The organism is Streptomyces sp. NPDC040410 (assembly GCF_055595715.1).
Map to the genome: position 1 here is coordinate 1 of NZ_JBVIVK010000018.1, position 57671 is coordinate 57671.

The 57671-nt window shown below is 69.8% G+C and carries 46 protein-coding genes, 7 pseudogenes and 2 riboswitches (1 of these 55 running past the window's edge); of the genes and pseudogenes, 23 read left to right on the forward strand and 30 right to left on the reverse strand.

The window, feature by feature from the left end; all coding sequences use genetic code 11:
• On the reverse strand, nucleotides 1–680 hold a 680-nt coding region (locus ACZ562_RS29330; RefSeq protein ID WP_471185123.1), incomplete at its 3' end, for a maltotransferase domain-containing protein.
• A 210-nt stretch (nucleotides 681–890) separates the two neighbouring features.
• Nucleotides 891–2095, reverse strand: a pseudogene (locus tag ACZ562_RS29335) (S8 family peptidase).
• Between the two features lie 282 nt (nucleotides 2096–2377).
• Between ACZ562_RS29335 and ACZ562_RS29340 the strand changes: the two are divergent.
• Nucleotides 2378–4996, forward strand: coding sequence for a glycosyltransferase family 1 protein (locus tag ACZ562_RS29340; protein WP_471185125.1), 2619 nt, complete (start codon nucleotides 2378–2380; stop codon nucleotides 4994–4996).
• A gap of 201 nt (nucleotides 4997–5197) precedes the next feature.
• On the opposite strand, the gene ACZ562_RS29345 is transcribed toward ACZ562_RS29340, so the two are convergent.
• The 9 genes and pseudogenes from ACZ562_RS29345 to glgX all read right to left on the reverse strand — a co-directional run bounded on the left by ACZ562_RS29345 (nucleotide 5198) and on the right by glgX (nucleotide 20830).
• On the reverse strand, nucleotides 5198–5707 hold the full coding sequence (locus tag ACZ562_RS29345; protein WP_471185127.1) for a DUF1990 domain-containing protein: 510 nt from the start codon (nucleotides 5705–5707) through the stop codon (nucleotides 5198–5200).
• A 26-nt stretch (nucleotides 5708–5733) separates the two neighbouring features.
• Complete coding sequence (locus ACZ562_RS29350) at nucleotides 5734–9417, reverse strand: hypothetical protein (protein ID WP_471185129.1); 3684 nt, start codon at nucleotides 9415–9417, stop codon at nucleotides 5734–5736.
• A gap of 28 nt (nucleotides 9418–9445) precedes the next feature.
• Nucleotides 9446–9790, reverse strand: a complete 345-nt coding sequence (locus tag ACZ562_RS29355) for a trypco2 family protein (RefSeq protein ID WP_471185132.1) — start codon at nucleotides 9788–9790, stop codon at nucleotides 9446–9448.
• A 189-nt stretch (nucleotides 9791–9979) separates the two neighbouring features.
• On the reverse strand, nucleotides 9980–11647 hold the full coding sequence (locus tag ACZ562_RS29360) for a M4 family metallopeptidase (protein ID WP_471185134.1): 1668 nt from the start codon (nucleotides 11645–11647) through the stop codon (nucleotides 9980–9982).
• Between the two features lie 306 nt (nucleotides 11648–11953).
• Nucleotides 11954–13999, reverse strand: coding sequence for a M4 family metallopeptidase (locus tag ACZ562_RS29365; RefSeq protein ID WP_471185137.1), 2046 nt, complete (start codon nucleotides 13997–13999; stop codon nucleotides 11954–11956).
• Nucleotides 14000–14439: 440 nt separating this feature from the next.
• A pseudogene (locus ACZ562_RS29370) lies at nucleotides 14440–14641 on the reverse strand (ABC transporter ATP-binding protein); the annotation flags it as partial.
• A 22-nt stretch (nucleotides 14642–14663) separates the two neighbouring features.
• A complete protein-coding gene (locus ACZ562_RS29375; protein WP_471185139.1) occupies nucleotides 14664–16529 on the reverse strand; it encodes an ABC transporter ATP-binding protein in 1866 nt (621 codons plus the stop codon).
• Nucleotides 16526–18322: an ABC transporter ATP-binding protein gene (locus tag ACZ562_RS29380; RefSeq protein WP_471185141.1), complete on the reverse strand. Its 1797-nt coding sequence runs from the start codon at nucleotides 18320–18322 to the stop codon at nucleotides 16526–16528. The genes ACZ562_RS29375 and ACZ562_RS29380 overlap by 4 nt, the downstream gene beginning before the upstream one ends.
• Before the next feature lie 255 nt (nucleotides 18323–18577).
• Nucleotides 18578–20830: a glycogen debranching protein GlgX gene (glgX, locus tag ACZ562_RS29385; RefSeq protein WP_471185144.1), complete on the reverse strand. Its 2253-nt coding sequence runs from the start codon at nucleotides 20828–20830 to the stop codon at nucleotides 18578–18580.
• A 151-nt stretch (nucleotides 20831–20981) separates the two neighbouring features.
• Here glgX and ACZ562_RS29390 point away from each other — a divergent pair, with 151 nt between their 5' ends.
• The 6 genes from ACZ562_RS29390 (at nucleotide 20982) to ACZ562_RS29415 (ending at nucleotide 27487) form a co-directional block, all read left to right on the forward strand.
• The gene (locus ACZ562_RS29390) at nucleotides 20982–22208 is read left to right on the forward strand and encodes a L,D-transpeptidase (RefSeq protein ID WP_471185146.1); all 1227 of its coding nucleotides are present in this window, start codon (nucleotides 20982–20984) and stop codon (nucleotides 22206–22208) included.
• A 162-nt stretch (nucleotides 22209–22370) separates the two neighbouring features.
• Nucleotides 22371–23654 (forward strand): L,D-transpeptidase, encoded by a 1284-nt coding sequence (locus ACZ562_RS29395; RefSeq protein WP_471185148.1) that lies wholly within the window; start codon nucleotides 22371–22373, stop codon nucleotides 23652–23654.
• A gap of 74 nt (nucleotides 23655–23728) precedes the next feature.
• Nucleotides 23729–24496, forward strand: a complete 768-nt coding sequence (locus ACZ562_RS29400; RefSeq protein ID WP_471185150.1) for an enoyl-CoA hydratase/isomerase family protein — start codon at nucleotides 23729–23731, stop codon at nucleotides 24494–24496.
• A 372-nt stretch (nucleotides 24497–24868) separates the two neighbouring features.
• Nucleotides 24869–25372 carry an ATP-binding protein gene (locus ACZ562_RS29405; protein WP_471185153.1) on the forward strand — a complete coding sequence of 168 codons (504 nt, stop codon included), beginning with the start codon at nucleotides 24869–24871 and terminating at the stop codon, nucleotides 25370–25372.
• Nucleotides 25373–25496: 124 nt separating this feature from the next.
• Complete coding sequence (locus ACZ562_RS29410) at nucleotides 25497–26297, forward strand: polysaccharide deacetylase family protein (RefSeq protein ID WP_471185155.1); 801 nt, start codon at nucleotides 25497–25499, stop codon at nucleotides 26295–26297.
• Complete coding sequence (locus tag ACZ562_RS29415) at nucleotides 26297–27487, forward strand: YncE family protein (protein ID WP_471185158.1); 1191 nt, start codon at nucleotides 26297–26299, stop codon at nucleotides 27485–27487. The genes ACZ562_RS29410 and ACZ562_RS29415 overlap by 1 nt, the downstream gene beginning before the upstream one ends.
• A 36-nt stretch (nucleotides 27488–27523) precedes the next feature.
• Here ACZ562_RS29415 and ACZ562_RS29420 read toward each other — a convergent pair whose 3' ends face one another.
• Nucleotides 27524–28162, reverse strand: coding sequence for a GNAT family N-acetyltransferase (locus ACZ562_RS29420; RefSeq protein WP_471185159.1), 639 nt, complete (start codon nucleotides 28160–28162; stop codon nucleotides 27524–27526).
• 164 nt (nucleotides 28163–28326) lie between these two features.
• Between ACZ562_RS29420 and ACZ562_RS29425 the strand changes: the two genes are divergently transcribed.
• Nucleotides 28327–28539 (forward strand): EF-hand domain-containing protein, encoded by a 213-nt coding sequence (locus tag ACZ562_RS29425; protein ID WP_471185162.1) that lies wholly within the window; start codon nucleotides 28327–28329, stop codon nucleotides 28537–28539.
• 159 nt (nucleotides 28540–28698) lie between these two features.
• Nucleotides 28699–28848, forward strand: a pseudogene (locus tag ACZ562_RS29430) (NADP oxidoreductase); the annotation flags it as partial.
• A 70-nt stretch (nucleotides 28849–28918) separates the two neighbouring features.
• Here ACZ562_RS29430 and ACZ562_RS29435 read toward each other — a convergent pair.
• The 3 genes from ACZ562_RS29435 to ACZ562_RS29445 form a co-directional block, all read right to left on the reverse strand.
• Nucleotides 28919–29461, reverse strand: a complete 543-nt coding sequence (locus tag ACZ562_RS29435) for an MOSC domain-containing protein (protein WP_471185164.1) — start codon at nucleotides 29459–29461, stop codon at nucleotides 28919–28921.
• A gap of 101 nt (nucleotides 29462–29562) precedes the next feature.
• A complete protein-coding gene (locus ACZ562_RS29440; protein WP_471185166.1) occupies nucleotides 29563–30120 on the reverse strand; it encodes a glycoside hydrolase family 25 protein in 558 nt (185 codons plus the stop codon).
• 475 nt (nucleotides 30121–30595) lie between these two features.
• Nucleotides 30596–31147, reverse strand: coding sequence for a DUF3995 domain-containing protein (locus ACZ562_RS29445; RefSeq protein WP_471185169.1), 552 nt, complete (start codon nucleotides 31145–31147; stop codon nucleotides 30596–30598).
• Between the two features lie 97 nt (nucleotides 31148–31244).
• Here ACZ562_RS29445 and ACZ562_RS29450 point away from each other — a divergent pair, with 97 nt between their 5' ends.
• Nucleotides 31245–31826: a TetR/AcrR family transcriptional regulator gene (locus tag ACZ562_RS29450; protein ID WP_471185171.1), complete on the forward strand. Its 582-nt coding sequence runs from the start codon at nucleotides 31245–31247 to the stop codon at nucleotides 31824–31826.
• A 1026-nt stretch (nucleotides 31827–32852) separates the two neighbouring features.
• Here the strand turns inward: ACZ562_RS29450 and ACZ562_RS29455 are convergent.
• The 8 genes and pseudogenes from ACZ562_RS29455 to ACZ562_RS29490 form a co-directional block, all read right to left on the reverse strand.
• A pseudogene (locus tag ACZ562_RS29455) lies at nucleotides 32853–33062 on the reverse strand (IS1380 family transposase); the annotation flags it as partial.
• A gap of 314 nt (nucleotides 33063–33376) precedes the next feature.
• Complete coding sequence (locus ACZ562_RS29460; RefSeq protein ID WP_471185173.1) at nucleotides 33377–34102, reverse strand: ABC transporter permease; 726 nt, start codon at nucleotides 34100–34102, stop codon at nucleotides 33377–33379.
• 1 nt (nucleotide 34103) lies between these two features.
• On the reverse strand, nucleotides 34104–35051 hold the full coding sequence (locus tag ACZ562_RS29465) for an ABC transporter ATP-binding protein (RefSeq protein WP_471185176.1): 948 nt from the start codon (nucleotides 35049–35051) through the stop codon (nucleotides 34104–34106).
• 17 nt (nucleotides 35052–35068) lie between these two features.
• The gene (locus tag ACZ562_RS29470) at nucleotides 35069–35827 is read right to left on the reverse strand and encodes a CPBP family glutamic-type intramembrane protease (RefSeq protein ID WP_471185178.1); all 759 of its coding nucleotides are present in this window, start codon (nucleotides 35825–35827) and stop codon (nucleotides 35069–35071) included.
• Nucleotides 35824–36504 (reverse strand): CPBP family glutamic-type intramembrane protease, encoded by a 681-nt coding sequence (locus tag ACZ562_RS29475; RefSeq protein WP_471185182.1) that lies wholly within the window; start codon nucleotides 36502–36504, stop codon nucleotides 35824–35826. The genes ACZ562_RS29470 and ACZ562_RS29475 overlap by 4 nt, the downstream gene beginning before the upstream one ends.
• On the reverse strand, nucleotides 36479–37807 hold the full coding sequence (locus ACZ562_RS29480) for a YcaO-like family protein (RefSeq protein ID WP_471185184.1): 1329 nt from the start codon (nucleotides 37805–37807) through the stop codon (nucleotides 36479–36481). The genes ACZ562_RS29475 and ACZ562_RS29480 overlap by 26 nt, the downstream gene beginning before the upstream one ends.
• A 23-nt stretch (nucleotides 37808–37830) precedes the next feature.
• Complete coding sequence (locus tag ACZ562_RS29485) at nucleotides 37831–38922, reverse strand: TOMM precursor leader peptide-binding protein (RefSeq protein ID WP_471185187.1); 1092 nt, start codon at nucleotides 38920–38922, stop codon at nucleotides 37831–37833.
• Between the two features lie 3 nt (nucleotides 38923–38925).
• Nucleotides 38926–39633, reverse strand: coding sequence for a SagB/ThcOx family dehydrogenase (locus ACZ562_RS29490; RefSeq protein WP_471185190.1), 708 nt, complete (start codon nucleotides 39631–39633; stop codon nucleotides 38926–38928).
• A 118-nt stretch (nucleotides 39634–39751) separates the two neighbouring features.
• Between ACZ562_RS29490 and ACZ562_RS29495 the strand changes: the two are divergent.
• Together ACZ562_RS29495 and ACZ562_RS29500 are read left to right on the forward strand one after the other, a co-directional pair.
• Nucleotides 39752–40203, forward strand: a pseudogene (locus tag ACZ562_RS29495) (IS701 family transposase); the annotation flags it as partial.
• Between the two features lie 312 nt (nucleotides 40204–40515).
• On the forward strand, nucleotides 40516–40740 hold the full coding sequence (locus tag ACZ562_RS29500) for a hypothetical protein (protein ID WP_471185193.1): 225 nt from the start codon (nucleotides 40516–40518) through the stop codon (nucleotides 40738–40740).
• A gap of 256 nt (nucleotides 40741–40996) precedes the next feature.
• Here the strand turns inward: ACZ562_RS29500 and ACZ562_RS29505 are convergent, their stop codons facing one another.
• Nucleotides 40997–41776, reverse strand: a complete 780-nt coding sequence (locus tag ACZ562_RS29505) for a DUF3060 domain-containing protein (RefSeq protein WP_471185401.1) — start codon at nucleotides 41774–41776, stop codon at nucleotides 40997–40999.
• Here ACZ562_RS29505 and ACZ562_RS29510 point away from each other — a divergent pair.
• The 4 genes and pseudogenes from ACZ562_RS29510 to ACZ562_RS29525 form a co-directional block, all read left to right on the forward strand.
• A pseudogene (locus ACZ562_RS29510) lies at nucleotides 41726–42088 on the forward strand (GAF domain-containing protein); the annotation flags it as partial. The gene ACZ562_RS29505 and the pseudogene ACZ562_RS29510 overlap by 51 nt on opposite strands.
• Before the next feature lie 271 nt (nucleotides 42089–42359).
• On the forward strand, nucleotides 42360–43067 hold the full coding sequence (locus ACZ562_RS29515; protein ID WP_471185195.1) for a hypothetical protein: 708 nt from the start codon (nucleotides 42360–42362) through the stop codon (nucleotides 43065–43067).
• Nucleotides 43064–43603, forward strand: a complete 540-nt coding sequence (locus ACZ562_RS29520) for a flavoprotein (RefSeq protein WP_471185198.1) — start codon at nucleotides 43064–43066, stop codon at nucleotides 43601–43603. The genes ACZ562_RS29515 and ACZ562_RS29520 overlap by 4 nt, the downstream gene beginning before the upstream one ends.
• 118 nt (nucleotides 43604–43721) lie before the next feature.
• Complete coding sequence (locus tag ACZ562_RS29525) at nucleotides 43722–44168, forward strand: hypothetical protein (RefSeq protein ID WP_471185201.1); 447 nt, start codon at nucleotides 43722–43724, stop codon at nucleotides 44166–44168.
• Here ACZ562_RS29525 and ACZ562_RS29530 read toward each other — a convergent pair.
• Nucleotides 44143–44643: a transposase gene (locus ACZ562_RS29530; protein ID WP_471185403.1), complete on the reverse strand. Its 501-nt coding sequence runs from the start codon at nucleotides 44641–44643 to the stop codon at nucleotides 44143–44145. The genes ACZ562_RS29525 and ACZ562_RS29530 overlap by 26 nt on opposite strands.
• Nucleotides 44529–44954: a transposase gene (locus ACZ562_RS29535; protein WP_471185203.1), complete on the reverse strand. Its 426-nt coding sequence runs from the start codon at nucleotides 44952–44954 to the stop codon at nucleotides 44529–44531. The genes ACZ562_RS29530 and ACZ562_RS29535 overlap by 115 nt, the downstream gene beginning before the upstream one ends.
• A gap of 266 nt (nucleotides 44955–45220) precedes the next feature.
• Between ACZ562_RS29535 and ACZ562_RS29540 the strand changes: the two are divergent.
• Both ACZ562_RS29540 and ACZ562_RS29545 read left to right on the forward strand, forming a co-directional pair.
• Nucleotides 45221–45310, forward strand: a pseudogene (locus ACZ562_RS29540) (transposase); the annotation flags it as partial.
• A gap of 345 nt (nucleotides 45311–45655) precedes the next feature.
• Complete coding sequence (locus tag ACZ562_RS29545) at nucleotides 45656–46915, forward strand: SGNH/GDSL hydrolase family protein (protein WP_471185205.1); 1260 nt, start codon at nucleotides 45656–45658, stop codon at nucleotides 46913–46915.
• A 1301-nt stretch (nucleotides 46916–48216) separates the two neighbouring features.
• Here the strand turns inward: ACZ562_RS29545 and ACZ562_RS29550 are convergent.
• The 4 genes from ACZ562_RS29550 to gcvT form a co-directional block, all read right to left on the reverse strand.
• A complete protein-coding gene (locus ACZ562_RS29550) occupies nucleotides 48217–49584 on the reverse strand; it encodes an L-serine ammonia-lyase (protein ID WP_471185207.1) in 1368 nt (455 codons plus the stop codon).
• Between the two features lie 82 nt (nucleotides 49585–49666).
• Complete coding sequence (locus ACZ562_RS29555; RefSeq protein WP_471185210.1) at nucleotides 49667–50941, reverse strand: serine hydroxymethyltransferase; 1275 nt, start codon at nucleotides 50939–50941, stop codon at nucleotides 49667–49669.
• A gap of 14 nt (nucleotides 50942–50955) precedes the next feature.
• Complete coding sequence (gene gcvH / locus ACZ562_RS29560) at nucleotides 50956–51333, reverse strand: glycine cleavage system protein GcvH (RefSeq protein ID WP_471185212.1); 378 nt, start codon at nucleotides 51331–51333, stop codon at nucleotides 50956–50958.
• Between the two features lie 123 nt (nucleotides 51334–51456).
• Nucleotides 51457–52590: a glycine cleavage system aminomethyltransferase GcvT gene (gene gcvT / locus ACZ562_RS29565; RefSeq protein ID WP_471185215.1), complete on the reverse strand. Its 1134-nt coding sequence runs from the start codon at nucleotides 52588–52590 to the stop codon at nucleotides 51457–51459.
• A gap of 38 nt (nucleotides 52591–52628) precedes the next feature.
• A riboswitch (glycine riboswitch) is annotated at nucleotides 52629–52745 on the reverse strand.
• Nucleotides 52746–52857: riboswitch (glycine riboswitch) on the reverse strand.
• 172 nt (nucleotides 52858–53029) lie between these two features.
• Here gcvT and ACZ562_RS29570 point away from each other — a divergent pair.
• The 5 genes from ACZ562_RS29570 to ACZ562_RS29590 form a co-directional block, all read left to right on the forward strand.
• Nucleotides 53030–53704, forward strand: coding sequence for an AAA family ATPase (locus ACZ562_RS29570; RefSeq protein ID WP_471185405.1), 675 nt, complete (start codon nucleotides 53030–53032; stop codon nucleotides 53702–53704).
• A 70-nt stretch (nucleotides 53705–53774) separates the two neighbouring features.
• Nucleotides 53775–54566, forward strand: coding sequence for an enhanced serine sensitivity protein SseB (locus tag ACZ562_RS29575; RefSeq protein WP_471185216.1), 792 nt, complete (start codon nucleotides 53775–53777; stop codon nucleotides 54564–54566).
• A 197-nt stretch (nucleotides 54567–54763) separates the two neighbouring features.
• A complete protein-coding gene (locus tag ACZ562_RS29580; RefSeq protein ID WP_471185219.1) occupies nucleotides 54764–55561 on the forward strand; it encodes an enhanced serine sensitivity protein SseB C-terminal domain-containing protein in 798 nt (265 codons plus the stop codon).
• Nucleotides 55562–55957: 396 nt separating this feature from the next.
• Nucleotides 55958–56956 carry an ABC transporter permease gene (locus tag ACZ562_RS29585; protein ID WP_471185221.1) on the forward strand — a complete coding sequence of 333 codons (999 nt, stop codon included), beginning with the start codon at nucleotides 55958–55960 and terminating at the stop codon, nucleotides 56954–56956.
• Nucleotides 56957–57014: 58 nt separating this feature from the next.
• Nucleotides 57015–57671: the start of an ABC transporter substrate-binding protein gene (locus tag ACZ562_RS29590; protein ID WP_471185223.1), read on the forward strand. It continues 1092 nt past the right edge of the window; only the first 657 of its 1749 coding nucleotides appear in the window; it begins with the start codon at nucleotides 57015–57017; its stop codon lies off the right edge, out of view.

Here is a 57671-nt window from a genome sequence, read left to right on the forward strand (position 1 = left end):
AGCAGCTCAAGCGTCGGCGACGCGGTGACCAGCTCCCGCAGCGGATACCGGGCCAGCACCGCGTCCACCTCCGGCGTCAACGCCGCCGCAAGGCGCGCCGCCGCCGGGCGGGTCTCGTCCCGCAGGGCGTCGACGGCGGAGCTGAGCACCTCCCGCGCGCGCCCGTTCCCGGGGACGCCCGCGGCCGCCCGTTCGTACAGCCGCGCGCCCTCCTCCAGGACGAGCTCCGTGTCCATTCCCGCCGGGATCTTGATCTCGGCGTGGTGCCGCCAGGTGGTGACCGGGTCGCCCCAGGCCTCCACGGCATACGTCCAGCGGCCGGGTTCGCCGACGGTGACGGTGGCTCCCCAGCGGTCGGTGCCGGGGGCCAGTTCCCGCATCGGGGTCCACGGGCCGGTCCGGCCCTTCGGATCCTTCAGTACGACGTTGGCGGCGACGGCGTCGTGTCCCTCGCGGAACACGGTGGCCGAGATCTCGAACGTCTCGCCGGTGACCGCCTTGGCCGGCCTTCGCCCGTGGTGGACGACCGGCCGGACATCGAGGACGGGTATGCGCCCGATGCCTGCGGTGTCGCCCGCGGAGGGTGGCTCCGGGGCCGGCCGGCCGGGGTGGACCTCGCGCACGGGAGGCGCTTCGGTACTGGATGTCGGGGGTGCTGACGAGTGGTGCGTGGCGGGCATGACCGCTCCTGTCCGCGTCAACGTGGGTGGGCGGATGGCTGTGGGGAGGTGGGTCCTGCTTGATGCTGCTGTGAAGTACCTGAGAGGTGTACGGGGGAACCTTCCCACCCTATTCGGGTGGGCAATCCGGCACTTTGTTAACTACTCACGCGTATGTCTGCACACAAGACCGGCCCCGTTCAGGAGGAACAGGGCCGATCTCGCACTTTGTCATGACAGGCCCGCTACCTGCAGAAGTTTGTTCGGTGATCCGAGCCCCTGGCCGGACACCTTGCCGGATACGGCCTCGGCGACGAGCGCCCGGGAAACCCGGGCGGGTGTCGCTGCGGATGGCCGGCCAGGTAGAGCGCGGCCGCGCCCGCCGCGTGCGGCGCCGCCATCGACGTACCGGAGTAGGTCACCCGGCCGGTGTCGCTCGCGTAGGACGCCGACGTGATGGCGACGCCCGGCGCGAACAGATCGAGGGCGGAGCCGAAGTTGGAGAAGGCTGCTCTGGCGTCCTTCCTGCCGGTGGCGCCGACGGTGATCGCCTCCTGCACGTCCGCGGGCGAGTAGAGGGCGGCCGCCGTGCCGTCGTTGCCCGCCGCGACGGTGTACGTGACGCCGGACGCGATGGAGCCGCGCACCGCGGCGTCCAACTGGGCGTTGTGGAAGCCGCCCAGGCTGAGGTTGGCGACCGCGGGCTTCCGCGCGTGCCTGGTGACCCAGTCGATGCCCGCGATGACCTGCGCGGTCGTGCCCGCGCCGGCGTTGTCGAGGACGCGTACGGACACGACCCTCGCCTTCTTGGCGGCGCCGTACTTCGTGCCCGCCACGGTGCCGGCGACATGCGTGCCGTGGCCGTTGCCGTCCCCCGCCGACCTGTCGTCGCCGACGAAGTCCCAGCCGTGGCTCGCCCGGCCGCCGAAGTCCTTGTGGGTGATCCGGACCCCGGTGTCGATCACGTACACCGTGACCCCGGCGCCCCCGGACTCCGGCCAGGTGTACCTGCCGTTCATCGGCAGGCTCGGTTGGTCGACCCGGTCCAGGCCCCAGGACGGCGGGTTCTTCTGCGTGTGGTCGAGGGTCACGCGGGTGTCCTGGACGACGGAGGCGACCCGGGAGTCCGCCGCGAGCAGCTTCGCCTGTCGCTCGTCGGCTCTGACGGCGTAGCCGTTGAGCACCGTGCCGTAAGTGTGGCTGATTCTTGCCCCGTACCTCTCGGCGAGGCTCTTACCGGCCGCCGACGGAGCCCTCGTTCCCCCCTTGAGAGTCACCAGGTAACTTCCGCTGACGGAGCCGGGCAGTCCGGCGCCGAGTACCCGCCCCTCCGGTGCGGCCTGCGCGGGCAGGGTGATGACCGAAAGCGCCGCGGCACACACCACCGCGGTCAGGCCCCCCGCCCGGCGCAGACGCCGTGTTCGCGTCCGTGCCATGGTGTGAGTTCCCCTCCTCGACTCGGCGTACGCGGGTCGCAGCTCCCGGTGCACCAGGCGCGGCCGCTACGCCACTGGGCAGCCTCTCGTGCGGTGTGAAGCATTCACAAGAACGCGTACGGGGTGGAATCGGCCATATCGGATCAGTAGTCGCCGGTCGACACCGCATCGACACCCGCAAAACGCGCCATGGTTCACGAGCCCGCACACCGATACCGTCGAAGGTGACGACGAGACGCACAGCGCGGTGCGTCCTCTTCCGCACGCCTGGAGAGGTGGCAAGTGAAGGCGATCCGTCGATTCACCGTCCGTCCTGTTCTCCCCGAACCCCTCAGGCCGCTCAGTGACCTGGCCCGGAATCTGCGCTGGTCCTGGCACGCGGAGACCCGTGACCTCTTCCAGTCCGTCGACCCCGAGCGCTGGGCCGCCTCCGAGGCCGATCCCGTGCGCCTCCTGGGCAGCGTGCCGCCCGGGCGGCTCGCGGAGCTGGCCGAGGACCGCCGCTTCCTGCGCCGCCTCACCGCGGTCGTCGACGACCTGAAGGACTATGTGACCGGCGACCGCTGGTACCAGGACCAGCGCGCCGGGCTGCCCGCCGCCGTCGCCTACTTCTCGCCCGAGTTCGGCATCACGGCCGCCCTGCCCCAGTACTCCGGCGGCCTCGGCATCCTCGCCGGCGACCATCTCAAGGCGGCCAGCGACCTCGGCGTACCGCTGATCGGCGTGGGGCTCCTGTACCGCCACGGCTACTTCCGCCAGACCCTGTCCCGGGACGGCTGGCAGCAGGAGCACTATCCGGTCCTCGACCCCAACGAGCTGCCGGTGGCCCTGCTGAAGGAGCCCGACGGCACCCCGGCGCAGGTCTCCCTCGCCCTGCCCGGCGGCAGGGCGCTGCACGCCCGCGTGTGGCTGGCCCAGGTCGGCCGCGTTCCGCTGCTGATGCTGGACTCGGACGTCGAGGAGAACGACCTCGGCGAACGCGGGGTGACCGACCGGCTCTACGGCGGCGGCAGCGAGCACCGGCTGCTGCAGGAGATGCTGCTCGGTATAGGAGGAGTGCGCGCCGTACGGACCTACTGCCGGCTCACCGGCCACCCCGCGCCCGAGGTCTTCCACACCAACGAAGGACACGCGGGCTTCCTCGGCCTGGAGCGCATCGCCGAGCTGTGTGACGAGGGGCTGGACTTCGACGCCGGGCTGGAGGCGGTCCGCGCCGGGACCGTCTTCACCACCCACACCCCCGTCCCCGCCGGTATCGACCGCTTCGACCGTGAGCTCGTCGCCCGCCACTTCGGCCCCGACGCCGAACTCCCGCGCATGGACGTCGGACACATCCTGAACCTGGGCATGGAGACCTATCCCGACGGCGAACCCAACCTCTTCAACATGGCCGTGATGGGCCTGCGCCTGGGCCAGCGCGCCAACGGCGTCTCCCTCCTGCACGGCCAGGTCAGCCGGGAGATGTTCTCGGGCCTTTGGCCGGGCTTCGACCCGGCCGAGGTGCCGATCACCTCCGTGACGAACGGTGTGCACGCCCCGACCTGGGTCGCGCCGGAGGTCTTCCGGCTCGGCGCCCGGCAGATCGGGGCCCAGCGCACCGAGGACGCCATGACCGTCGGCGGCTCGGACCGCTGGGACTCGGTCGCGGAGATCCCCGACCAGGACATCTGGGAACTGCGTCGCAGCCTGCGCGAGCAGCTGGTGACGGAGGTACGCGAGCGGCTGCGCGCCTCCTGGCGGCAGCGCGGCGCCGGCACCGCGGAGCTGGGCTGGATCGACGGTGTGCTCGACCCCGACGTCCTCACCATCGGATTCGCGCGCCGCGTCCCGTCGTACAAGCGGCTGACGCTGATGCTCCGCGACCGCGACCGGCTCATGGACCTGCTGCTGCACCCGGAGCGGCCGGTCCAGATCGTCGTCGCGGGCAAGGCGCACCCCGCGGACGACGGCGGCAAGCGGCTGGTGCAGGAGCTGGTTCGGTTCGCCGACGACCCACGCGTCCGCCACCGGATCGTCTTCCTGCCCGACTACGGCATGGCGATGGCGCAGAAGCTCTACCCGGGCTGTGACATCTGGCTGAACAACCCGCTGCGGCCGCTGGAGGCGTGCGGGACGTCCGGCATGAAGGCGGCCCTCAACGGCTGCCTCAACCTCTCCGTCCTGGACGGCTGGTGGGACGAGTGGTTCCAGCCGGACTTCGGCTGGGCGATCCCCACGGCGGACGGCGTCGGAACGGACCCCGACCACCGCGACGACGTCGAGGCCGCCGCCCTCTACGACCTGCTGGAACAGCGGGTGACCCCCCGCTTCTACGAGCGCGGCCAGGGCGGCCTGCCCGACCGCTGGATCGAGATGGTGCGCCAGACCCTCTCCCTGCTCGGCCCCAAGGTGCTGGCGGGCCGCATGGTCCGCGAGTACGTCGAGCGGCTCTACGCGCCGGCCGCCCTCGCCCACCGCTCGATGGACTTCGACTCGGCGCGCGAACTCGCCGCCTGGAAGGCGCGGGTGCGTTCGGCCTGGCACGGGGTGAGCGTCGACCACGTCGAGACGTCCGCTGCGACGGCCACCGCGGAACTCGGTACGACGCTGGCGCTGCGGGTGCTCGTGGCCCTCGGCGAACTCGGCCCGGACGACGTCGAGGTCCAGGCGGTGTCGGGCGCCGTCGACCCCGAGGACCGCATCGCCGACGCGGCGACCGTCCCGCTGAAGCCGGCAGGCGGCCCCGACCACGAGGGGCGGTGGGCGTACGAGGGCCCGCTGTCCCTGGAACGCACCGGTCCGTACGGCTACACGGTCCGCATCCTGCCCGCCCACCGACTGCTGGCTTCCAGTGCCGAGCTGGGACTGGTGGCGGTGCCTTCGGAGGAACTGGTCGAGGGGGCCGGGGTGTTGATGCGCTGAGGCGCGCGGTAGCCCTCCGCGAAGACAGGGCGGGCGCGATCTTCGCCCGCCCTTGGCGACTGCCGTACCAGCCCGGTACGCCGCCCGCTGGGCATCGAGGACAGCGATGCCGATCTCGGGGCGGCCCGGGAACGGGCCTGTAACGTGCTGCGGGACAGCACGCGCGGGCGACGCCTGTCTGACCGCCGCACCAGAGGCCGGTCACGGCGAGTCCAACCCGGCGCACAGCTTCCGCAGCACGACCCCGCACCGACGCGCGTACGCCTGCTGCAGGCCCCGTGTTGCCGGTCCGCCCGCCCGGGAGTACCACTTCGCGGCGCGGCTGAAGGCGGAGACGGTCAGCCAGACCGTGCCGTCGCCCGTGCGGTCCACGACGAACGACTCCTCGCCGCACTCCGGGTGTCCGGTCAGCGTGCCGTACGCCCACCCGGCGCGGCGGAATTCCTCCACCGTCCACACCACACGGCAGGGCGCCTTGATCACGCCGGCCAGGGTGACGGTGACATCCACGTCGAGAGCCGCGCGGTCCGCGCTCGCGTCGATGCCGACGCCCATCGCCCGGTGCATCTCCCAGGCGAGGACGGCATCGGCGGCACGGTGGAAGACCTCCTTGCCCTCGCCGATGCGGGTGCGCACGTGCAGGGGGTGGAAGCCCGGCGGACAGAAGCCGGCCTCACGGGTCGCGCCGACGTGGTCGTACGTGAAGGACATGGGCAACAAGAGTAGGGCGGTGCCGGTCAGCGATCGCCGTCAGGTTCCGGCGGGGAGAGCGCGTCCACCAACTGCTGCAGCACCGGCTCGAGATCGAGGAACGGGTAGGCGTCCGATTCGGACATCTCCAGTTCCTGTGTTTCGGGGTCGAAGTCGACCTTGATGACGTCGCCCTTCCGCAGGAGCTTGCGGGACGCCCGCTGATCACGTGTCTGCTTGTCCACGTAAGAGACATGGCCGACCTGCGGCACCACCAACTCCATCCCGAAGCGCGGCAGTCTCCTGGGCCTCTTCGGCTTGGCGGCCCGGACCTCCGGCGGCAGGTCGGCCGGTTCCAGTGGCAGGTACTCCGGTGGGCCGCCGGTCAGGTACGGCGGCAGACCGCCCTTCGGTGAAGCGCCGGTCTTCCGGTACACCCGCACCCTGATCCCCGCCCACTGGCACAGCCGCGCCCAGCACCGCGGCCAACGGGTCTGCCGCAACTCGTCCCGCCACTCACGGTCGCGGCGCGGTGCCGCCAGCAGGTTGGCCTCCCGATGCAGTGCTTCCCACCACTGGATTCCGGCCCCGGCGTCCCAGGCCAGTTCCGCGGCCTCACGCAATGTCACCTCGACGGTCCTGCCGAACTCGTCGGGCTGTTCCTCGGCCAGTTGCCGGTACAGGAGCAGTGCCCGGAACGCGCTGCGGACCGCCTCCTCGCGCTGACGCCTGCTGAGCACACCGGCACGGGTCCGCAACACGCGGGCCAGCAGCGGCCGGTGGATGGTGGGCTGATCCTCCACCAGTTTCAGCGTCACCCGCAGGCACTCGTCGATGACCTGGACGGCGCCGGCCGCGTAGCGGCCCAGCTGTGTCATCTCCAGGGCCTGGTTGTGCAGCGACTCCACCAGGCTGGGCAGATAGGCGTCCGGATGGGCCTGGGCGAGCCGTCGGCGGATCAGTACCGCCTCGGTCACGTTCTCCAGGGCCTTCTCGCTCGGAGAGCGGCGGTTCGCGAGGTTGTGCAGCGCTCCGGCGAGAAGGGCCAGATTCTGACGGGTGGGGCGGTGGTGCACCACTTGTTCGAGGATGTCCACGGCCTCCCGGCCGGCGACGAGCGCTTCCGCGGTCAGGCCCCGCGAGGCGAGCACGACGGACAGGTTGCTCAGGGCCTGGCCGAGCCGGGCCCAGTGTTGCGGAAGCACTTCGGCCGAGGACGGAGCGGCCGACTCCTGGTCCGCCACCAGCCGCCGATTGACCCGCACCGCCTCCACGCAGTCCACCAGAGCCTCGCGGAACCGCCCCAGGTCCAGAAGGGCGGCCCAGCGCACCCCCAGGGACTCGGCGAGCAGCGGCAGATACCGTGCGGAGTCGTGCCGCAGAAGCGCCCGGTAGAGCCGCACCGCCCGGCCGCTCGACTCCACCGCCTCCGGCCAGCGCCGCACGGAGCTCAGCCGGACCGCGAGATTGTGCTCGGCGCGCGCCAGATCCGCGCGCACCAGGGGAGGAGCAAGTGCCAGGTCGCCGCCGGCCAGGCGGGCCCGGCGGCGGTGCGCGCGGGCGAGTTGCTCCGCGATGTGCAGCGCCTGCTCGCCGAGCAGGCGGCTGCGTTCCGGCACCGCCATGTGCAGGGTCTCCAGCAGGTCCGGCGGAAGGTCGCGCCGCGCCGCCAGCCGGCGAAGCGCGTGCAGCAGGAAGCCGGGGTTCTCCGAGCGCCCCGCGACGACGACGGCGGGCACGGCCAGCGCCGCGGGGTGGGCGACGATCAGCCGCTCCGTCCGCTTCGGCAGGTCGGGGCAGGGGAGGTTGTCCTGGGCCGCGGCCCGGGCCAGCACGGTCAGGGCCCGCTCGGCCTCCCGGGCCCGCAGCCGCGGCAGCAGCCGGGCCAGGAGGTCGTCGTTCTCCCGGACGCGCAAGGCGACCTGGTACTCGCCGAGCAGGTCGGGCTCCAGAGCGCCCAGGTAGGAGCCCTCGGGCGGCGGGTACAGCTCGTGCAGCCACTCCGCCGCCGCCCCGCTTCGGTCCCCCGTCAGTCCGGGCAGCAGCGACAGCAGTTCCCGGGCGCGCTCGGGCTCGGAGGCGCGGGTCAGGGTGGCCACCGCCACCGCATCGGCCAGCACGTTGTCGCGGAGGCCCTTCAACTCCGGCCAGGAGCCGGCGGTGCGCGTCCAGTAGTGCTGTTCGTGAGCGAGAAGTTCCGCCTGGACCTCCTGGTTCCCGCCCTTGTTCGCACCGTTGTTCCCGCCCCTGTGGAGGCCGGGCTGAGTGCGGTCGTCGGTCCGGTCGTTGCCGACCTGGCGGTCTGCCGACTTCAGCAGCTCCAGCAGGGCGCGCATGTGCAGATGGAGCGCGGAGCCGTTCTCCGTGTCCCGGTACGGCCGAGCCACGACGGAACGCGCGACGGCGGTCCAGTCGACGGACGCGTACTCCTTCAGCTTCTTCAGCTCGGTCAGCCCGGGAAGCCGCCTGGCCAGGGCGGTCGCGGCCTCGCGGTACATGCGCTCGCGTTCCTCGTACGTCGTGGCGAGCTCCCGCAGCTCGACGGGGTGGGCCCCGCTGAGGACGGCCGCGCTGCGGGGTGTCGCGCCCGGGAGCTGCTGCCACCACTCGCCCGCACTCCGCGCGATGAGCACGAGACGCACCGCATGATGGCCGCCGCGCGCCTCCAGCGTCTCCAGAACGTTGCCCACCAGCTCGGGGCTGGTCTCGGCGTAGTCCATGACGAGCAGCATCCGCCGGTCGACCTCGGTGAGCGCGCGCAACCCGCGTACCAGTTCCGCACGGCCCGCCGCGTCCGACTCGTGCAGCTGCGCGGTCACCCAGCCCTTGGCTGCCATCCGCGCGGACAGCTCGCGGGCGATGCGGGTCTTGCCCTGACCACCGGGCCCGGTGATCAGCCGGGTGGCGAGCCCCTCGCCCTCGGCGGACCATTCCTGGAACTCCCTGAGCTCCTCCGCCCGGCCGGTGAAGGGCACCGCCTCGGCCTGCGGCCGCAGCAGCTCCGAAGGCAGCCGTGGGGCCCGACTGGGCACCGCCGGTTCGCACAGCGGCTCCAGCTCCACCGCCTCGGCGACGGGAACGTAACCGAGGTGGGTTTCCAGCAGCTTCGACAGCTCCCGTTGCCGCAGCAGCACGTGGGCGGGTACGGCCTCCAGCTTGCCGTGCCGCCAGTGTGCCGAATCCACGACGATCACGCCGCACAGCATCCCGACGCACCACAGGGCGGATCCGGACAGCCCGCTCCACGGGGACTCGCCCAGTTCCTCCGGCGCCCGGTCGACGCTGAGCACCCAGCGTTCGCCGATCATCCGGTCGCCGGGGCTGACCGTCCCGGCGACCTGAGCCGTCTCCAGTCCCAGGAGCCGGGAGCTCTGCACCCGGGCGAAACCCACCGTCTGGGCGGGCTGCCCCGCCCGAAGGGTCACGAACTGACCGAACCGGACAGGGGAGTCCGTGATGTCATGCGGCCAGTGTTTCCGGTCGATCCGCAGCACGGCCGCGTCGAGACCGGCCGGGCGGCCGTCCCAGGCGACGGCGGCCGGCACGAGCCCGCGTACGGTGAGGAACTGCACCTGCACATGCACGTGGGCCGTGGCGGCGGCGGCTCCCTGTGGCTGGAGGGCGTGGCCCGCCGTCAGTACGAGACCCGGTGCGATCACACAACCCGAACTGACGCGAGGGTGCTTGCCCTGGAGGCTTGTGCGCACCGCGGTCAGCCGACTTCTGTTCATGCCGTCCGGCCTTCGTCCGAGTGAGCGCTCAGGACGGTCGCGGCGGAACGAACAGGGACCCCGCCTCGTCCACGGCAGCGGGTTCGTCGTCCCGGGAGATCTCCACCGCGGAGCCGTCGGCGCGTTTCGGGGTGAGGGTCAGCGAGACCTTGTGGGTGCGGGTGCGCCCGGCCTTCGCTTCCGCGCCGGCCGATACGACCCATGCCTGGAACCCGGTCTTTGCGCCGACCTCCTTGCGCAGCTCGACCGTGAACTCCATGCCGACCGGGCCCACCTCGAAGCGGAGATCCTCGTGCGTCCCGGCGGCTGCGGCACGCAGCAACTCGTCGCGGACGAGTCTTACGGCAGCGGCCAGTTCCAGCTCCTCGGGCATTCATGTCCCCCATTGCCGACGCGGAGAGAAAACACCAGCGGTGTCAGGTGGACAGAGTGCCAGAACGACCGCCGCCGGGACAGGCGAGTTGCGCGATTTCCGCCCTGATGACCGCAACCGGCGGCGGGCGGTCCGCCGGAACACCGTGCGTTCCGGCGGACCGCCCTCGGTCACTCGGCGTGCCGTCGTTCAGCCGACGTTGACCGCCGACCAGGCCGCCGCGACCGCCTTGTACTCGGTGCTGCCGGAGCCGTACAGGGCCGCCGCCGCGCTCAGCGTGCCCGTGCGGGCCGCCTTGTAGTCGGTCGTCGACGTGAAGTAGGCCGTCAGCGCCTTGTACCAGATCTGCAGAGCCTTCGCGCGGCCGATGCCGGTGACCGTGGAGCCGTTGTACGTCGGGGAGTTGTAGCTGACCCCGTTGATCGTCTTCGATCCGCTGCCCTCCGAGAGGAGGTAGAAGAAGTGGTTCGCGACGCCGGACGAGTAGTGCACGTCGAGGTTGCCGACGCTGGAGGACCAGTAGTCGGCGGAGCCGCCGTCCTTGCTGGGCTTGTCCATGTAGCGCAGCGGGGTGCCGTCGCCGTTGATGTCGATCTCCTCGCCGATGAGGTAGTCACCGACGTCGTTCGAGTTGGCCGCGTAGAACTCCACGCCCGTGCCGAAGATGTCCGAGGTGGCCTCGTTCAGTCCGCCGGACTCGCCCGAGTACTCCAGGCCCGCGGTGTTGGAGGTGACGCCGTGGCTCATCTCGTGGCCGGCCACGTCCAGCGAGGTGAGCGGGTTGACGTTGCCGTCGCCGTCGCCGTACGTCATGCAGAAGCAGCTGTCGTCCCAGAACGCGTTGACGTACGCGTTGCCGTAGTGGACGCGGGAGTAGGCCGCCGCACCGTTGTTCTTGATGCCGCTGCGCCCGAAGGTGGACTTGTAGAAGTCCCAGGTGGTCGCCGCGCCGTAGGCGGCGTCGACGGCCGCGGTCTGGTCGGTGGTCGAGCTGGAGGCCGCGCCGGTGCCCCATGTGTCGTCCGCGTCGGTGAACAGGGTGCCGGCGGACGAGGACGACGTGTGCTTCTTGTTGTACGTCTTGTGGCCGCCGCGCGTGGTGTCGTACAGCTGGTAAGTCGAGCCCGACAGGTAGGTGTTGAGGCTGACCGTGCCCGAGTAGAGGCTCTTGCCGGTGCCGGTCTCGATGCCCTGGTACTCGTAGAGCTTCTTGCCGGTGGCGGCGTCGGTGACGACGTGCAGCTCGTTCGGGGTGCCGTCGTCCTGCAGGCCGCCGACGATCGTCTCGTAGGCCAGGGTGGGCTTGCCGTCGCCCGCCCAGACGACCTTGCGCGGGGCCTGGTCGGCGGCGGTCTTCTCGGAGCCCGCGGCCTTCGCGGCGGTCAGCGCCTGCTTCTCCGCCTTGGCCGCGGCGATCTGCGGCTTCACGGAGGCGACCTTGATGGTCGCCTTGACCGCCTTGGTCACGCTTCTGGTCGCGCCGGCCGCCGGCTGGTGGACGACCAGGTCGCCGCCGAGGACGGGGAGGCCCGCGTAGGTGCGCTCGTAGCGGGTGTGGAGGGTGCCGTCGGCGTCCTTGACGACGTCCTTGACGACCAGTTTCTCCTTGGTGCCGAGGCCTATCTCCTGTGCGGTGCCGGCCGCGTCGGCCTGCTGCTTCTTGATGAGCGACGTGCGCGCGGCCGTGGACAGCTGTACCGGGGCGCCGGCGGGGCCGGCCGCCTTGGCGGTGGAGTCCGCCGGTACCTGGGCGGTGGCGGCGGTGGCGGTCAGGCCGGTGGTGAGCAGGGCTCCGGCGGCGACGGCGGTCGCGATGGCCAGAGTGGTGCGCTTGTGACGCGCGTAGAGGGGGCTCACGCAAGCTCCTTTGTGGGGGAGTCCGGCGGGCGTGGGGTTGCCCGGCGGAGCGATCTGAAGTTGCTCAAGCGGCGTGAGGGAAGACTGTCATCAGGTCGCGTACATGTCAGGACTGCGAAGTGATGTTGGCTCAAAATCGACTACCGGGTGAACGTTGCCGGAATGTAAACAGACCCGGCCTCGGTACTGCCCCGGCCAAGCGGGCAACCGGTACCGGCACGGTCATGGCGACAAGAGGGCGCCGCCCCGGGAGGTCGAACCTCCGGAGCGGCGCCCTGCCGGGGCCCAGCGCCCTGACCGTGCGGGCTACGGGAAGGTGAGCTTCCAGCTGTTGATGTACCCGGTGTCCTGTGCCGCCTGGTCCTGGACCTTCAGCTTCCAGGTGCCGTTGGCGACTTCGGAGGACGCGTTGACCGTATAGGTCTCGTTGACGTTGTCCGCCGAGTCCGAGGAGCTGAAGCTCTTGAGGCGGTACGCCGTCCCGTCCGGGGCCACCAGATCGATGACCAGGTCACCGCGCCAGGTGTGCACGATGTCGACCGCGACCTGAAGGTTCGTCGGCGCGTTGCCCGTCCGTCCGGACACGGTGATCGACGACGTGACCGCCGCACCATTGTCCGGAATCGACACGTCGCCCGTGTTCTCGAAGGAGGTGCCGCCTCCGCCGCCACCGGGGCGAGCTCCGACCGCCACGCCGGCCCAGGCGTTCTGCACCGCCGTGTACTCGGCGGAGGTGGTGCCGTACAGCTCACCGGCCGCCGCCAGGGTGCCGGTGCGGGCGCCCGCGTAGTTGGTGGTGGACGTGAACTTCGTGGCCAGTGCCCGGAACCAGATCTTCTCCGCCTTGTCCCGGCCGATGCCCGTCACCGGAAGTCCGTCCGAGGTGGGCGAGTTGTAGGTGACACCGTTGATCGTCTTGGTGCCGCTGCCCTCGCTGAGCAGGTAGAAGAAGTGGTTCGCCGGGCCGGACGAGTAGTGCACGTCGATCGACCCGATGCCGGAGTACCAGCTGTCCTTGGACGAGCCGTCCTTGCTGGGCTTGTCCATGTAGCGCAGCGGGGTGCCGTCGCCGTTGATGTCGATCTCCTCGCCGATGAGGTAGTCACCGACGTCGGAGGAGTTGTTGGCGTAGAACTCGACCGCCGTGCCGAAGATGTCGGAGGTGGCCTCGTTCAGTCCGCCGGACTCGCCGCTGTAGTTGAGGCCCGCGGTGTTGGAGGTGACGCCGTGCGTCATCTCGTGGCCGGCCACGTCGATCGAGGTCAGCGGGTGGGTGTTCCCGGACCCGTCGCCGTAGGTCATGCAGAAGCAGCTGTCGGACCAGAAGGCGTTGACGTACGCGTTGCCGTAGTGGACCCGGGAGTACGCGCCGACGCCGTCGCCGCGGATGCCGCTGCGGCCCTGCACGTTCTTGTAGTAGTCCCAGGTGAGCGCGGCGCCGTAGTGCGCGTCGGCGCCGGCCGTCTCCGAGTTCGAGGGGCTGCCGTTGCCCCACACGTCGTCGGAGCCCGAGAAGAGCGTGCCGGTGCCGGAGGTGCCGCGGTTGAGGTTGTACGTCTTGTGGCCGCCGCGCGCGCCGTCGGTCAGGTTGTACGTCGACCCGGACTGCGTGGTGCCCAGCGTCACCGTGCCGCTGTACATGGTGTTGCCGGTGCCGGTCTCGATGCCCTGGTACGCGTAGAGCTTCTTGCCGGTGGCGGCGTCGGTGACGACGTGCAGCTCGTTCGGCGTGCCGTCCTCCTGGAGGCCGCCGACGACCGTCTCGTACGCGAGGGTCGGTGTGCCGTTCGCCGCCCAGATCACCTTCCGCGGCGCGCGGTCGGTGTCCGGCGACTCGGCGCCCGCCGAACGCGCGGCGGACAGGGCCTGCTTCTCCGCCTTGGCGGCGGGCAGCGCCGCGGTGGTGGTGGCCGGCTTGATGGCGGCCCGGGTGGCCTTGCGGACGGCCTCGGTCCGGCCCGACTCGGCGGTGTCCACGATGAGGTCGCCGCCCAGGACGGGGAGGCCCGCGTAGGTGCGCTCGTAGCGGGTGTGCAGGGTGCCGTCGCCGTCCTTGACGACGTCACGGACGACGAGCTTCTCCTTGGCGCCGAGGCCCAAGTCCTTGGCGGTGTCCGCCTTGGCGGCGTCGGCGTCGCGGATCAGCGCGGCACGCTGGGCTGGGGACAGCCTGACCGACTCCGAGCCCGGTATCACCTTGCCCGTGGCCGACGGTGCCTTCTCCGGGGCGGCGGTGGCGGCGCCGGACTGGACGGCCGCGGCGATCAGGGCGGACACGCCGACGAGGGCGACGGCCGCGGTCTTGCGGTACGGGGTGTGGGAGGTGCGTCTGCGAGAGGAACTGCTTCTCAACACTGACTCCTTCTGCGTGGCCGCGGGTCGCGCGGCCAGGGGAGACCGGACGGCGGGTGGGCAGTCCGGGCAGAACGGGGCGTTGCGCGGAACCACATGCAAGGAAGGTGCGACCGCGGCCCAGCGGTGGAGCCGTGGGGTTGCTGAGGGGCGGCCGTGGGAAGCGTGCCAGGAGATCGCACTTCCTGTCAGGAGCGCGTCAGAAAATTGGCCGGAAAATTTCCGTTGTCCGGTCGTCCATGTTCGATATACGGACCATTCTGCTGGTCGTCGGCGGCCGTCGACGGCCGTGAGCGGACGACTCGGCCGGAGGCCCGCCGCTCCCCGTGCCACGAGTGCACAGCGCCGCGTACGCGCCGCCCGCCGCCACCAGCTCCTCGTGCGTGCCGAGTTCGGTGAGCAGCCCGTTCTCCATCGCGGCCACGGGGCCGGCGTCGTGTCAGCGCCCCGGAGCCGCCGGGCTCAAGGCCGTCGTCGCTGGCCCGGGCCATCAGGTACGGCGTCGCCGCCGGCAGCACCATCCAGCTGCTCCCGGCAGCGCCCCGGCCGCCGATCCGCCCGGCCGGCACGCGACCAGCCGTCACAGACACCGGTGCCGCCGCGGCAGTCGGGCGTCCCGGGGTCCTCGTAGGCGTCGATCATGAGCCGTTGTCCCCCCGGTCGTTCACGCCAGGCTGTCCCGCCAGGCCCGGTGCAGATCCGCGAACCGGCCCGTGCCCGCGATCAGTTCGTCCGGGCTGCCGTCCTCGACGATCCGCCCGTGCTCCATGACCAGGACCCGGTCGGCGATCTCGACGGTCGACAGCCGGTGCGCGATCACGACCGCCGTCCGTCCGCGCAGCACCGTCGCCATCGCCCGCTGCACGGCCCGTTCGCCCGGGATGTCGAGCGAACTGGTCGCCTCGTCGAGGATCAGCACCGCCGGATCGGCGAGCAACGCCCGGGCGAAGGCCACGAGTTGCCGCTGACCGGCCGAGATACGGCCGCCCCGCTTGCGTACGTCCGTGTCGTAGCCGTCGGGCAGCGCGCTGACGAAGTCGTGCGCGCCGATCGCCTTCACGGCCTGCTCGATCTCCTCCCGGGTCGCGTCCGGGCGGCCGATCGCGATGTTCTCGGCGACCGTGCCGGAGAACAGGAACGCCTCCTGCGTCACCATGACCACCCCGCGCCGCAGTTCGGGCACGGTGAGCTCGCGCAGGTCGACGCCGTCGAGGAGGACCCGGCCGTCGGAGGCGTCGTAGAACCGGGCGAGCAGCTTGGCCAGCGTCGACTTGCCGGCGCCGGTCGAGCCGACCACCGCGACCGTCTGCCCGGCCGGGATCGTCAGGTCGAAGCGGGGCAGGACCTCGCCGCCGGTGCGGTAGGCGAACCGGACCCCGTCGAAGACGACCTCGCGGCCGGGGTGCTCCGACTCCAGCGGCGGAAGCTCCCGGGGAGCCGACGGCTCGGGCACGGACGGCGTCTGCGCGAGCAGCCCGGCGATCTTCTCCAGCGAGGCCGCCGCCGAATGGTACGAGTTCAGGAACATGCCGAGCCGGTCGATGGGGTCGTACAGCCGGCGCAGATACAGCACCGCGGCCGCCAGCACGCCCAGCTCCAGCGAGCCGGCCGCCACCCGCTGGGCCCCCCACAGCACGATCACGGCGACAGCCGTGTTGGCGACCAGCCGGGAGCCCGTGACATAGCGGGCCATCTCGAGGAGCGCGTCGCCGTTGGTCCGCTCGTGCCGCCGGTTCAGGACCCGGAAGCCGGCGTCGTTGACGGCCTCGCGGCGGAACGCGCGCACTGGCCGGATGCCGTTCATCGTCTCGACGAACTTGACGATGACGGCGGCGATGGCGGTGGACCGCAGCCGGTACACCCGCCCCGCGCGCCGCCGGTAGACCCGGACGAGGAGGTGGAGCGGCACGAAGGACGCCACCGCGACCGCGCCGAGGCCCAGGTCCAGCCAGAGCAGCATCGCCGAGATGTAGACGAAGGACAGGACGACCGTGACCAGCTCCTGGAGCCCTTCATCGAGCAGCTCGCGCAGCGACTCGACGTCCGTCGTGGAGCGGGAGATGAGCCGGCCCGAGGTGTAGCGCTCATGGAAGTCGATGCTGAGCGCCTGCGCGTGACGGAAGATCCGGCCGCGCAGGTCCAGCAGCACGTCCTGGTTGACGCGGGCCGAGGCGAGGATGAACGCGTACTGCAGCGCCCCGGAGGCCACCGCGCACAGCAGGTAGGCCACGCCCACCGCGACCAGCGGCCCGCGATCGGCGCGGCGGAACGCGGGGACGGCGCTGTCGATGGCGTACGCCACCAGCAGCGGGCCCGCCTGGACAGCCGCCTGCTGGAGCAGCAGCAGGAGCGTGGTGACGGCGACTCGGGCCTTCATCGGGGCGAGCAGAGAGCGCAGGAGAGCAGCGGTGGCGCCCGGGGCAGTGGGCAGGACGTCACGGTCGAAGGGGTCGCCGCCCGCGGAGCCGTGGGGGCGGGGCAGGTCCTGTTCGTCGCCGGGGGCGGTGGCGGACGTGGTGGGCGCGGTCATCGCTCGTCCTCCTGCTTCCCGGACTCCTCGCCGGACATGAGATGGGCGTACTCGGCGTTCGTGCGCAGCAGTTCGTGGTGGGTGCCCACGGCGGCGACGCGGCCCTCGGAGAGCAGGGCCACGCGGTCGGCCAGCAGCACGGTGGACGGGCGGTGCGCCACGATGAGGGCGGTGGTGTCCGCGAGGACGTCCCGCAGCGCGGCCTCGACGGCGGCCTCCGTGTGGACGTCCAGCGCGGACAGCGGGTCGTCGAGCACGAGAAACCTCGGCCCGCCGACGACGGCTCTGGCCAGCGCGAGGCGCTGCCGCTGTCCGCCGGACAGGCTCAGTCCCTGCTCGCCGACCTGGGTGTCCGTGCCCTGCGGAAGAGCGTGCGCGAAGTCCGCCTGGGCGACGGCCAGCGCGCGGTGCAGCTCCGCCTCGCCCGCGTCGGCGCCGGCGCCCATGAGCACGTTGTCGCCGACCCCGGCCGAGAAGAGGGTCGGTTCCTCGAAGGCGACGGCGACCAGGGAGCGCAGCTCCTCGCGGGACATGGCGGTGATGTCCTGCCCGTCCAGCGTGATCCGGCCCGACGTCACCTCGTGCAGGCGGGGGATCAGGGCGGTGAGGGTGGTCTTGCCGCTGCCGGTGGCGCCGACGAGGGCCATCGACTCGCCGGGCCGGATGTGCAGGTCTACGCGGTCGAGGACGGGCGGGGAGTCGCCGGGGGCATCGGGGTAGCGGAACGTGACGCCGCGGAAGCGGAGCCCGCCGTCCCGCTCGGCCGCGGCCGCGCCGGAACCCGTCGGCTCCTCCGGCTCCGCGTCCATCACCTCGAAGTACCGTTCCGTGGCCGTCGCCGCCTCCTGGCTCATCGCGAGCAGGAAACCGATCGAGTCCACGGGCCAGCGCAGCGCGAGTGCCGTAGACAGGAACGCCACCAGCGTCCCCGCCGACAACTGCCCGTCGGCCACCTGTACCGACCCCAGCACCAGCGCAGCCCCGATCGCCGCCTCCGGCAACGTCACGATGACGCCCCAGATCGTCGCCAGCAGCCGCGCCTTGCGCAGCTCCGTCCCCCGCAGCGTCCGGGACAGCTCCCTGAACGCCCGCGCCTGACTGCGGTGCCGCCCGAAGCCCTTGATGATCCGGATCCCGAGCACGCTCTCCTCGACGACCGTCGTCAGGTCGCCCACCTGGTCCTGCGCGCGCCGCGCCACCTCGGCGTACCGCCGCTCGAAGATCACGCAGGTGACGATCACGGGGAGCGCGGGACCGAGGATCACCAGGCCGAGTGCCCAGTCCTGGAGCAGCATGATGACCACACCGGCGAGGATCGTCACGCCGTTGACCAGCAGGAACGTCAGCGGAAAGGCGAGGAACATGCGCAGCAGCATCAGGTCCGTGGTGGCGCGGGACAGCAACTGTCCCGAGGCCCACCGGTCGTGGAAGGCGACCGGCAGCCGCTGCAGATGCCGGTACAGATCCGCCCGCATCTCCGCCTCGACGTGCGACAGCGGCCGAGCCACCAGCCACCGCCGAAGCCCGAACAGCAGCGCCTCCGCGAACCCGAGCAGCAGCAGATACAGCGCGCCCAGCCAGACGCCCGCCGGATCGCGGTCGGCGACCGGCCCGTCCACCATCCACTTCAGGACGAGCGGGATCACCAGCCCCAGACACGACGCGACGATCGCGACGAACGCCGCGGTGAACAGCCGCACCCGCACCGGCCGGACGTACGGCCACAGGCGCAGCAGCGTGCGTACGGCGGAACGGCCGGCCTGGTCCTCGGCGGTTGCACGTGTCGTGGGCATCAGGGGCGAGCCTACGGATTGCCGCTGACGGCGCCCACCGAGTTTTGGCCGGACCCGCATCGGCCGCTGGTCCTACGACCTGCGTGTTCGAGGGGTCGTACGTCCGCCGCCACCGAGGGACGCAGGTGCGGCGGAGACGGCGACCACACGGTGAGGACGTGGGCGGCCGGGCTGCCGTACACCGCAATGCCGGCCACGTGGGGTCACCCCCGTAGTCACGGATGGCGCGGCGCGCCCTCCTCGACGTGCCGGCTCTCAGCCCACCCGGAGCAGCAGCACCGCCCGGGCCGGCACCGTGATCGCCGCCCCCGCCCGGTGAACCGGACCCGGCGCCTCCCCCTGCTCCTCGCGCGAGGTGTCGACGACCACCTCGTACCGTTCCGCCCAGGGCGGCCCCGGCAGCACGAAGCTCGCCGGCCGGTCCCCGGCGTGCAGGACGGCGAGGAAGCTGTCGTCGAGGATGGGCGCGCCCCGTTCGTCGCGGCCCGGGATGTCCCGCCCGGACAGATACATGCCGAGCGTGGCCGCGGGCGCGTACCAGTCCCGTTCCGTCATCTCCGTGCCGCGTGCGGTGAACCAGGCCAGGTCCCGCAGTCCGTCCGCCGAGTGCGCCCGCCCGGAGAAGAAGGCCCGGCGGCGCAGCACCGGGTGCCGATGGCGCAGCGCGATCAGCCGGGAGGTCAGGTCGAACAGGGCCTTCCAGCCCGGTTCCTCCAGCAGCCCCCAGTCCAGCCAGCTGATCTCGTTGTCCTGGCAGTACGCGTTGTTGTTGCCGCGCTGCGTCCGCCCCAGCTCGTCGCCGGCCACCAGCATCGGCACGCCCGTCGACAGGAGCAGCGTGGTCAGCAGGTTCCTCAGCTGACGCCGCCTGAGTGCCCGTACCCGCTCATCGTCCGTCTCGCCCTCGGCTCCGCAGTTCCACGAGCGGTTGTCATGGGAGCCGTCCCGGTTGCCCTCGCCGTTGGCCTCGTTGTGCTTGCGCTCGTACGACACCAGGTCGCGCAGGGTGAAACCGTCGTGCGCCGTGACGAAGTTGACCGACGCGTAGGGCCTGCGCCCGCCCCAGGCGTACAGGTCGCTCGACCCCGACAGGCGGTAGCCGAGATCCCGCACGTCCGGCAGGGCGCCCCGCCAGAAGTCCCGTACCGCGTTGCGGTACCGGTCGTTCCACTCCGTCCACAGCGGCGGAAAGGCACCCACCTGATAGCCCCCGGAGCCCACGTCCCACGGCTCGGCGATCAGCTTCACCCGGCGCAGCACGGGATCCTGCGCGATCACCGCGAGGAACGGGGAGAGCATGTCGACGTCGTGCATGGAGCGGGCCAGCGCCGCGGCCAGGTCGAAGCGGAAGCCGTCCACGCCCATCTCCGTCACCCAGTACCGCAGCGAGTCCGTGATGAGCCGCAGCACATGCGGCTGGACGACGTGCAGGGTGTTCCCGCAGCCCGTGTAGTCCGCGTACCGCCGGGCGTCCGACTGCAACCGGTAGTAGCCCCGGTTGTCGATGCCCTTCAGGGACAGCGTCGGGCCCAGCTCGCCCGCCTCCGCGGTGTGGTTGTAGACCACGTCGAGGATGACCTCGATCCCGGCCGCGTGCAGCGCGCCGACCATGCGCTTGAACTCGCCGACCTGCTGGCCGGTGGTGCCGGAGGCCGCGTAGGCGGCGTGCGGGGCGAAGTAGCCGATGGAGTTGTAGCCCCAGTAGTTCTTCAGTCCCCGGCGCAACAGGTGGTCCTCGTGGGCGAACTGGTGCACCGGCAGCAGTTCCACGGCCGTCACGCCCAGCTTGACCAGGTGCTCGATCGCCGCCGGGTGGGCGAGGCCCGCGTAGGTGCCCCGGAGTTCCTCGGGGATGTGGGGATGGAGTTTGGTGAATCCCCTGACGTGCAGCTCGTAGATGACCGAGTCCGCCCAGGGCGTCTTCGGCCGGCGGTCGTCCGTCCACTCGTCGTCGGGCGCGTCGTCATGGACGACGACGCCCTTCGGGACGTACGGCGCCGAGTCCCGGTCGTCGCGCACGGTGTCCGCGACCTGTTGCTGAGGCCAGTCGCGCACATGCCCGTACACCTCCGGCGGCAGGCTGAAGTCGCCGTCCACCGCGCGTGCGTACGGGTCCAGCAACAACTTCGCCGGGTTCCAGCGGCCACCGGTCCACGGATCCCAGCGGCCGTGCACCCGATAGCCGTACCGCTGCCCCGGCATCACGCCCGGCACGAAGCCGTGCCAGATCTCGTGCGTCAGCTCGGTCAGCCGGGCCCGGGTCTCCCTGCCGCCCTCGTCGAACAGACACAGCTCCACCGACTCCGCCCCGCCCGCCCACAGCGCGAAGTTGGTGCCCGCCACCCCCTCCGGGCCGACCCGGAAACGGGCGCCCAGCGGCATCGGCCCACCCGGCCACACCGGCACGCCCGGCGCCTTGTGCCGCGCGCCGTTCACGACGGCGGCAGGGCGCCCGTCCTCGGCGGCGCGCCCCTCGGCCACCGCCTCCTGCTCGGCTGCGCTGGACACCGTTCAGCCTCCCACGGCTCGTGGGACGACCTGAATGGCGCGCACGGCGTCCCCGCCGCGGCTCCCCGTCGCGTCGTCCTCCCCACTGTTCTGCCCAGACCTTGGGTCGCACTCACGTTTCCCCAGGGCGGGCCCGGTCGTTGGGCCCCTCGTGAGGCATCCACAAGGGCGCGCACGGCGCGCGAGGGCAGCACTGGCCGCCGTACTGACATGGGCAGGACTGCTGGCCGGAGCCGCCGGCTGCACCGCGGACGGCACGAGCGGCTTCGACCGGCTGTTCGGCAAACCCCCGGCACCCGAGGACGTGATCCGCATCTCACCGGACGACGGCAGCAAGGGCGTCCAGCCCCGCCGGACGCTCCGGGTGGAGGTGCCCAGCGGGCGCCTGGAGTCGGTGAAGGTGGTCAAGTACCAGGACGCACAGGAGTTCTTGGTGCGCGGGCACCTCTCCGAGGACGGCCTGCGCTGGGAGCCAGACGGGGCCGGACTCGCAATGGCCGCCAAGTACACGGTCGACGCGGTGGCCCTGGACGGCCACGGGCGGCGCTCCGCACGGCACACCACCTTCACGACGCAGGTCCCCGACGAACGCTTCGTCGCCTACGTCACCCCGGAGAACCGCTCCACGGTCGGCACCGGAATGATCGTGTCCCTGGAGTTCAACCGGGAGATCGAGAACCGCGCCGCGGTCGAGCGCGCCGTCCGGGTGACCGCGCAGCCGCCCGTCGAGATCCGCCCCCACTGGTTCGACGGGGCCCGCCTCGACTTCCGCCCCGAGCGGTACTGGAAGCCCGGCACCAAGGTCACCGTCTCCCTGCGCCTGAGGGACGTCGAAGGGGCGCCCGGGATCTACGGACTCCAGTACCGGACCTTCTCCTTCACCGTCGGCCGAAGCCAGGTCTCGTTGGTCGACGCGGCCAGGCACACCATGGAGGTGCGGCGCGACGGCGCTCTGCTCGCCACCGTGCCGATCACGGCCGGCGCCCCCAAGACCACCACGTACAACGGCAGGATGGTCGTCACCGAGATGCTCGAGGTGACCCGTATGAACAGCCGCACGGTCGGCTTCGGCGGCGAATACGACATCAAGGACGTCCCGCACGCCATGCGCCTGACCGACTCCGGCACCTTCCTGCACGGCAACTACTGGGCGCCGGACGCCCCCGGAAACGCCAATGTCAGCCACGGCTGCGTCGGGCTCAGGGACGAGAAGGGCGGCGGCTCGGACACGCCCGCGGGCTGGTTCTTCGACCGCAGCCTCGTCGGCGACGTCGTCGAGGTCGTCCACAGCAATGACAAAAAGGTCGCTCCCGACAACGGGCTCGGAGGGTGGAATATGGGCTGGAAGGAGTGGAAGGCGGGCAGTGCGGTGAAGTAACCCGACAGGGGGGCGGGTTACTCCTACTTTCCGTTGAAGTTGGGACTGAACGGTGACAATCATGAGGCCCCGACGCCCTTGGCCTTGTGGTTAATATGCGCCGAGCGCGCGGGAGACGCGCCGGGGCTCGGGCCTGGCCAGGCCCGGCGAGGGGAGAGGGACTTGAACGTGCGACCGATATCGGGGGCGTCGGTTGACGCGCGCCGGAGTGAGCCGGGGCGAACGACCCGGAGGAAGGCGCGGAGCGGCAGGACGCTGCTGGCGCCGACGCTCGGGGTGCTGCTCCTTGCCGTGACCGCGTGTGGCGGGGGCGGCGGCTCGGATTCCGGGTCCGCAGGCGAGGGCAACGGCAAGGGCAAGGACTCCGGCACGGCGCAGAGCGGGCAGTCGGAAGCCGTCGTCTCCATCGCCCCCGAGGACGGCGCGAAGGCCGTCGACACCAGCGGCGCTCTCAAGGTCGGTGCCACCAAGGGCAAGCTGACCGAGGTCGTGGTCAAGGACGCCAAGGGCACCGAGATAGCCGGGAAGATCGCCGCCGACGGGGCGAGCTGGAAGCCGTCCACGCATCTGGCCGCGTCCACCAAGTACACGGTGCACGCGGTCGCCAAGGACTCCGGTGGCCGCGCCGCGGCCGAGGACTCCAGCTTCACCACCCTGACCCCGCAGAACACGTTCGTGGGAACCTTCACCCCCGAGGACGGCTCCAAGGTCGGCGTCGGAATGCCCTTCTCGATCCGCTTCACCCGGGGCATCACCAGCCCCGACGCCGTCGAGAAGGCGATCAGGATCAAGACGGAGCCGGCCGTCGACGTCGAGGGTCACTGGTTCGGCAACGACCGCCTCGACTTCCGTCCGGAGAAGTACTGGAAGGAAGGCACCAAGGTCACCGTGGAACTCAGCCTCGACGGTGTCGAGGGCCGCGACGGCGTCTACGGCGAGCAGTCCAAGACCGTCTCCTTCACCATCGGCCGCAACCAGGTCTCGGTCGTCGACGCCGCCAAGCACACGATGAAGGTCATGCAGGACGGCAAGGTCGTCAAGACCATCCCGGTCACCACCGGCAAACCCGGCTACGACACCTGGAACGGCCAGATGGTGATGAGCGAGAAGCTCACGGTCACCCGTATGAACGGCGAAACGGTCGGCTACGGCGGCGAGTACGACATCAAGGACGTCCCGCACGCCATCCGCCTGACCACCTCCGGCACCTTCATCCACGGCAACTACTGGGGCGGCGGCGCGTTCGGCAACTACAACGCCAGCCACGGCTGCGTCGGCCTGCGCGACGTGCGCGGCGGCTACGACAGCGGCGTGCCGGCCGCGTGGTTCTTCAACCACTCGATGGTCGGTGACGTGGTCGTCGTCAAGCACTCCGACGACCGGACCGTGGACCCGGACAACGGTCTCAACGGCTGGAACATGTCCTGGGAGAAGTGGACGGCGTAAGCACTGCCGACCCACGGACCGGTGTGACGGAGCGCACCGGGTCCGTTGTCGTTAGTGCCCGTTAACCTGCCTGCATGACCGTGAATCTGGAAGTCGCCGAAGGCGTCGGCGTCCTGCGCCTCGACCGCCCGCCCATGAACGCGCTGGACGTCGCCACACAGGACAGGATCAAGGAGCTCGCCGAAGAGGCGGGCCGTCGTGACGACGTACGCGCCGTGGTGATCTACGGCGGGGAGAAGGTGTTCGCCGCAGGCGCGGACATCAAGGAGATGCAGCTCATGGACCACACGGCGATGGTCCTGCGCGCCCGGGCCCTGCAGGACTCGTTCACGGCGGTGGCCCGCATCCCCAAGCCGGTGGTGGCCGCCGTCACGGGGTACGCGCTGGGCGGCGGCTGCGAGCTGGCGCTGTGCGCGGACTTCCGGATCGCCGCGGAGGGCGCGAAGCTGGGCCAGCCGGAGATCCTGCTGGGCCTGATCCCGGGCGCGGGCGGCACGCAGCGCCTGTCCCGCCTGATCGGCCCGTCGAAGGCGAAGGACCTGATCTTCACGGGCCGCATGGTCAAGGCCGACGAGGCGCTCGCGCTGGGTCTGGTGGACCGGGTCGTCCCGGCCGACGAGGTGTACGCGCAGGCGCACGCCTGGGCGGCGAAGCTGGCGCAGGGCCCGGCGCTCGCGCTGCGCGCGGCGAAGGAGTCGATCGACACCGGCCTGGAGACGGACATCGACACGGGCCTGGCCGTGGAACGGAACTGGTTCGCGGGCCTGTTCGCGACGGAGGACCGTCAGCGCGGGATGCGGAGCTTCGTGGAGGAGGGGCCGGGAAAGGCGAAGTTTCTCTGAAGATCGCCGGATCCCGCTGATCTGCATCGCATCCCTCGGAATCCCTCTGTGTCCCTCTGAATCCCTCTGCGTCTCTCTGCGTCTCTCTGCGTCTCTCTGAATCCCTCTGAGCCACTTGCAATTGACGCGATGTCTGATCCGGGTCCCTCGATGGGGCGGTTTATGGGAACCTTAAGTCAGCCTTAAGCCTGCCTTGTCGAGGGAGCCGGTCGATTGCCTCCAAGTGACCCGTCGCCGCAGGCCAGATGGGCTGTTGAGGGCTCCGATGTGCCTTTGGCATATGCCGATCGAATCGGGCGGAATGACGGGTTCCGGGGGGCGTATTCCCGAGGAACGCCCCCGGCGGGCAGTCGCGGCGGCCATGATGGGGGCATGGCGGGGCTGGAGGGTAGCGAACAGCCGCGGGGACACGGCCGTCCGACGGCGGCGCGCTGGTCGCCTGCGGTCGAGGACGAACACGCTCTGAAGGCACTCGAGTTGTTCGGCAATCCGACGGAGACGGAGGTACCGCTGCCGTCCCGCCCCGAATCCGCCGCCACGGCCCGCCGACTGGCTCAGGTGGTGGTCCTGCGCCAGTGGGGACTCACTCCGAAGCTGACGGAAGACGCGGTCTTACTGGTCTCGGAACTGGTCGGCAACGCCGTACGCCACACCGGCGCCCGCGTCTTCGGCCTCCGCATGCGCCGCCGACGCGGCTGGATCCGCATCGAGGTCCGCGACCCCTCCCGAGGGCTGCCCTGTCTGATGCCGGTCCATGAGCTGGATGTCAGCGGCCGGGGCCTCTTCCTGGTGGACAAACTCTCCGACCGCTGGGGAGTCGACCTGCTGCCGCGAGGCAAGACGACCTGGTTCGAGATGAGAGTGGCGGACCGCTAGACCCGCTAGACCCGCTAGACCCGCCAGGCCCTGCCGCGTGCCGCGTGCACCGGGCTGGGTCTGTCTTTAACCCGCCCGTCGTAATTCGGGCCAATCGCCGGTTTTTCATCGATACCCCCCTTAAATGGTGCGGGTGACCACGACCAACCGACGCGGGGTGCTCCGTGCCGGCGCCGGGCTCGTCGCCGGGGCCGCCGCCGCCGGGTGCGCGGAGACCGGCGCCGCGCGACCCGCCGCCACCGCCGCGTCCGCCACCCGGACCCACGCGTCCGGCGACCCGGCGGCCACGCCTGAGCCGGCTCCCGCACCCCGCGCCTTCCCGGGGCAGCCCGCCCGGATCACCCACGGCCCCCGCACCCAACCCCGTGTCGCCCTCACCTTCCACGGCCAGGGCGACCCCGCACTCGCCCGCGGCCTGCTCACCGAAGCCGAACGGCACGGCGCGCGGATCACCGTCCTCGCCGTCGGCAGCTGGCTCGACGAACACCCCGATCTGGCCCGCCGCATCCTGGACGGCGGCCACGACCTCGGCAACCACACCCAGAGTCACCTCGGGATCAACGCCATGTCAGAGGCCGACGCCCGCGCCGAGATCACCGCCTGCGCAGACCGCCTGCGGAAGCTCACCGGCTCCATCGGCACCTGGTTCCGCCCCTCCCGCTCAGCCCGCGCCTCCCCGCTCGTCGAACGCCTGGCCCGCGCCGCGGGCTACCCGCACGTCCTGTCGTACGACGTCGACTCCCGCGACTTCACCTCGCCCGGCGCACCCGCCGTCGCCCGCACGGTCCTCGGCAGGATCCGCAACGGATCCGTGGTCAGCCTGCACCTCGGCTACCCGGACACGGTCACCGCGCTCCCCGCCGTACTGGAAGAACTCGACCGCCGCGGACTGCGCGCGGTCACCACCACGGAGCTGCTCAGCTGATGCACCCCACCCGAATCACGCGCACCCTGATCCTCGCCGCCGCCCTCTGCGGTCTCTGCGTCCTCGCCGCCTGCGGCACTCCGGAAGGGCACCACGCCGACGAGGCCCCGACCACCAAAGCCGCACCCGTGCCCGCCCCGTCGAAGAAGCCGCCCGTCCGAGGGCTGCCCGGCATGCCGCCCGTCCTCGACCCGCAGGACGTCTACGCGGCCGACCGCCCGGGCAGACTCTCCCCGGTGGTCAAGGACTTCCCGTCCCGGGTCTACGTCCCCAACAGCGAGTCCGACACCGTCTCCGTCATCGACCCGAGGACGTACGAGGTGATCGACACGATCCGCGTCGGCCACCAGCCCCAGCACGTCGTCCCGTCCTGGGACATGAAGACGCTCTGGGTCAACAACAACCGAGGCCACACCCTCACCCCCATCGACCCGAAGACGGGGAAGGCGGGCAGGCCCGTCGACGTACACGACCCCTACAACCTCTACTTCACACCGAACGGCCGATACGCCGTCGTCATGGCCTCCCTGGACCGCGAACTCGTCTTCCTGGAACCGCACACCATGAAGCGGGTGAAGACGGTCCCGGTCAGCTGCTACGGCGTCAACCACGCCGATTTCTCCCTCGACGGCCGCTACTTCATCGTCTCCTGCGAGTTCAGCGGCGAGCTCCTCAAGGTCGACACCGAACGGATGAAGGTCGTCGGGCAGCAGAAGCTGCCCCTGCACGGCGCGATGCCGCAGGACGTCAAGATCTCGCCCGACGGCAAGAAGTTCTACATCGCGGACATGGTGGCCGACGGCATCTGGATCCTGGACGGCGACAGGTTCACCAAGCCGACCCTCCTCCCCACCGGCAAGGGCACCCACGGCCTGTACGTCAGCCGCGACTCACGCGAGATGTACGTCTCCAACCGAGGTGAAGGCACCGTCTCCGTCTTCGACTTCACCCTGAACAAGGTCACCAGGAAGTGGCATCTCCCCGAAGGCGGCAGCCCCGACATGGGAGGTGTCTCCGCCGACGGAAAGGTCCTGTGGCTGTCCGGGCGGTACAACGGCGAGGTGTACGCCATCGACACCCGCACCGGCATCCAGCTCGCCCGCATCAGGGTCGGCAGCGGCCCGCACGGCCTCGCGGTGTACCCGCAGCCCGGCCGCTACTCGCTCGGCCACACCGGCGTCTTCCGCTGACCCGCGGCCGGCTGACCCGCCTGGGCAGACGCGGCACTAGCGGGCGATGAGCAGTGCCTCCGCCCCCACCGGCGCATACCCCGCCGCCTGGAACGCCCGCACGCTGCGGGCGTTCCCCGGCGAGATCTGGGCCCACACCGGCTCGCCGCCGCTCAGATGCCGTGCCGTCACCGCCAGGGCCCGCCCCAGCCCCCGGTGCCGTACGTCCTCGTCCACCTCGACAGCCACCTCCAGCCGTCCCCCGATGCCGCGTCCCAGGACGAGCACCCCACCCTGCGCGGCCCACACCCGCACGCGGTCGCGCCGCCTGCGGGAGCTGACGACCCTCGGGTGGTCGGGATCGGAGATCTCCGCCACCGCGAGCGGCGGCTCGCCCGGCAGGGGAGCGGCCACCTTCATCACGTCGATGGTGTCGGTCCCGCGCCCCGTGCGCTCCATGAAGGCCGCGAGGAACCTCGCGTTCATCGTCGCGGCCAGCGCGTCGCAGTCGACGCTCGCCAGCGTCCGGCGCACCCACTCGGGATCCTCGTCCGTGAAGACGACGGAGTGCGCGGTGAAGGAGAGGACGCCGGCGTCGCGGTGGGAGTGCTGCGGCACCACCGTCGTACGTCCGTCCGCGGGCGGGAAGACACCCCGCGCCGCCGCGTCGAGAATGTCCCGCAGGGTCCCCGCCATCGCGTCCCGTCTCCTTGCTCGCGCCCTTGAGTCGCCACCCACTGGAAGGCCCACACTCGCAGACATGATCGAGTCGCCGCAGCGGAGGCTCGGACGGGCGGTTAGTCTGACCTGCGTCAGTACGACAGCACGTTGTGAGAAACACGAGTAAAAGGGGCGGATCGGTGGCGGACATCGACGAGGCACGCAAGCAGTTCGAGCGGATCGATACGGACGGTGACGGTTTCATCACCGCGGCCGAGTTCAAGACCGCGCTGGCCCAGGCGGGCGACTGGAACGTCACCGAGTCGGTGGCCGAGGCGATCATCAAGGCCCGTGACCTCAACGGCGACAAGCTCCTCTCGTTCGACGAGTTCTGGTCGCACCTGAACCAGTGACGGGCGCGGCAGGGGGCGCCGGTCCGGCAGCGGAGGGGCGCCCCTTCGGCATGCGGTGCCTGGTTTCCGGGGCAGCGGTCACTCTCCTGCCCCATCCGGAATAGCCTGACGTGTCCCGCGGTCGACGGTGCCCATCGGCGGAGCCGCCCGGCTCCTCAGGGCCTCGACACGGTCGACGCGGGCGGCCTCGACGACTCCTGGCGCCAGCAGCCGGGCACCCCGGTGTACGGCCTGCGGGACGGCGTGGACGGGGTGAGGAAGACGCTCGCGGAAGCTTCACCGGAACGGACGCCGGACTTCCGCGCGTAGGCCCTGTCGTCGAATTCCCGTCGTCCGCCCGGCGGGGCAGGCGGGGCAGCGGGAAACGACAAGGCCTGGGTCACACGATGTCGAGCGGTCGGTGCGGACCGGCGGGCAGCTCGACCGTCACGGGATCCCCGGCCCGCACCACGCCGCCCTTCACGACGACGCTCATGATCCCGGACTTGAACCGCGCCTTCCCGTCCGCGCCCCGCCCGACGACCTGCTTCATCAGCCCCTTCCGGAAGGTGTCGATCTGCGCACAGGGATTCCGCAGCCCGGTGACCTCGACGACGGCCTCGTCCCCGAGCCGCAGGAGCGCCCCGGCCGGCAGGCCCAGCAGATCGATCCCGCGGGTCGTGACGTTTTCCCCGAGCTGACCGGCCGCGACCTCGAACCCCGCCTCCCGCACCTCGTCGAACAGCTCCTCGTGTATGAGGTGCACCTGCCGCAGATTCGGCTGCGATGGGTCCTTCTTCATCCGGAACCGATGCTTCACCGTGGCCCCGGCGTGCACGTCCCCCTCCACCCCGAGCCCGGCGAGCAGCGTGATGCTCTCCCGGTTCGGCTTGGTGAACGAGTACGTCCCGTTGCTGCTGACCGCGCTGACCGTCCCACCCATGGCGCGAAGCTCCCCTCTTTCTCACGGTTGCTGTCGAACCGCAGGTCAGAAGCGTAAGGGACGCCCGCGGTGCTGTGGGGTGCAGGGACAGGCGGAGTGAGTCAGGCGTCGTTGGCCCACTCCCTCAGCGCGGCCCGGCTCGAGAAGTCGGCGACGTTCCTGTCGTGCGGGTCGTCGGTGTACTGGTGGAAGCGCCACTTGGCCTGGATGCGGGGCTCGCCAGCCCGCACGTAGTCGGCTATCCAGAGGCCGTCGCCGGCGTAGGACGTGCTGTCGATGTTCAGCCAGTAGTGGCGATTGCAGTACAGGACGACCCGGTGGTTCGGCCGGAGTTCCTTCACCTTCTTGATGAAGCGGTCCTTTTCCGCATTGCTCGCATGCGTCCCCTCGCCGGTCGTCTCCCAGTCGACGGCGAGGATGTCGCCCGCCTTCTCCGGAGCGTGCTTGACGAAGTACTCGGCCTGAGCCGTGAGGTTGCCCGGCCAGAGGAAGTGGTAGAAGCCGACGACGAGTCCGGCCTCGCGGGCCGTCTTCGTCTGGGCGCCGAGTTTCGGGTTGACGTACGAGCGGCCCTCCGTCGACTTGATGAAGACGAAGGAGATGTTGTCCGTGTCGTAAGAGGAGGACTGGTACGCGCTCACATCGATGCCGCGCAGCATGGGGGGCCTCCCTAAGTGCCTGTGGGGGAAAGGATTTGGGCGTTGTTGATGTGTTGCCCACCCTGGCACGGGTGATCCGTCCCGGTCTCGACTTCTCCCCGGTCGAGGATCGGCAACGTGGGACGGCGGGGAGCGGCGGCTGCCACCGTGCCCCGTTCAGGGCATGGCGGAGTAGGGCACTCTCGCGGCAGAGGCTCGCTCGGTGCGGTCAGCTGCTTGCGCTGACGAGCCGCCGGGAGGCCGGTCTCAGGCGGGCCACCGACGCAGGCTCCCGCTCGGTGCTTCGTGTTCTGGGGGCAGGGCCTGGCCGTCATCACCGACGCTCAGTCAAAGTGGCATCGGAACGGCGAACTCAGCAGACCCCCCTGACCCGCCTGCCCTTGTGGCCGAGGGGTGAGATTCCCCCTCGGCTACTCGGCGGCTGTCAATGCCGGCCTCACCACAGGGCCGTTCACTGGACTGCCCCGAACGGCATTCAGCTTGGACGATCCTCAGTGGGGCGGTCGCGACGCCGGCGGGTGCGCAAGGCCACATAGGCGGTCAGGCCGGCCAGGGTCATGCACAGGGGTGAGTACAGGGCCAGGTCCCAGTGGCGGAATGCTCGGGGGACGTTGCCCAGGGCGAGGCCGGAGGCCGCGAGGCCGCCGATACCGCGTACGGCCAGCACGCCGCTCACCGTCCACAGGCCGATACGGACCAGCCGTGAGGCGCCGATCCGGCTTCCCGGCCGGGTTGCGGTGATGACCAGCCAGGCGGACGCGCAGAGCAGCGCGGCAACCGCGAAGGTAGCCGGTTTCGATGGAAGTCGGGACTCCTCGACGCCGACTACGACGGTGGCGAACTCCGCCCGCGAACCCAGCGGCCACGGGGTGAACACCCACACGCCATGGAGAAGCCCCGCAGCCAGTAGACCGCTCGCCGACAGCACCCCTGCCCCCCGGGCCCCCGCGGAGGCTCCCTCGGCACCGCCCCCCTCCTCGGCAGTCCTGCCCGCGGGTGCGCCGAGCAGCCAGTTCGTGGCGTTCATCCCCGTACTCCCCTTCCCCGTGCCCTGTCGCGGGCACACGTGAGGTGCCTCATCCGTACAGTGCTGTATGGATGTTCCGTACAGTACTGTACGGAACGTGGCGAGGAGCAAAGTCAGCAAGGACGAGTGGACGATGGCCGCGCTCCGCGCGCTGGCCCGGGGCGGGGTATCCGCGGTGGCGGTGGACCAGCTCGCCCGGGAACTGGGCGTCACCCGCGGCAGCTTCTACTGGCACTTTGAGAATCGCGACGCCCTGCTCGTCGCAGCTCTGGAGACCTGGGAGGCACGCGCCACCACCGACGTCATCGCCGCACTGGGCGAACTGACGGACGCCCGGGTCCGCGCGAGAGCACTGTTCGACGAGGCGCTCGGCAGCGAGCAGATCGGCGGGCTGGAACCCGCCCTGGTCGCTCAGACCATGCACCCCGCCGTCGCCGAGGTCGTCGCCCGGGTCAACCGCACCCGGATCGCCTACCTCACCGACGTCTTCACCGACCTCGGCTTCGGGACAGACGATGCCCGGAATCGGGCCCTGTCCGCGTACGCCGCCTATCTGGGCTGGCTGGAGCTGCGCCGCATCGCCATCGACAGCGCCCCCGAGGCGCGGCTCACCGACCCGCGCTCCGCCGCAGCTCTCGAGCACCTCATCGCCATGATCCTTGCTCCTGCGGGGCCATAGGCACTCACGAGGTGGTGCGGGCCGCCCAGAGTACGGCGTTGACCGGCTCCTCGATGAGGTGGCCACGGATGCGCGGGAAGATCGCCGGCAGCTCCAGGGCCAGGCGGGACATCGGGCCAGTTCACTCGCGGGGGTGACCGCTCACGGGCATCGAGCACCCTGAGTCCCGGGGACAGTAAGTGGCATTGGGGCGCAGCCATCTCCGATGTCACGAAGGAGTCAAAATTCGAGCGCCCTGCTCCGCGTCTGGTAGGTCACCAGTCCCCACTGTCCATCCGCGACAAGTGCGAGACCGTGGTCACCGAAGTGTGGCAGCAGCCGTTGGATCCGGGCCTTGAGGGCCCGCAGTGACATGGGAAGGCTGGGTGTTCCTAGGAGCAGTCGCAGGTGGTGACAGCACCGGGGTTTTCGAGCCTTGGCAACCACATGAAACAGGAGGCGCTGGCTTGCGGTCCGCTGGGGGTATGCACAGGGTGGTGGAACTTGCGGGCAATGCCTCAAGTCAGCACGAATACGCCAGACGAGCTCAGCAGCCGGTGCCTGCCGGTCGAGAACATCAACCGCCCCGGCAGCGAATGCGGCGACGGCATCCTGTCCTTCCTCTCTCAAGACGGCTACGGGAGCGACCATAGAGGCGGCTCGGATGAGTGCAACCAGCCCGTCGGCCCCAATAGTCGGGGCGTCAAGCAGGATCATCCTCGGTCGTTCCAGCATGGAGGCGCAGGCTGATTCGCTTCCCCACCGCACAGCGTCGCCGAGATCAAGACCGGCTTTGGCCAGCCTCATAGCCAGCACCGTACTGACGGGTTCGTCCAGCGATACCAGGGCCGGAGAACGACGGTAGACCGACGCGTCCCGATACATGCGCCGCGGCGTCTGTGTGTGCATCGCTTGTTCCTTTGTCCTGTCGACTCTCGGTAATCGGCACCCTCGTCGGGATATGGGGGTGCGGTGGCGAACCGCTGAAACGAAGGCGGGTTGCGAGTTGCTTCTAAAAATCGCAGCCTGCGTATGCGTCACTTCCACGAGCGAATGCTGGCCGTAGGTTTTCCTCCAGGTCGGCGCCGCGTTCTGCATGGCCGAGTGCGCGACGACGAGCATGCCGTCCAGGTCGATGGTCACCTCACAGCCCGCATCCGGCGCGTGATCGCCTGCCAAGGACCAGACGCTGCTGCGGACTTCGGACGGTGCAGCGCGGACCGTGTCGATGAAGCGGGAGACGGCTGGCTCGCCAGAACCGGACTCTCCCTCACCACGACGACAACCCGACCTCATTGGCCTTCTGGCGGATTGGACTGACATCCGGTGTGAGAAGCAGGGATGGCACGCCCGGGTCGGATTCCGCGTCGAGCGGCAAGGGGATGGTTGCCTCTCCACGGACGTAGCGGAGTCGCTGCGAGCACCGGCGTCCGCAGGCGCTCAACTGCAGATGAGCTGAGCCCGGCGTGGTCAAGCACGCTGTCGCGTGCGCTGGGGACCGGGTGCCCCGTGGAGTGGCTGTGCCATTCACTGACCCGAAGGCTGCTGTCGGCCGCGAAGGTCACGTCGGTTCATACAGTCCAGCGGAACAGCTTGGCGGCGCTGGCAGCGCAGACAACGGTGGTGCCGCTCAGCACTGTGAGTGCGACGCCGATCGAGTCGCCGCGGTCGAGCCAGGCCCATTGCATCGCGCCGATCGCGTAGGTGAGCGGCAGAGCGTCAGTGACCTTCCGCAACCAGTCGGGCATGAGCTCGAGCGGGATGGCGGCGCCGGTCAGGAAGATCATCGGGAAGTACACCAGATTGGCGATGACCAGCGCCGCCTGTTCGCTGCGGGCGATCGAGGCGATGAGCAGGCCGAGACCGAACATGGCGGTGGCGGACAGTAGTGCGATACCGGTGAACGCCAGCGGCCGCGCCGGTGCGTGCAGCCCGAACGCCAGGGCGCCGACGACGATCAGCATGGCGACGCCCAGCGCGGAGATGACGATGTTGACCAGTAGTTGCGCCATGAGGAACGCTGAGGGCCGGGCGGGGGTGGCGCGGAGCCGGCGCAAGAACCCCCGTGAGCGGTATTCGACCATGCCGAGTGGGAAGCTCATGAGCCCGGCGACGGCGAAGACGAGGCCGACGTAGGCGGGCACGGACACGTCGACGGTGCCCAGGCCGCCAAACAAGTCGGACGGTTCGTTGCCGTAAATGCCGCCGAAGATGCCCAGCACCATGACGGGGAACACGAGGCCGAAGAACAGCGGCGGGAAGTTGCGCAGCGTCCGCCTCGCCTCGAACACCAGCACTTTATGAAACACCCACGTTGTCCGCTTCACTCGAGGCCGGTCCGGTCAGGTTCAGGTACGCATCGTCGAGTGAGGCCGGCAGCACCCTCGGCGTGCAGTCGTAGTCGGCCAGGACGCGGTCGACGTCTGCGCGGCGCGCCGGCCGCACGTCGAGGAGCAGCCGCCGTCCGGCCAGTTCCACCCGCACGCCTGCCCCCAGCCCGATGAGCTTGCCGCGCAGTTCGTCGTTGCCTCCGAATCCGTCGAGCACGAACCGGGCACTGTCGCTGGCGTGGTCGCGGATCAGCTCGGTGGGCGTGCCGGTGGCGACGATGCGGCCCTTGCGCATCACGTTGACCCGGTCACAGAGGTGCTCTACCTCCTCCATGTGATGGGAGGTGATCACGATGGTGAGGCCGTCGTCGTTGCGACGGCGCAGCTCTTGCCAGACCACGCGCCGGGCGGCGGGGTCCAGTCCGCTCGTGAACTCGTCGAGGAAGACCACCTGCGGATTGTTCAGCAGCGCCAGGACCAGCGACAGCCGCCGCTGTTGGCCGCCGGACAACCTGGCGACCTGACTGCTCCGTTGTTCGGTCAGACCGAACCGCTCCAGCAGTTCGCCGTGGTCTGCCGGGTCTGCGTAGAACGACGCGAACAGCCGGCACATTTCCTCGACTGAGGCGCGCGGCGGGTAGACGAGCTCCTGGAGCTGGACGCCGGCGATGCGGGTCATCCGGGTGCGGTCGCTGGCGGGGTCGAAGCCACCGACGCGGATCGTGCCCGTGGCCGGCTTCCGTAGCCCTTCGACGCACTCCAACAATGAGGTCTTGCCGGAGCCGTTGGGGCCGATCAGGCCCACAATTTGGCCTTTGGCGGCGCTCAGGTTGACGCCGTTGACGGCGGTCAGATCACCGTAGCGGACGGTGATGTTCCGGGCGTCGACGAGTGGTTCGGCTGCTTGGTGATCCACGGTTGTCGACCTCCTCATCATGGCATTACGGTCGGGACGCGAGCGGCCCGGCGCACGCTGGACCGGGTGAAGTACGCGGCGAACGAGGCGTGCACCGCGATCGCCGGAAGAACGCTGCCTTCAACGGCCACCAGCAACCCGCACAACACCGCGAGCACCACACAGGCGAGTCCGATCACGGTGGCCTGCAGGGCTGTGTCGGTGTACAGCACCTGGAGGACGATGAAGGCCGCGCCGCTGATCGCGATCGCGGCCCAGACCTGTGTGCCGGTGGCCAGCAGGCCGCCGAGGAAAACGCCGCGGAAGAAGAACTCCTCGACCGCGGCGCTGATCGCCGGGACTGTGTAACGCCAAGGCCGGGGTAGCACCATAACCTCTCTTACCCAGTTGACGTTGGCGATCGCGGTGGGCACATCGATGCCGGGTCGCACGGCGTACATGATGGACGTCGCCAACCCGCTCAGCAGGTGGGCACCGACGGCGGTGAGCAGCATGAGTCCGACGCCGTGCGGGGTGACACGCCAGGCGAGCAGGCCGGCCAGGCTGAGGTCGCCGGCGTAGGTCAAAGCGATCGACCCCAGGACGCCAAGGGCCAGGTAGATCAGGGTGCCCAGGATCGGGATCACGTATCTGCCGGGAACCGGGGTGTGGCTGACGGCCCAGAGGCGGACACGCTGGTTGGTGCGTTTGTTGAAGACGCCCAGCCGGAACACGATGAGCCAGATCGCGGAGGCCGCGAGGGCGGTGGCGGCGAACACCGCCGCGTCGCTGGTCACGGTGCCTCCCGGCGCGGCAGCATGGTGAGCACGACGACGTTCTGCACCACGTGGGCTACCAGCGGCACCAGCACGTTGTGGCTTCCGAGTAGATAGAGCAGGCCGAAGCCGACGCCGGTGACGGTCTTCTGCGCGACGGTGATGGCGCCGAAGTAGAGGTGGTTAAGGCCGTACACGACAGAGGTGATCGCGAGCGCCGCAGCGACCGGCCAGCCCAGGACCCCTTCCAGCAAGTGCAGTCCCACGCCCCGGAACAGCACCTCCTCCGCGGCGGCGGCGACGACGTAGGCGAGCATCACCCAGACCGACCTGGCCGTCGCGAGACGGTGCAGGCCGATGCCGGGCAGTCGCCGGTACCGGATCGCCACCGGGGCCGCGCCGACGGCCCACTCCAGTACCGGGGCGAGGCACCCGAACGCAACCGCGGCGCCATACCAACGCCAGTCGGCGGGCGAGAGCGCCCACCGCATCGGCGCGAGCGTGGCGGCCAGCGCCGCCATCGCGATCAGCGCCCCGGCGAGCACCAGCGGCCCGGTCATGGCGCGGTCGAGGCGGCGCGGCGCCGAGCCGGACGTGCCGCCGCTGCGGCCGGTGGAGGTAGCCAGCTGGAAAACCTGTGCCGGGAACGCCGCGCAGAGCACGACCAGCACGCTAAGGCACAGGGTGCGGGTGGTCATTTGTCACTCCTCCGTGCGTGACCATGCGTGGATGCGCTTTGGGTGGCATCCCCGGCAGGCACATGCTCAGCAGTTCGGGGATGAGGACACGGACCACCTTCCAGTCGGTGGCGGCCAGTTCCGGCGGTGTCACGTCGAGGTAGGTCGCCCAGCGGCTCACCCCGGCAACCATCGCGATCAGCGAGTCAAGGGTCGACTCCCCGCTCAGCGGGGCGATCTCCGAGAGCTTCACTGACCCGCTGAACCGCTCGTCGAAGACGGCGCGCTTGTGGTCCGCGTCCGGCGGGCTGGCGTAGTACAGCACGTTGGAGTCGAGGTCCATGTAATGCGAAGCGCTCGCTGCCGCGTGCACCGCAGTCGGGTCGTAGATGGCGGCGAACGCGGGCATTGCGAGGATGGCCGCGGTTTCCATCGCCCCGCGCAGCAGCGCGCGCCGCGGGTCGGCGTCACCCTGCATCCCGTAGGTGAGCATCGGCAGCGCGTCGGTCTTATGGTCCAGGATCACACCGATGGTTGGCAGCGGGAGGTCTGGCCGGGTCAGGTGGATCGCCCTGACCCGGTAATCGGAGTCGGGCCCGAGCCGCATTTTGTCCAGCACCCGCAGCGCGTCGTCGTCGTCGATGACGATTTCCGGGCACGGGTTCGGGGTGTACCAGTTGAGAATGAACGAGTCGAGCTGCACGATCTCGATCAGCGCATTGCGCAGTGCGTTCTCCAGGCTCACGTGCGCGGCCGTACCGGTGGAGAAAGACGGGGTGAACACCAGGTCGCCGTGCGCGGCCGACGGGGTGTAGCCGCCGAAGAACATCTGCGCTGGGACCCAGAGGTCCTCCCCCGGCCGGGTCAGCGCCGGGCAGCGCACCCAAGCGATGACGTCGTCCTCGGTGGGAGGGCGGTCGGCGAACCCGTGGAGCAACCCGCCGATTTCGCGCTGCTGTTCAGGGCTGAAGATGCCTAGATATTCCAGTGGGAGGCACTCGCCGTCACGCGACAGTTCCCGGAACGAGGCATACCGGAAGCCCTGATCGAACAGGCGTACGGCTACCATGCCGGCGTACCGTTCGACCGTCTCTCCCATCAGCCTGATCATGGCGTCTTCGTGGTAGAGGCTGTACCCGCTAAGGTGGTAGCTGACATCCTTTTGCGGGTCGTCCAGGATCAGGCGGTGGTAATGCGGCATCGTCGCAGTCATCGCCCGTAGCCACGGGTCGCCCGGGATCTCGGCGACGTTGTAAAAATAGCCGGGCATGATGCCGGTCTGGTTTCCCCCCAAATGACGGTATCGCCGCAGCAGTCCGGTCATCGATGGGTAATGCGCCAGGGCACTCACTGCAGCACCCCCGCCACGATCCGGTCCAGAACCGCCCTGCTGTTGAAATTGATCTCGTGTGCACGCTCGCGGGACACCTTGCCGCAGGCCGGACAGCCGGGCATCCGCAGCAGGTCCTGCGCCTGGATCTCTAGCGTGGGTAGATGCACGCTCAGCGCCCGACCCGAAATCCGCGACCCCTCTACCGCCGCGTGCAGGTAGCCCTCAGTAAGTGCCATAGTGGTCAGCAGGCTCATCATCGGCGCGTCCGCGGCCCGCGGCGCCGCCGCGCCGACCGACGAGCGGGCGAAGTCGTGGTAGGACACGTGATCCTCCAGCCTCGCCAACGCCCGCTGCTCGAAACACTCGAAGCAGCCGGTGTGCGGGGACTTCATGCCCACGATGGAGACGAAGGGCCCGTCGATGAACGCACACACCCAAGGCACGTCGCTACCTTCGATCACGCGGTTGATGTTGCGCAGCAGCGGCAACGACGGCCGCTGCAAGCACGTCACCAGCGCCGCCGAGCCGGTCAGGGCCGGCACTAGGTCGACCACGGCCTGCTCCGTAGCCAGCCCGTCGATACGCGACGTGAGGTCGGCGGTCGACAGGCGCTCCACCGTAGCCGGCGCGAGCGGCACCAGCTGCAGCCGCAGCCCCGCCGCCAGGTGCTCGGCCTGAGCGGTCGCCGCCGCCGAGTCCGACAAGAAGGCGACGTCACCGTTCGGCGGCTCGCCGTCGCCCGGGTAGGGCGATACCAGGCGGCCCAGTAGCGCCGCGGTCACCGCGTCCTGACTGTCACGGTCACGGGCCGGGACCATCATGCCAGCCTTCGCCAGGTCCCCAAAGAGTTGCTCGACGTTGGCCGACTCGATCGGCAGCAGCTCCGGACCCAAGTGGTCGGCGACACGCACCGGCCCGGCAGCCGCGGCGCGCAACGCGGCGGTGACGGTGGCCGCCACTGCCGGAGATTCACCACTGACGTCGATCACCGCTTCCTCGAAGTTCCACACTCCGGTGCGGATACGGAACCGGCCGGCGCTGTCCTCGACCAGGCGCGCCGTGCTCGCCAGCACGTAGGTGGCCGGCATGTGCTCGTCTACGCTCATTGACTACTCTCCCTTCCCGACCATGGCAACGTGCACGACGTGGCTGGTCAGGCCGTCCAGATTCAGCATCTTCTCGATCATCTGCTTGTCATAGGAGCCCTGGTCGCAGCCGGCGAGGCCGAGCGCAGTGCGGGCCAGGTGCAAGTTCTGCAAGATCCCGCCGACTTCGATGAGCCCGAAGACGACACCGCAGTCGCCGTACTTGCGCGAGTTCTCGTAGAGGTTGTAGACGAACGTCAGCGCAAACCCACTGCGCTCGACATCCAGGTCCACCGAGTGCAGCACGTGTGCCGGGGACAGCTTCGGATGCGGCGCGACCGGCGAAATGGCGTGGGCGTAGGGCAGATACTCATACGCGCCCGACGCAAGCCCCGCGACGTTGAAGGCATGGACGTACAACGTCACCGGATAAAGGCCGCCGCCCGACGCGACGGTACGCAGCCGGATCACCCCCCGCGGGTCGTCGGGATCGCCGTGGTGCAGGCTTCCGGTGGTGCCCTGGCATTGGAACAGCAACGCCGACAGGTCCGCCATCGAGATCGCCTCGCCGGTGAACGCGCGGGTGCTGCGCCGCTCGGTGACGACGGTGGTCAGTCCCGTACGGATGGGTTTCGCAGCGGGCAGTTCGATAGCGTCACGCAGGTCCTCCTTGAGGTTGGCATGGCAGGAGGACAGGACCGCGTCCGGTTCGTAGAACCGGCCGACGCCCAACTGAAAGCCCAGCCGGGCATTGTCCGTACGGTAGTTGAGCGTGGGCTGTTCACGGATCGAGGGCCTGTTCGCGCAGGCCCCGGACGAGGCATGGGAGAAGATCTCCTGCGGTGACGGCGCCAAGGGGCCCCGCGTCTACCACTGGGCAGCGGTGCGGCTGCCGGCCGCCGCCGAATTCGACTATCAGGGCGAGGTCCCTCACCGGATGCGGTGGGCACTGGCCCGGCGCAGCATCAGCAAGCCCGACGAGATCGCCTACTACCTCGCCTACGCGCCCCTCCAGGTCACCGTCCAGGAGTTGGTGCGGGTCGCCGGGGCGCGCTGGGCGATCGAGGAGTGCTTCCAGGCCGCGAAGAACGAGTGCGGCCTGGATCAGTACGAGGTCCGCCGCTACGTGGCTGGTACCGGCACATCACTCTGGCCATGCTCGCTCACGCTTTCCTGGCCGCCACGGCACACCAGCCCTGGGAAAAGGGGGCGGAACAGGTGAGACACCCGGGGCCATCGGGCTCACAGTGGCGGAGGTTCGGCGACTCCTGGCAGCTTGTCGTGCCCGGCCCCCGCACCTGAGCGGACACCGCGGACGACACCACGCACTGAGCTGGTCGAACTGGCGCCGCCGACGCCAAGCAGTCGCCCGCCGCTGTCACTTCCTGAGGCGTTGTCGCACGATCGAGGGGCGGTCTCCGTGAGACCGCTCCTGCACGATCGAAGTCCCGCTACACTCCCGCCACCCGAAGAAAAGGGCCAGGTCAGACAGCGAAATCCTGCTGGAGTACTAGCCCACACGATGTGTGTGGGTCGTCACTCCGAGTTCGGAGAACCCCAGTGGATCCCTTACAGATCGGTCGTCGAGTCCGGTACTGGCGCACCCGGCGGAACATGACGCATGAGACCTTTGCCGCGCTCATGGGCAAGAGCGTGCGATGGGTCGAGGAGTTCGAGGCCGGCCGCCGCCAGGCCGATCCGCAGCTCTCCATCGTGAGACTCGCCGCCCTGCGCCTCAACATCACGCTGGAACGCCTGTTGACCGATCCCGTCGACACGGAATGCGTTGGGGAGAGTGAGATCGAGGCCGTACGCCGCGCGGGGGAGTGGAAGAGATGAGGTCCGCGGGTGCCAGGGACTCGTCGTCGGCCTCGGGCGCGTCGAGACCGCGATGGGTTCCGTCAAGCCTCCGTCTGCTCCAGCTCACGGGCCACCGCTCAGCCTCCGGAACGGCACGGGGGGACCTTGGCAGCGACAGCGCGCTCCAGCCACGGGTACCCTCCGGGGTCATCCTCACGCCCTTTCCTGCCGAGGAGTATCTGGCCCGGCGCAGAATCGCGAGCCGGGCCAAGGAGATCCACGCTGCCACGTAGTCTCAGGAACTGACCGCGTCCTCGTAGTCCTCCTCGCTGATCTGGACGACGGTGCTCGAATCACCTGTTCCAGACACATCAGGCTGACTGCCGCTGGCGCTGTTGACCCAGCCGACCGTCGCGCTCCAACTGCCTTTGCCCATCTGGATGGCGCCGACGGTCTTCAGGTACGCGATGCAGGACTTGCCCTTGATCGCGAGCGTGTCCACCGTCTCCACCGCGATGACGTTGGAGAAGCCTTCGAGGGTCACTGTTCCGCAGGTGCCCGTGAGCTTGATCGTGTTCGAGCTGCCGGTGATGACCACGTCGCGTCCCGCGCAGTCAGCGGACTGGGTGAGGGAAAAACCGTCGATCTTGAGCGGCTCGGTCTTGTCAGCGGAGAGGGGAGCGCTGTCCGGACCGGAAGGGGCAGCCGGATCCGAAGGACCGTCCGAAGCGGCTCCGACAGTGGCATCCGGAGTCTGCGGACCCTGCGTCTGGTCAGATTTCTTCCCGCCCGGCGTCGTCACGTCAATGGCGCAGCCAGCCGTTCCCGAAAGGGCCAGGACTATGAGGGCGCTAGACAGCAGAGTCGAGATGCGCATGGAAGTACTTTCGTTTCGGGGAGTGAAATCGGCGGCCTTCCGGTTTCTGCGGAGCCCGCTGATAGTGAAGCCTAGAAACGCATTGTCGCAACGAGGTGGCGCCGATGTGCCAGATCTGGGACACGCCGTAACCGGTTCGAGAACAGGGCCGCGGACTCCCCTGACAGCGTCCGGAGCATCGACACCCACGGCATCCATACCCTGTTGGTGGTACCACTGCGTGCCCGCGGCATCACGCTCGGCCTGGCGATCCTCGGCCGCCACCGGACACCGGAACCCTTCGACGACGACGATCTGCTGCTCGCCAAGGAACTCGCGGCACGCGCGGCTGTGTGCGTCGACAACGCCCGCCGCTACACACGGGAACGCGACACGGCACTCGCCCTCCAGCGCAGTCTGCTCCCGCAGCATGCACCCAGGCAGACGGCCGTCGAGGTCGCCTCCCGTTACCGGCCGGCGAGCTCCCGCGCCGGCATCGGCGGCGACTGGTTCGATGTCATCCCCCTGTCGCACCGGCACGACGTCATCACCGGGTCGTGCGACAACTCGTCTGCCGAGCCCCTCCCCGTCGAGCAGCTGCGCCGTTCCCTCACCCATGCCCGCCTCGGCTTCCAGGCCGGGCACTTCGTCCAGCTCAGCGGAGCTATCCCGAAGCTGCTCGTCGACACGACCCGGGCCGCGCAACGGCACGCAGGGGACGACCGGCTCGTCTCGTACGAACTGCTGTCACTCAGCTTGGAGTTGACCGAGGCGGCCGCCATCAAGTGGGGGGTCCACCGACTTGGCCGTCATCGCAGGCCACCGCGCCGTCGCGGCCGCCGAGCGGTCCGAGAACCCTGTGATCAAGGCCAGCGCCGCGCGGCACCTCGGCGACGCAATGACCAACAACGGCCAGGCCGCCGAGGCCGCGGAGTTCGTGTTGGCCGCAGCCCAGCGGCTACAGCCCGAGCTGCTGCGCAGCGGACCGGGCGGTTACAGCGTGCTGGGCATGCTCTACCTCAAAGCCGCCATAACGGCCGCGGCCGCCGCTGAGGCCGAGGACCGCAACCCCGGCCGGTACTCCCGCCGCGTGCCTGACTTCCTGGGCCAGGCCGAGGAGCAGGCCGAGCACCTCGGAGGCGACGACAACCGGCTTTGGACCAGCTTTGGGCCGACCAACGTGGCGCTGTACACCGTCGCCGCCCACGTGCAGCTGTCCGAGGGGGCGGACGCCGTGGCGGTCGCATCGGGGATCCCTGCCGAATCGTTCGGGAACTTGCCGAAGGAGCGCAGGGCGCACCTGCTCACGGACCGAGCGCACGGCGAGCTGCAGGCCGGATTCCGGGAGCAGGCCGTCGCCACCTTGCTGGAGGCCGAGGAGCTGGCGCCCGAAGAGGTCCAGTGCCGCCCCCGCACGAGAGCGCTCGTCGAGAACCTGCAGCTACTCGTGGCCGGTTCTGCAGAGGGCCGGTTGCGCGCGCTCGCTGATCGCTGTGGACTGCCCGGGTGACGAACCGCACCCTGTACCTGATCGCCTGTGCTGCACCGCCCGCCAGCCGCCTGCACATCCCCATCAGCGCCGCCCAGAGCGCCGGTTGGGATGTGTGCGCGATCCTGACGCCCGCCGCCTACCGGTGGGCCACCGAGGACGTCGAGGGCGAGGTCGAGGCCCTGCAGCAGCTCACCGGGCACCCCGTGCGCTGGCAGTACAAACTCCCCAGCCAGCCAGACGTTCTCCCACCCCCGGACGCCATTCTCGTGGCGCCTCTGACCAGCAACATCTTGAACAAGTGGGCCGCAGGCACAAGCGACACACTGGCATTGGGGCTGATCACGGAAGCGATCGGGCTGCAGATTCCGACCGTCGCGCTCCCTCACTGGAACGACGCCCAGGGCGCCCACCCCGCCGTTCCCCGCAGCGTCGAGACCCTGCGGGCCGCCGGCGTCACCATCCTGCTCGGGGAAGGTGGGTTCACCCCGCACAAGCCACGCCACGGTGACCTCGACGCCTACCCGTGGCAGGCCGCTGTCGACGCACTGCCCTAAGAAGCCATCCGCTTTCCGAACGTGATCGGTTGGTTCGGCTGTGGTGGGCATGAACTCCGCTGTGTGACGGGAGAGATGGGCGTGGTTGGTCCGCTTGCGTCGCTCGTGGAGGTGGCTGGTGCCGTCGGTGCTCGGTCTGCTGGAGGCTCGGGAGAAGAAGGTCCGGGAAGAGGTGGCGCGGTTGCGGGCTGCGCTCGACGAGGCGGAAGCTGCGCTTCAGCGGCTGGTGGATGCCCGAGCAACGGTGGCCGAGGTTTTGGCCGAGCCGTCTTGTGTTGTCGCTAAGCCCGTGGGGAGCGCGGTGGTGGGATCGGTGGTGCCGCACCGGGCCGAAGGCATGGACGCGTCGGTCCTGGTGCCGGACTACGAGCGGATCGTGTCGGTGCTGGAGTCGGAAGCGGGCCGGGAGGGCATGCGCTGCCAGCAGTTGGCCGCTGCCCTCGGGCTGGAGGCGGTCCCGGCGAAGGTTGAGGGACTGCGGTCGAAGGCGAAACGTCTGGTGGAGCGGGGATGGGTCCGGCAGGTGCGGCCCGGCGTGTTCACCGCGCTCGCACCGGCCGGCTGAAGGCGCCTGGGCGGCGTCCGGCCAGGCGACTGCTCATGAGCATGGTCATGGACCACAGCACCATGGCCTCGTGTATGGCGGGCAGTGTCTCGACATCGCGCACCAGGCGGCGCGAGCGCATCAGCCAGCTCAGCGTTCTTTCCGCGACCCACCTGCGCGGGAGCACCACGAAGCCGGTGGTGTGGTCGGAGCGTCTGACGATGTCGAGGATGAGCTGGAGCTTCTCGGCCGCCCAGTCGACGAGCCGACCGGCGTAGCCGCCATCCGCCCAGACGAGGCGGATGGAGAAGTACAGCTTGCGCAGCCGCTCGAGCAGCGTCACGGCTGCATCCCGGTCCTGCACGCTCGCCGCGGTCACCATCACCACCAGGACCAGGCCGAGGCAGTCGACCACCAGGTGCCGCTTGCGCCCGGCCACCTTCTTCCCGCCGTCCCAGCCGGACGTCGAGCGGGGGATGTTCGCCGCGGCCCGCAGTGACTGCGAGTCCACAATCGCCGCCGTCGGGTCCACGTTGCGGCCCTCCTGCCGGCGGACACGGTCACGCAGCCGGTCGTGGAGTTCGGTGAGCAGCCCTGGATCTGCCAGCGGCGGGCGAAGGCGTGCACCCGTTTGAACGGCGGGAAGTCGCTGGGGAGGTTCGCCCACTTGACGCCGTTGTCCACGACGTAGCGGACCGCATCGATCATCTGCCGGTGGCAATACCCCTCCGGGCGGCCGCCCCGCCCTTCCAGCCAGGCCGGAACGGGCAGCAAGGCCCGGACGATCTGCCATTCCGCCTCCGTCATGTCCGAGCCGTAGCAAGGAGCGCGGTCTGGGCCGTCGGCCGCATTGCCGAACCTGTGCGCGAGGCAGTCACACGACGGAGAAGCTGAGTTGGACTGCACACACACGAGCGCGAAAGACTGCGGCAACAGGGCCTCCCGGAACAACTCGTTGGCTTCGACAACCCTGAGCTACCGCGAGGCCCTGCCGTCATGCGCCGGCCGCACCGCGATCACCCGATCAGGACCCTTGTTCGACCAGGCAAGCCCGTTGATCGGTAAGCGGATGGCTTCTCAGTTTCCCCGGCCTTGGTGTCCAGCTCGGCGCCCGGGTGCTGGCCGAGATGGGCGACGACCGCACCCGGTTCACCGACGCCCGCGGAGGCATACGCCGGCTCCTCGACCATCACCGGGCCTCCGGCAAGAAGACCGGCCCCGTGGCCTCACAGAACGCCGCTCAACCTGCTTCGTGCACACGGACGTTGCGCCGGCCCCGACGCTCGGAGGCAGCGTTCGCCTTGCGTGCCTGACCCAACTGCGCTGCCAAGTCACCTGCCCTGCAAGCAGAAAGTCTGCTGATATATTGTCGAACAAGTCAACAGAACTAGGTTCAGGATTCATTTCGAACCGAGGCTCCCGTTCTGTGTGGCTCCCGCGGTCCACCCCCTTTGCACGACCACTGACGTAGTGGCACGGCACCCGGGCTCAGCGGGGAGGTTCATGTCTTGAGTCGATGGAAAGTCAGGTCACTGATGAAGAAGGTCCAGCGCTCCGCCCTCAAGTTCCGCGCCGAGCCGAGGGCGGTCTCCGCCCGGCCGTTCATGCCGGGCGCCGGAGCAGTGGCGAGGGCCACGGCCTCGCTCGCGAGCAGGCGCGCCCTGTTGGTCACCGTCGCTGCGGCGTTTGTGATGAGCGCGCCCGGCGTGGCCGCCGCCGACGAGTCGGAAGGTGGCGCGGGCACCACGTACTACATCTCGCTCGGTGACTCGCTCGCCTCCGGCTACCAGCCGGACGTCGACAAGGACACGGACGCCGCCTACACCGATGTGCTCTTCGCGGAGCTCAAGCAGCGTGAGCCGGGTCTGAAGCACCTACGCCTCGGCTGCTTCGGAGAGACCACCGAGTCGCTGATCAAGGGCGGCACCTGCGACTACCCGAACGCGCGGTCCCAACTGGAGGCCGCTCTGCAGGCCATGGCGAAGTACCGCGGCAAGGTCAGCTATGTGACGGTCAGCGTTGGTGCCGCCGACATCGACAAGTGCGTCACGGCGAAGGGCTCCGTCGACGGCGCCTGCATGAACAGTGCCGGCCAGACCGTGGGTGCGAATCTCGCCCAGATCACGGGCGCACTGCGCAAGGCCGGTACCGCCGGCACCCACTACGCGGGTGCGACGTACTACAACCCGGTTCTGGCGGCGTGGCTCCTCGGCGATGCGGGACAGCAGGCCGCCAAGGACTCAGCTCCTTTGATGAAGGCCGGGAACGCTGCAATCTCCCAGGTGTACGGCGCCGCCGACTTCAAGGTCGCCGACGTGGCCACGGCCTTCTCCTCCGATGAATTCGACACCTCCGTCGAGCTGCCCGGCCACGGCGAGGTGCCCGCGAATGTGGCCAAGGTCTGTCAGTTGACCTGGGCATGCACCACGGCACACGACCCGCATCCGAACGCCGAGGGGCACAAGGCGATCGCGGGCGTCTTCGCCGGCGCTCTGCCGCAGAGCGACGGCGGCGCGAACCCTGGCGATCCCGGTGAGCCGACCCCGTCCGCCTCAGCGACCCCGCCCGGCAACGCGAGCGCGTCGGCCGGGGCAGAGGACGGCCATGGCACCGACACGAACCAGCCGACGGCCCAGAGTGGCGACCTGGCCGAGACCGGCGCGTCGAACAGCACGCCCGTCATCGCGGGGATTGCTCTGACCGCCATGGCGGCGGGCGCTGCCACGCTCTTCGTCGTCCGTAGGCGTCGTACGGCCGGCCGGGGCTGAGCCGTCGCGGGCCAACAAGGCATCGGACACAGGACACGGCGCCCTTACCCCTCGGGCGCCGCGTCCGCGGGTCGCGGGGAGCGTTTTTCCGGTGCGGGTGGACGCTCTTGCGGCAGGGCCGGCGCGGCGAGCGGGATCCGACTCCGGAAACAGCGGCGGAAGCGGCGGACCTGGTCACGGGGCGCGTCCACGGCGAGTCCATGCGCAGCGCGGATTCGCATTACTGCCTGAAGGTGCTCCAGTCCACGCAGGGAATGGGCACCGCTCACAAAGGAGTTGGAGAAGAGCCGATGACCGCAGTTAGACGGAGCTGACCGAGCTGTGCCCGGTTTGGCCCCTGTACAGGCCCGCGAATTCCACCAGTTGGCTCTGACATCAGGTCGTTATCGGTGGTGGCGGTCCGTTGTGGGGACGGTTGTCGTGCTCGTCGGTTTCTCCCTCCTGGGCGTGGTGCCGTTGGTTCTTGACGACATAGCGCTGAGCGTGGCGGGCGGAACGACCGACGCTGTGCGGAGCATCGGCCTGACGGCGTCACAGTTGCTGAGCCTCGCGGCCTTGATCCCCGCCGTGTTCCTGGCCGCGCGCTGGACGCAGCGCCGTCCGGCCGGGACGGTGTCGTCGGTCGTCGGGCGACTGAGGTGGCGCTGGCTGGCTACGTGCACCGCGTTGGCGCTTCCCCTGGTCGTGGCCTCTGGCATCGCCGACTCCCTGCTCAGACAGTACGTCCGGGACGAGGGCGCCGAGGAGCCGCAGTGGGTCGACCTCCCCTTGTTCATGCTCCGGCCGACTGTTCACCAGAGGGAGATGCGGCCAGTCGGAACAGCGACTCCAGGACAGACCGGTCGATGCCCCACTCTGCATCCAATTCGAACGCGAGTATCGGCGCGCGCCACCGCCACAGGGCCAGGGCGGCAGCCTGTCGCTGGTGGACGGGCTTCAGGTCCGCCAATCGCTCGATCCTCACCACGTTCTTGAGTCAGCCCTTCTGATCTGCCGTCCCGCCCGCCCCGCCTCGGGACACTGTAGAAGCCGCCGAAGGACCACGTGACCGCCAGGACGGCGCCTGACCAATACGGGAATCGGGCATACCGGTTCAGAATGTCCTCTAAGAGGGCTGGGGCAGGCCCTGACGTTTCAGCCCGTGCCACCATCAAAGAGCGAGGTGCCTTGGGGACATCCCGGGGACTTTTCAGGGACTTTCACGCCTGTCCCAGGGAGTTCTCAGGGACTTTCCGCCGCGTAAGCAGGGAAGGCCCCGACAGCGCTGAAAGACACGAACGCGCTGGGCAGGGCCCGTTCCCTCAGCACTCGATGATGTTCACCGCCAGCCCGCCCCGGGCCGTCTCCTTGTACTTCACCGACATGTCCGCGCCGGTGTCCTTCATCGTCTTGATGACCTTGTCCAGGGACACCTTGTGCGAGCCGTCGCCGCGCATCGCCATCTTCGCCGCCGTGACGGCCTTCACCGCGGCCATGCCGTTGCGTTCGATACACGGGATCTGGACGAGGCCGCCGACCGGGTCGCAGGTGAGGCCGAGGTTGTGTTCCATGCCGATCTCGGCGGCGTTCTCGACCTGTTCGGGGCTGCCGCCCAGGACCTCCGCGAGGGCGCCGGCCGCCATGGAACAGGCCGAGCCGACCTCGCCCTGGCAGCCGACCTCGGCGCCGGAGATGGAGGCGTTCTCCTTGAAGAGCATGCCGATGGCGCCGGCGGCGAGCAGGAAGCGGACCACCCCGTCCTCGTCGGCGCCAGGCACGAAGTCGATGTAGTAGTGGAGTACGGCGGGGATGATTCCCGCCGCTCCGTTCGTGGGGGCCGTCACCACGCGGCCGCCGGCCGCGTTCTCCTCGTTGACCGCCATCGCGTAGAGCGTGATCCACTCCATGGCGTGCGCCAGCGGGTCGCCCTCGGCGCGCAGTTGGCGGGCCGACACGGCGGCCCTGCGCCGTACCTTCAGGCCGCCCGGCAGGATGCCCTCGCGGGACATGCCGCGCGACACGCACGCCCGCATCACCTGCCAGATCTCCAGGAGACCCGTCCGGATCTCCTCCTCCGTGCGCCAGGCCCGCTCGTTCTCCAGCATCAGCGACGAGATGGACAGGCCGGTCTCCTTCGTCAGCCGCAGCAGCTCGTCGCCCGTACGGAAGGGGTATTTGAGGGCCGTGTCGTCCAGCTTGATGCGGTCCGCGCCCACCGCCTCCTCGTCGACGACGAAGCCGCCGCCCACCGAGTAGTACGTCCTCGACAGCAGTTCGGCCCCGGATGCGCCGTACGCCCACAGGGTCATGCCGTTGGCGTGGTACGGGAGCGCCTTGCGGCGGTGCAGGACCAGGTCGTCGTCGAAGGAGAAGGGGATCTCGCGCTTGCCGAGCAGACGGATGCGGCCGGCCGCCTTGATGTCCTCGACCCGCTGGTCGGCCGTCTCCACGTCCACCGTCCGCGGCGAGGCGCCCTCCAGGCCGAGCAGCACCGCCTTGGGCGTGCCGTGGCCGTGTCCGGTCGCGCCGAGCGAGCCGTACAGCTCGGCCCGGACCGACGCGGCGGAGTCCAGCAGACCCTCGTTGCGCAGCCGGCGGGCGAACATGCGCGCCGCGCGCATCGGGCCGACCGTGTGGGAGCTGGACGGGCCGATGCCGATCGAGAACAGGTCGAAGACCGAGATGGCCACGGTGACTCCTCAGGACGGGGCGGTGCGGGGGTCGGGGTGCCCCGCCCACTCACGAGTGTGCGGGGCACCCCACAGAAAAGAACTACTTGTTCAGACCGGGGTACAGCGGGTGCTTGTCGGCCAGCGCCTTGACCCGGGCCTTCAGGCCCTGCGCGTCGTAGGACGGCTTGAGCGTCTCCGCGATGACGTCCGCGACCTCGGCGAAGTCCTCGGGCGTGAAACCGCGGGTGGCGAGGGCCGGAGTGCCGATCCGCAGACCCGATGTCACCATCGGCGGACGCGGGTCGTCCGGGACCGCGTTGCGGTTGACCGTGATACCGACCTCGTGGAGGCGGTCCTCGGCCTGCCGGCCGTCCAGCTCGGACTCGCGCAGGTCCACCAGGATGAGGTGGACGTCGGTGCCGCCGGACAGGACGTTGACGCCGGCCTCGCGGGCGTCCGGCGCGGTGAGACGCTCGGCGAGGATCCGCGCGCCGTCGACCGTACGGCGCTGGCGCTCCTTGAACTCCTCCGAGGCGGCGACCTTGAAGGAGACCGCCTTGGCCGCGATCACGTGCTCCAGCGGACCGCCCTGGAAGCCCGGGAAGACGGACGAGTTCAGCTTCTTGGCGAAGTCCTGCCTGGCGAGGATGATGCCGCCGCGCGGGCCGCCCAGCGTCTTGTGGGTGGTGGAGGTGACGACGTCCGCGTAGTCCACCGGGTTGGGGTGGAGGCCGGCCGCGACCAGGCCCGCGAAGTGCGCCATGTCGACCCACAGGTACGCCTCGACCTCGTCGGCGATCCGGCGGAACTCGGCGAAGTCCAGCTGCCGCGGGTACGCCGACCAGCCGGCGATGATCACCTTCGGCCGGTGCTCCTTGGCGAGCCGCTCGACCTCGGCCATGTCGACGAGGCCGGCGTCGTCCACGTGGTACGCGACCACGTTGAACTGCTTGCCGGAGAAGTTGAGCCGCATCCCGTGGGTCAGGTGACCGCCGTGGGCGAGGTCGAGCCCGAGGATGGTGTCGCCGGGCTGGGCCAGCGCGAACAGCGCCGCCTGGTTGGCGGAGGCGCCCGAGTGAGGCTGCACGTTGGCGTACTCGGCGCCGAACAGCTCCTTCACCCGGTCGATGGCGATCTGCTCGGCGACGTCGACGTGCTCGCAGCCGCCGTAGTAGCGACGGCCGGGGTAGCCCTCGGCGTACTTGTTGGTGAGAACCGAGCCCTGCGCCTCCATGACCGCGAGCGGGGCGAAGTTCTCCGAGGCGATCATCTCGAGCGTGGACTGCTGGCGCCGCAGCTCGGCGTCGACCGCGGCGGCGACGTCCGGGTCCAGCTCGTGCAGGGGCGTGTTCAGAACGGACGTGTGGTCGGACATGGGGCTACGACTCCTCAGCCGGCGGAAAAGGCGGTGTACTCGTCGGCGGAGAGCAGGTCGGCCGGCTCCTCCGCGACGCGTACCTTGAACAGCCACCCGCCCTCGAAGGGGGCGGAGTTCACCAGCGACGGGTCGTTGACGACGTCCTCGTTGACCTCGGTGACCTCACCGGAGACGGGGGAGTACAGGTCCGACACGGACTTGGTCGACTCCAGTTCGCCGCAGGTCTCGCCCGCGGACAGCGTGTCACCGACCTCCGGGAGCTGGACGAAGACCACGTCGCCGAGCGCGTTGGCCGCGTGCTCCGTGATGCCGACCGTCGCGACGCCGTCCTCGGCGGCCGACAGCCACTCGTGCTCCTTGCTGTAGCGCAGCTGCTGGGGGTTGCTCATGGCCTGAATTCTCCTGTACGCGGGAACCGCTGATGAATGGGGGAGTGAGGGGAGCGCGCGTGAGCAGGCACGATGTGCCCGACGTCACGCTGGGACGGCAATGCCGTGACGACTACGACTGTGTCACTTCTGCCGCTTGTAGAACGGCAGAGCCACGACCTCGTACGGCTCGTGGGTGCCCCGGATGTCCACGCCGACCCCGGGGGTGCCCGGCGCCGCGTGCGCGGCGTCGACGTACGCCATCGCGATCGGCTTGCCCAGCGTGGGGGAGGGGGCGCCGGAGGTGACCTCACCGACCACCTCACCGCCGGCCACCACGGTGTACCCGGCGCGTGGGACCCGGCGGCCTTCGGCGACCAGGCCGACGAGGACGCGCGGGGGGTTCGCCTCGGACCGGGCGGCGGCCTCCCGCAGCGCCTCGCGCCCCACGAAGTCGCCCTCCTTCTCGAACTTCACCACCCGGCCGAGCCCGGCGTCGAAGGGGGTGAGCGACGTGGTCAGCTCGTGCCCGTACAGCGGCATGCCCGCCTCCAGGCGCAGCGTGTCCCGGCAGGACAGGCCGCAGGGGACGAGCCCGGCCGGGGCGCCCGCCTCGGTCAGCGCCTGCCACAGCTTCTCCGCGTCACCGGGGGCGACGAACAGTTCGAAGCCGTCCTCGCCGGTGTAGCCGGTGCGGGCGATCAGCGCAGGGACGCCGGCGACCGTGCCGGGCAGGCCGGCGTAGTACTTGAGGCCGTCCAGGTCGGCGTCGGTGAGGGACTTCAGGATTCCCGGCGACTCGGGGCCCTGGACGGCGATGAGCGCGTAGTCGTCCCGGTCGTCGCGCACCTCGGCGTCGAAGCCGGCGGAGCGCTCCACCAGTGCGTCCAGCACCACCTGGGCGTTGGAGGCGTTGGCGACGACCATGTAGTGAGAAGAACCGGCCTCGGTCTCGGCGAGCCGGTAGACGATCAGGTCGTCGAGGATGCCGCCGTCGGCCCGGCAGATCATGGTGTAGCGGGCGCGGCCGACGCCGACGGAGGCGATGTCGCCGACCAGGGCGTGGTTCAGGAGCCGACCGGCCTGCGGGCCGGTGACCGTGATCTCGCCCATGTGCGAGAGGTCGAAGAGGCCGGCCTTGGTGCGCACGGCGTTGTGCTCGTCGCGCTCGGAGCCGTAGCGCAGGGGCATGTCCCAGCCGGCGAAGTCGGTCATCGTCGCGCCGAGCGAACGATGGAGGGCATCGAGCGCGGTGTGACGGGGTGCGGTGCTGCTCATCGGTCGGTCGTCTCCCAGGGCATGACGGGCGAGGTCGTTCCTCCCCATCTGTCATCGGAACCTGAGAGGTTCGCCATGACCGGCCCTTCGGGGAGCGGTCCTGGCTTGCACCTTGGGTGGAGCCGCCGTCGTGGCGGCCCGCTTTTCAGATGTGCCTCGCCCGCGCGGTAATGGGGCCTGAGAGATTCAAGGGAGGGACTTGCTCCTTCGGCGCCCCAGCAAGACGCTTCGGTGAAGCACTGCTGGGAACTCTCCCGCGCGGATTCAAGCGGCCGGTATGCAGTTGGCGCGCACATCATTGCACGCCTCGCCCGCACACGGCAGACCGCCTCTGTAACCGGCTTGTGGCAGGACGAACACGAAAACGCGAGACACCCGGTATTACCTTCTCTTTACACTCGACGGGGAGGGAACTCGTGACCCACCCCAGGGGAGGACGATCACGGTGAACAGGACCACGGCGTACGCCACGACCTCGGCCGTCGCGCTGCCGGAGCAGCATGCGGCCCCGGGCCGCGAGGCGTGCGGCGCACGCCCGGCACCCGTCCTCCGCGACCTGCGCGAACGCGGCGGCCACAGCCCGCACGCACTGCTCTTCGGACCCGGCGACCTCGTCGTGATCACCGGCCTGCCCGGCAGTGGCAAGTCCACGCTCATGCGGCGCACCGTACGCGGCACCCGTATCGACTCCCAGGACACCCGCGACCGCTGGGACGCCCGGATGCCGCGCTTCCTGCCGTACGCGGTCTACCGCCCGCTCGTCCGCCTCGCCCACTACGCAGGGCTGCGCCGCGCCCTGCGCACCGGCGAGGGAGTCGTCGTACACGACTGCGGTACGCAGGCGTGGGTGCGCGGCTGGCTGGCCCGCGCGGCCCGCCGCCGCGGCGGCAGCCTGCACCTGCTGCTGCTCGACGTCACGCCGGACACCGCGCTGGAAGGTCAGCGCGAGCGCGGCCGGGGCGTCTCGCGCTACGCCTTCCTGCGCCACCGCGCGGCGGCCGCCCGGCTGTTGCGCTCCGTGGAGCAGGGCGATCTGCCCGAGGGCTGCGGCTCGGCGGTGCTGCTGGACCGGGACGCCGCGGACGCGCTGCGCCGGATCGGCTTCACGGGCTGAGAGCCTGTGGACGCCGCCACCCGTTAGCCTTTCCAGCCACAGCAGTGGTTCTCAGCAGGCGGTCATACAGATGGACTTCCCAGTGGATCTCCCCGCGGACTTCCCCACGCAGGCGCATCCCCATTCGCACGGCGGATGGCCCGGCAACGAGCTGGAGGAGGTGCTCTCCGCCTCGCTCGGCATCCCCTCGGCCGGGGGACGGATCATCGAGGTCCTCGGCCGCAGCTTCGTCTGGGTGCCGCTGCCGAGCGGCGGCGGCCCGCACAGCGGCCCGCTCGACCTGCCGACCATGGAGATCGAGGGCCGGACGTACGTGCCGGTCTTCAGCTCCGAGGAGCAGTTCCGCCAGGTCGCCGGCTCCCACATGTCGTACACCGTCGCGCCCGCCGTGGAGTTCGCCCGCGGTCTGCCGCCGCAGGTGGGCATCGCCGTCAACCCCGAAGGCGTGGTCGGCGTGCCGCTGCCGCCGGCGGCCGTGGCCGAACTGTGCCGCGTCGGACGGACCCCGCTGGACGGGCCCTCGAGCGGCGGCCGGGTCCGGCTATTCGAGCCCGACTGGCAGGACGACCCGATGGACTTCCTGGCCGCCGCGTCGGCGGAGTTCGCCGAGACGGGCGTCGTCCGCACGGCCCGCCGCTGTCTCGCCGCGATCGAGACGGCCGACCCGGTGATGTTCATAGGCGTCGAACTGTCCCGGACGGAGGGCGACCTGCGCGCCGGTCCCCTGGACGCCCTCGGCCGGGCCCTGGGCCGCGTCCCGGTGCGGTGGCCGGTGAACCTGGTCCTGCTGGACGTGGCCGACGACCCCGTATGCCGCTGGCTGCGCGAGAACGTCCGGCCCTTCTACCAACAGGGTTACTGACACGCGCTCTGCAGGGGCGCGGGGTTGTGCCGTCGAGCGGCTCCGCCGCGGGGCCGCGATCAGCCACAAATCACCCGCACCCGTCAACGTTCAACAAGTCCCGGGCTCCTGGGCGCCCGTTGCCCGCGGAGCCACCTAAGCTGGTTCCCTGTCCATATCCATATTCCTATTACGTCTTCCCAAGGGGGCGGTACCAGGTGAGTGCGAGCAGCACGGCCGCGGCCGGCCAGGTCGAGCACATGCTGCGCCAGGTGACGCCGGGGCGCTACGACGCCTACGAGGCGCTCCTTCGCGCACTCGCGACCCCCGCCTCCGGCCAGGTCTGGATGCTCCTGTGGCACGGCCAGGCCGGTTCACCCGATGCCCAGTACGGAAGGATGGAGGTCGACGGCCACGGCTACGCACCGTGCGTCACCTCTGCCCAGGAACTCTCGGCCAGCGGCTGGAACCGCTCCTATGAAGTCGTCGACGGAGTCGACGTCGCCCGGACGCTCTACCCGGAGCACTACGGTCTCTGGCTGAACCCGCACGCCCCCGGCGGGGGCGTCGGTGTTCCGTGGCTCGACCTGCGCCGCATCGCGACCGGCCTGGAGCGTCAGCCCGCCGGCCCGCTCCGGCTGTCCGAACCGGGCATCGAGATTCCGCAGTTCTACGCCCTGCTCGCGCAGAACGCCCACCGCACCCCGGCCGTCCGCGCGCTGCGCCGCGCCTGGGTGCAGCCCGCGCTCGGGGCGCCGTACCTGGCCATCGGCCTGGACACGTACGACACCAGTCCGCCGGCGGTGGACTCGGTGCGCGCGATGATGCAGCAGTCCATCGGCGCCGTCCCGGACGGGCTGCCGGTGTCGACGGTGGCGATGTCCGACGAGTACGACCCGGTCGCGATGTGGATGCGGGCGAGCGCCCGCCCCTTCTACGACCGTGAGGCACATGCGGCCCCGGCCCAGTCCCCCGCGGCCGGGTACGGCTACCCCCCGGTCCACGGCGGGTACTGACCGTCGGACGGACAGTGATCGGCCCGCCAGGCGCGGTGGCTTCGCACACCCGGGTGTCTGCGCGCGTAGATAGGGGTAGAGTATTCCTGTCTGTCCCAAACGACCCACTTTATACTCGCCCGACCCTCGTTACCCGCTGTCCGAATAACGGAATCCTCCGGACTGCATCACGGTTGCGCATACTTTCTTCGTCAGGTCTGGCACGTGATCGTGAGAGCGTTGAAGACTCGCCTCTCAGGCGCGAGGGCGTCGATCCTGTCAGCGCTACCAGGCGAGGGATCGGCGTGAAGGCGGCAGTGTCATCCGCGGCCGCCACGCACCAGCATCAGAAGATCGAGCCGCCGACAGCGGCGGGTAAAGGGGCCGGTCACCACCGGCGAGAGGGGTCAGGTCACTGTGACCGCACCGATCGAGACCACCGGGGCGGCAGCCGAAGCGCAGCCGGAGGCTGTACTCGTCGGCGCCGAAAAGGGGCAGATCGAGGGCCGTTCCCTGGGGCAGATCGCCTGGTCCCGCTTCAAGAGGGACAAGGTGGCGGTGGCCGGTGGCATCATCGTCGTCCTGCTGATCCTGCTCGCGTTGCTGTCGCGGCCCATCCAGGCCGTGTTCGGGCTGGACCCGAACGCCTTCAACCAGGACCTGATCGACCCCAACACCTCGCTGCCCAAGGGCGGCTTCGGTGGCATGAGCTGGGACCACCCGCTCGGCGTCGAGCCCAAGTTCGGCCGGGACATCGCCACCCGCATCCTGGAGGGCTCCTGGGTCTCCCTGGTCGTCGCATTCGGCGCCACGATCCTCTCCAACACGATCGGCACGGTCCTCGGCGTGGTGGCCGGCTACTACGGCGGACGGGTCGACACGATCATCAGCCGGCTGATGGACACCTTCCTCGCCTTCCCCCTCCTGCTGTTCGCCATCGCCATCTCCGCCACGCTGCAGGGCGGCGCCTTCGGCCTGGAAGGGCTGCCGCTCCACATCAGCGTGCTGATCTTTGTCATCGGCTTCTTCAACTGGCCGTATCTGGGCCGCATCGTGCGAGGCCAGACGCTGGCCCTGCGTGAGCGGGAGTTCGTGGACGCGTCCCGGGGAATGGGCGCCAAGGGCCCGTACATCCTCTTCCGGGAGCTGCTGCCGAACCTCGTCGGCCCGATCATCGTCTACTCGACGCTGCTCATCCCGACCAACATCCTCTTCGAGGCGTCCCTGAGCTTCCTCGGCGTCGGCATCCAGCCGCCGCAGGCATCCTGGGGCGGCATGCTCAACCAGGCGGTCGACTACTACCAGGTCGACCCGCAGTACATGATCGTGCCTGGTCTTGCGATCTTCGTGACCGTGCTGGCGTTCAATCTGCTCGGCGACGGTCTCCGTGACGCTCTCGACCCGCGCAGCCGCTGACCCGCGGCCGCGACGAGAGTCCAACAGGTTTCCACAAATGAAGGGGAAGCAGACCATCATGCGAAGGTCAGCGCTGGCCGCGGTTGCGGCGATCGGCAGTGTGAGCTTGCTGCTCGCAGGTTGCAGCAAGGCCGATGACAACACGGACAACGACGGAAACCAGTCGGCTGGGGCCAACGCAGCGACCAAGGACGTCGTCAACGCATCGACCAAGAAGGGGGGCACGGTCACCTATGAGTACTCCGATGTCCCGGACTCCTTCGACCCCGGCAACACGTACTACGCGTACATGTACAACCTCAGCCGGCTGTACGCGCGCCCGCTGATGACCTTCAAGCCCGCCCCGGGCGAGAAGGGCAACGAGCTGGTCCCGGACCTCGCCGCGAGTGCGGGTGTGCCGAGCGACGGCGGCAAGACCTGGACGTACAAGCTGCGGCCGGGCCTGAAGTACCAGGACGGCACGCCGATCACGTCGAAGGACGTCAAGTACGCCGTCGAGCGCTCCAACTTCGCGCGTGACGTGCTCTCCCTCGGCCCGAACTACTTCCAGCAGTTCCTCGCGGGCGGCGACAAGTACAAGGGCCCCTACAAGGACAAGAGCGCCGAGGGCCTGAAGTCGATCGAGACGCCGGACGACACCACGATCGTCTTCCACCTCAACGTCGCCTTCCAGGAGTTCGACTATCTGGTCGCGACCCCGCAGACGGCTCCCGTG

What these genes read in the sequence shown, in the direction of transcription:
- ACZ562_RS29345 (WP_471185127.1), bottom strand. Translation starts at nt 5,707, where the DNA reads ATGTCCTTCACGTACGACCACGTCGGCGCGACCCGTGAGGCCGGCTTC.
- ACZ562_RS29350 (WP_471185129.1), bottom strand. Translation starts at nt 9,417, where the DNA reads ATGAACAGAAGTCGGCTGACCGCGGTGCGCACAAGCCTCCAGGGCAAG.
- ACZ562_RS29355 (WP_471185132.1), bottom strand. Translation starts at nt 9,790, where the DNA reads ATGCCCGAGGAGCTGGAACTGGCCGCTGCCGTAAGACTCGTCCGCGAC.
- ACZ562_RS29375 (WP_471185139.1), bottom strand. Translation starts at nt 16,529, where the DNA reads ATGACCGCGCCCACCACGTCCGCCACCGCCCCCGGCGACGAACAGGAC.
- ACZ562_RS29380 (WP_471185141.1), bottom strand. Translation starts at nt 18,322, where the DNA reads ATGCCCACGACACGTGCAACCGCCGAGGACCAGGCCGGCCGTTCCGCC.
- ACZ562_RS29400 (WP_471185150.1), top strand. Translation starts at nt 23,729, where the DNA reads ATGACCGTGAATCTGGAAGTCGCCGAAGGCGTCGGCGTCCTGCGCCTC.
- ACZ562_RS29405 (WP_471185153.1), top strand. Translation starts at nt 24,869, where the DNA reads ATGGCGGGGCTGGAGGGTAGCGAACAGCCGCGGGGACACGGCCGTCCG.
- ACZ562_RS29410 (WP_471185155.1), top strand. Translation starts at nt 25,497, where the DNA reads ATGGTGCGGGTGACCACGACCAACCGACGCGGGGTGCTCCGTGCCGGC.
- ACZ562_RS29415 (WP_471185158.1), top strand. Translation starts at nt 26,297, where the DNA reads ATGCACCCCACCCGAATCACGCGCACCCTGATCCTCGCCGCCGCCCTC.
- ACZ562_RS29420 (WP_471185159.1), bottom strand. Translation starts at nt 28,162, where the DNA reads ATGGCGGGGACCCTGCGGGACATTCTCGACGCGGCGGCGCGGGGTGTC.
- ACZ562_RS29435 (WP_471185164.1), bottom strand. Translation starts at nt 29,461, where the DNA reads ATGGGTGGGACGGTCAGCGCGGTCAGCAGCAACGGGACGTACTCGTTC.
- ACZ562_RS29440 (WP_471185166.1), bottom strand. Translation starts at nt 30,120, where the DNA reads ATGCTGCGCGGCATCGATGTGAGCGCGTACCAGTCCTCCTCTTACGAC.
- ACZ562_RS29445 (WP_471185169.1), bottom strand. Translation starts at nt 31,147, where the DNA reads ATGAACGCCACGAACTGGCTGCTCGGCGCACCCGCGGGCAGGACTGCC.
- ACZ562_RS29475 (WP_471185182.1), bottom strand. Translation starts at nt 36,504, where the DNA reads ATGACCACCCGCACCCTGTGCCTTAGCGTGCTGGTCGTGCTCTGCGCG.
- ACZ562_RS29480 (WP_471185184.1), bottom strand. Translation starts at nt 37,807, where the DNA reads ATGACCGGACTGCTGCGGCGATACCGTCATTTGGGGGGAAACCAGACC.
- ACZ562_RS29485 (WP_471185187.1), bottom strand. Translation starts at nt 38,922, where the DNA reads ATGAGCGTAGACGAGCACATGCCGGCCACCTACGTGCTGGCGAGCACG.
- ACZ562_RS29500 (WP_471185193.1), top strand. Translation starts at nt 40,516, where the DNA reads ATGACGCATGAGACCTTTGCCGCGCTCATGGGCAAGAGCGTGCGATGG.
- ACZ562_RS29505 (WP_471185401.1), bottom strand. Translation starts at nt 41,776, where the DNA reads ATGGATGCCGTGGGTGTCGATGCTCCGGACGCTGTCAGGGGAGTCCGC.
- ACZ562_RS29535 (WP_471185203.1), bottom strand. Translation starts at nt 44,954, where the DNA reads ATGACGGAGGCGGAATGGCAGATCGTCCGGGCCTTGCTGCCCGTTCCG.
- ACZ562_RS29555 (WP_471185210.1), bottom strand. Translation starts at nt 50,941, where the DNA reads ATGTCCGACCACACGTCCGTTCTGAACACGCCCCTGCACGAGCTGGAC.
- gcvH (WP_471185212.1), bottom strand. Translation starts at nt 51,333, where the DNA reads ATGAGCAACCCCCAGCAGCTGCGCTACAGCAAGGAGCACGAGTGGCTG.
- gcvT (WP_471185215.1), bottom strand. Translation starts at nt 52,590, where the DNA reads ATGAGCAGCACCGCACCCCGTCACACCGCGCTCGATGCCCTCCATCGT.
- ACZ562_RS29575 (WP_471185216.1), top strand. Translation starts at nt 53,775, where the DNA reads ATGGACTTCCCAGTGGATCTCCCCGCGGACTTCCCCACGCAGGCGCAT.